This is a genomic window from Kordia sp. E, from assembly GCF_056033805.1.
Genome location: NZ_JBRASR010000006.1, coordinates 173,015 through 230,685, shown reverse-complemented (window position 1 = coordinate 230,685; position 57,671 = coordinate 173,015). Strand labels below are relative to the sequence as shown.

Sequence of the window (57,671 nt, the reverse complement as noted above, 5' to 3'; positions counted from 1 at the left end):
TTTCCTGATAAATTTGTAGCATATACTTGTGTACCTGTAGCAGCATTATTTAAGACTGATCCGCTAGGAACACCTCGTTGCCAAACTCCATTTTCAATGATGAGTTCGTCTTCTGGATTTTCAAAAGAGTTTGTTAGATTAAAACCTCCAGTAGCATTGACGCTAAAGTTTTGTGAACGAACATTATTTGCCGTGTTTCCATCATTAGCAATAGTAGCACTAACATCAAGAGTGTATGCTCCAGAAGCTACTGTGATTGCTGGTAAACTAATAGTCGTTTCTTCGTTTGATTGCAACATTCCATTCCACGTATAGTTGTAGGTTGTTCCTCCGTTTATTCCATACGTTATAGTTATTTCAGTAATGTCATTGATTCCATTGCTTCGTACTTGTATTTGTGGTGAAATGTCTCCACAACTTGTTTGTGCATTGTTAGGATTTGTAATGGCACGTAAGCTTACATCATTTTGTAGTAATTGCACAGGAATAGAAGAACGCCATAATCCACGACCATAAGTTGCTGCAGTAATTGATTGATCGTCTAGATTAATTTCTAAATCTTCAATTTTTGTATTTGGCAATGCTTGCATAAATGGTTGCCAATCTGGACTACTGTCATCTAAACGATAGATACCTAAATCTGTAGAAACATAAATAGGATTTAGTGGGTGATTTCCTTGATGAACAATGTCTTCCGGATATTCTGTAGCTACAGGAAAGTTTCCAGTAATGTCTGTCCACGTAAGTCCGCCGTCTGTAGTTTTGAAGATTCCTTTGTTTTCGTAATCTCCATCGGTTGTAATCCACATTTTAGTTGGATCGTCTTTGTGAATCGCGATTCCTGCAATAGCATTTCCAACCACATTGGTATTAAAATCTAAGGTTTGTCCACCATCAGAACTCACACGTAAGTTTTGATGCCCCGATGATACAATGATGTTTGGATTGGAAGGTGCAATTTCCATGATATCTGTATAACCTCCTAGATCACCTACCAATTCCCACTCATAACTTGTTCTGTTTAGCTTGAATAGGTTACTCCAAGCAGCATATACATCTCCGTTACTATCTGCCGATAAAGGCGTTACCCAAACACCTGTACCTGAGTTTGACGGTTTGTATACACGTGTAAACCAACCATCAGCACGATTAGATACATATAAAATTCCTCCATCTTGAATCAATCCATAATAGGTATCGTCATCAGTTGGCGTGATTAATGCATTGATTCCATCTCCTGGATGGTATGCACGCCAATCGCCATTTACATCTAAACCATGTCCTCCATTATCTTGCAATCCACCAGTAATGTTGTTGGCATTTCCTTGTGCGACTGATACATTGAAAAATTCTCCAATTTGCAAATCTTGATAGTGTGCTGTAAAATTAGTTCCACCATCTTCACTACTGTATATTCCTCCATCTGACGCTACAAATACTTTTCCTCCGGAAACACGAATACTATGCATATCTGCATGTGTATATGCTTCCGTTAACTGATCCCAACGATTGAGCTTGTCCCAAGCTTGTCCACCATTGGTAGATTTCCACACATCCATGACTCCAATGTATAATTCGTTGGCATTGGTGTCCGAAACTCCCATAGCGAAGTTATACCAAACCTGACCGTTTCCAATTAAGGTATAGCTATCTTGATTTCGTAATGAAAAACTTTGTCCGCTATTAGTTGATCTGTAAATTCCGTGTTCACGATGATCATTACCATCTGAGCTAAAAATGTATACATATTCTGGATTTGCTGGCGTCACATCAATGACCATTCTAAAGGTATTTGTTGGCACTCCATTAGTTACTTGTGTAAAGCTTGCTCCTCCATCTGTAGAACGATAGAATTCTGAAGCATTTACACAGTATACAATACTTGCATCTCCTGGTTTTATGCGTAAATCGCGAATGTTTTCTCCTGCTAAAGTTTGTGTCCATGTTACACCTGCGTCTGAAGAAATGTGTACACCGTCATCTGTAGCTGCAACCAATTTGTTAGAATTCGCAGGATCTATGAATAATTCGCTCATTCGTTCCATATTTCCAATGGTATTTACATTTAACCCAGTTGTGCTCCATGTAATTCCTCCATCAATTGATTTTAAAACTCCAAAAGTTGGTGTTTGATCTGCGTCATCATCTCCTGTTGCAATGTATATAATGTTTGAATTGTTATAATCTACCGCTATGGCAGAAACACCTAAACGTGGTAAATTGTCTGTCATTGGCGTCCAGCTTGAACCTGCATCCAAGGTTTTCCATAATCCTCCGTTTGGTGATCCTACATACCAAATACTTGCATTGTTAGGATCTACAGTAATGGCGTTTAATCGTCCTTGCCCTGCAGGTTGAGCATTTGCCTGAATGTGATTGAAAGGTCCTAACGGTTGCCAGTTGCTTAAATCACCAGTATTTTCTGTTTGATCAAATTGTCTTTTTACTTCCCAAGCATTCCACATTTCTTTAGCTGTTGGTAAGGAACCATCTTTTTTTACACGACGTTTCCATTGTTGTTCCCAACGTTTAAAGGGTTTATAACCGCTTCCTTTTTCGTCTTTATCATGCATAAGCCAGTATTGATTAAAGGCTTGTTGCACTTCTTGAAATGTTGGTTTTTGCCCAGTTTGTTTCTGTTTATTGTTTAACTCCTTCATCCAAGGAGCATTAGAGTTGTATTGTGCCATTAAAAAGACACTTGACAACATGCATAGTAACAAGGTAATTTTTTTCATATGGATTTGGGTTTGAGGTTCGTTGATGAAAAAATTGATTTATTTTTAGTGTTTTAAAATTTTTAGTGTTTCTTCCGTTATGGCATTATGTATTTTCACTAAATAAAATCCAGATTTTAAATGTGAAATATGAATAGCGTTTCCTTGATAGTTTGAGATTGATAATACTTTTCTTCCATTGAGATCAAAAATGCTTACGTCTGCATCATTTTGTATGCTGCTGATTTTGAAAGTGTTTGAAGCTGGGTTTGGATATGCAATTACTTTTTTATCATCTAGAAGTACATTGGAAAATTCATTTATACTTAGTGTAGCATCATTTATTTTCCACAGTTCTTTATCATGTATATTATCGTCAGCAGTAAAAAATAAGTTATCGTCCCATACTAACATATTTTGTATGCTAGAGGATTGATTAAAACCTGTTTTAATATCATCGACTAACGTAAAGTTAGTTCCATTGTAACGCCACAACTCCCCACCATGTGTATAATCTGTAGCCTTAATGTATAAATTAGCTCCTACCACAGTATAATCTGAAGATTCTGAGTTATCAGCTCCAACTCTAATATCTGTAATCATAGTTGGTGGGTTTACGCCATCGTAACGCCAAGGTTCATCGCCATGTATTCCATCCTTTGCTCTAAAAATAAGTTCGTTTCCAAAAACAGTTATTCTATTTGGGAACGATCCACTAGCACCAGAACGTATGTCATACACTATTGTTGGTGGATTTACACCGTCATAACTCCATAATTCACTACCATAAGTAGTCTCTTCTGCTTTAAAATACAGCGCACCATTAAATTCAGTTAAATTTGAGGGCCAAGATGAATTACTTCCTGGATTAATATCAGAAATCATACTTACAGTAGCTCCGTTGTATTGCCATAACTCAGTTCCATTTGTTCCATCGTTAGCTTGAAAGCATATAGTTCCGTTAAATACTTTTAAATTTCTTGGATTTGAACCACTAGCACCCGTTTGTATATCCATGATTTGGCTAACAGTGGTACCATCGTATTTCCATAACTCTGTACCGTTTACACCATCATTTGCAGTAAAAACTAATTCTGAGCCCAAAATGGTAAAATTAGAAGGGTAAGCACTACTTGAGCCTGGATAGATATCTTGAACTAATGTAGCGTTTGTGCCATCATATTTCCATAGTTCTACACCATAAGTATTGTGATACATTCTAAAGAATAATTCGTTATTAAAAACAATAGCATCTTCAAGACTTGCCCCTGATGAACCTGGATTAATTTCTTGAACAAAAGTTGCAGTTGTTCCATCATACTTCCATAATTCATCATAAGTAATACCATCACTTGCAATAAAATACAATTCACCATTAAATTCTATAAAGTTTTTTGGATAAGATGAGTCACTTCCTGAGAAAATATCTTGAACCATGGTTGGCGGATTTATTCCATCGTAGGTCCATAGTTCTGTTCCATGGATATCATCGCTTGCTGTAAAAAGTAGACTTCCATTGTATAATGTTAAATTTTCTATAGAAGAACTTGATGTATTTGTATTGGCGTCGGCAATTTGAGAAACTGAAACTCCATCGTATACATATAACTCTACTCCAGTAAGACCATCATTTGCTTGAAAATATAAATCTCCATTCCATGTGTAAAAGTTTCTAGGATTTGAATTATTAGCAGTATTAATATCAGCTACCATAGAAAAACTTGTTCCATTATGTACCCAAAGTTCTTCTCTATGAATACCATCATTTGCTGAAAAATATAAATCTCCACCATTTGTATAAAAATTTGAAGGATAGGCAGGGCTTGCATCTGGTCTAATGTCTTGAAGCGTTATGCTAGTTCCATCATACATATATAATTCGCTTTGCCAAACAAAAAATAGATTCGTTCCTACAGGAGTTATATTATTTACATAAGAACCACTTATACCTGGCTGAACATCTATTGTTGAGAATGATGTACCATCATATACTTGTATTTCATCACCATTAACATCATCATTAGCACTAAAATATAAATGTGTAGCTGTCGCTATTAATTTATTTGGACCTGAACTTGTAGTCCCAGGAAATATATCTTGAACTAATGATACAGCAGTACCATCATATTTCCATAATTCTTCACCATTAGTATCGTTATAAGCACTAAAAAAGAGCTCATTTTGAAATACTGTTAATTCAGTTGGGAAACTACCATTACTTCCAACCCTAATATCTTCTACGATAGTAATGGTTGTTCCATCAAATTTTAAGAGTTCGCCTCCTAAAGTAGGATGAGTTCCTCTAAAAAAGAGCTCATTGTTATATACCGTTAGGTCTGTAGGGAATGTAGCAGAAGATCCTGTATAAAAATCATGTAGTACTGGAGGATTAACACCATCGTAAGTCCAAATTTCTTCTCCATGTACTCCATCATCTACAGTAAAGCACAACACGCCATTTAGATCAATTAAATTATTAATCTGTGGATTAGAAAGAGTACTCAAATCGGCAACCATACTAGTAGTAGATCCACTGTGTTGCCATAATTCTATTCCATTTATGCCATTATCTGCCGTAAAATACAGTACTCCATTTACGACAATAAGTTCTTTTGGACTAGATCCTGAAACCCCGTTATTTATATCAAAAACCATTTCTGGAGGGTTAACTCTGTCGTATTTCCAAAGTTCTTGTCCATGAATGCCATCTACTGCATTGAAATACAGTGAACCATTGTATTCTACAAACTCTTTTGGGGAAAAACTCTTAGTTATTGTATTGATATCATATACCATTTCTGGTATTTGCGCTTGCGCTACATTAACAAAGGCAAGAACAAACAGTAAGTATAGTAGTGATTTATGTAGGTAGTTTTTTTTCATTATATTAAAATCTACTGATTAAGTATCCATTAAAACCACTTTCTCCTTCTATAGACCAAGCGTCATCTGTTGCAGAATTCGCTACGACTGTTACTTTATCGTTGGCGTTCAATTTGAGAACACCACCTATATTTAAGGTTTGAAATCTATTTCCAGATTCTCCATCAGCTAAGGCATGTAAACCGCTATCTAAACTTGTTAATCCATTAACAGCAAAGAGTAAACGCATCCAACCTGTAGTAATGTTATCGAAACGAATTTGTGCCGTGAAATAATAGAAACCATTATATGGTGCCGTGAATTCTCCTGTGGTTTCATTGAAATGATTACCATTGTCGTATAAGTGAGCTGGTAAACCTGGAGTTGAAGTTCTCCAATCGCCCACAGCAAAAAATGTACCTGCTCCAGATATTGATTGCGAACCGTTAAGATCTGCTGAAAAGGCAGGTAAGTTGTTTACTGTTAACGCATCGGTAGTAACACTACTTGCGGCTACATTTGAAGTCCAAGAAGGGGTTGTTCCGTCTGTTGTTAACAATTTTCCTGATTGTCCAGCTTGTACAGGTAATTCAATCTCATTGGTTGCATCGCTATCTCCATCTGCTGGTATATTTACCCATGATACTGCTCCTGAGCCGTTTGTTTGCATTACTTGATTGGCAGTTCCGTCTGTATTGGGTAGGGTATAGGCTTCACTAATTGTTACACTTCTATTATTATCCCATTTTAATGCCAATCGATTATTAGTTTCATCAGAAGAACCTAATCCTCCTCCAGAGTAACCAGTAACGATAGGTCCGTCAATTGTTGTTCCGTCAAAACTTGTTGCGCCATACCATCCCATTCCGTGAAATGTGTCTCCAACACCACGTAAACGAATATAGTTATCCTGTAAAAAGATATCTTGAGTAGCTTGATGATTTCCTAAGTTATCTGCTGCAGAAGGTGTGTTAATCCAACTTAATACTCCTGAGCCATCTGTACTCATTACTTGATTTGCTGTTCCATCTTGTGCAGGTAGTGTATATGAAGTTCCTGCACCTGTATTATCGCCATCAATCGTTAATTGTCCGTTTAATGTTGTATTTCCGTTTTTACGCATTACTAAAGCATTGCTTCTTGCTGCATCGCTAGTTCCATTACCTACTACAAAAAGTGGATCTGTAGCCACATAAATATTATCTGTACTAAAAAAACCTTCACTAAACAATCCTATGGTATGTTGTCCGTAACTTGTTGCTTGTGAACCTCTACCTATACCTACTGCATAAAATCCAGAAACACTGTTGTCTGCTCCTAATGCAATAGTAGATGGTCTTGAAGCTAGATTGTTAAACCCAGCTGTAAAGGCATTTTCTCCTCCAGCACTGTTAGCAGTACCAAAGGCTGTCGCTGCTGTTCCATTAGCAAAAGAATAACGTCCCATAGCGACTGAATAATCTCCAGTATTAACGGCGTTCCATCCAGTAGCATCTCCCATAGCATCCAATGTGCTACCAGCTCTAAAAGCACCTTTGCTTTTATCAAAATACATTTTAACATTATCATCATTATTCCCTCCAATATCATCTAATTGCGAACTTCCAAACACAAAGTCGTCTGTTGCAATTGTACCAGATGCATTGCTTGTTACATTGGCTGTTGTTGAAAAAACCTTGTCTCCGCTAGATGAAGCATAATTTGCATACGGAACACTAAGTAATTGCGAACTTCCTATGACTGAGTAGGTAGTACCGCCTGTAATATCGGCAGCTATTTCTAGCCAGTAATTTTGAGAACTCCAATTAATAGTACTAAACGTATCCGTTGTTGTTCCAGCACCAACTGCAAGTGATATTACTCCGTTGGCATTGGACGTTACTATGTGTGTTTCTGTATATAGTGTAGTCCCAGAAGCACTTCCTTGCAAAATTTTAATTTGCACACCTATAGTTTGATTTGCAACAATGTTCCCTGCATTATTTCGTACGACTGCCTGGTAATTGAACGATTGGGCATAACCGACTGTTACGAAAGCCACAGTTATTAAAAATGTAATTATTTGTTTCATTCTTTGTATAGTTTATTACTTTTCTCTTGATAACTAAATGAGTGCGCATTCATTAGCAAAGGAAACAGCAAGGTTTCTATATATGATTTGTTTTTTATATCCTTTTAAATTCTTATAATTTGTTTACTAAATATCCATTGAAACCTGATTCTACTTGTACTGTAAAGTTTGCATCACCTGTTGTTTCTACAAAGACAGATACATAGTCTCCTGCTGTTAATTTTAAAATCCCGCTTACATGTTGTGTATCATAGTTTGCAGTTCCTGCATCTGCGTTTCTGATAGAGTGCAAACCGTTTCTAAAACTTTTCTTATCTCCATTTTTTACGATCATTAATCGAGAGTAATTAGAACCTGATGGTTCGTTTAATCCGTCAATACGTACTTGTGCAGAAAAGAAATATAATCCATCTACTGGTGCTGTAAAACGTCCATTTGTTAGGTTTAAGTGACTCCCATCATTAAAAAGATCAGTATTGTGTGTACTGTTCCAATCGCCTACTTCCTTTTCTCCAACAGAAGTATATGATGTTCCGTTAGCTGTTACATTGAAGGCTGGTAAGTTGGACACCTTTACACTTGTAGCTTCTACATCACTAGACCAAGCACTTCCTCCAGATCCATCACTTTTTAATACTTGTCCGCTAGTTCCTCCAGCTGGAAGTTCTGTTGGCGCATCTACCCATGAAGGAGATGATCCGTCTGTTGATAATACTTTTCCTGATTGTCCTGATTGTGTTGGAAGTTCAATTTCGTTTGTTGGATCGTTATCAGCGTCATCTACATTATCTGTTAGTGTTGTCCAGCTTGCATTTGTTCCATCAGTAGTTAATACTTGTCCGTTAGTTCCGCCAGAAGGCAATCCTGAAGACATCATTGCCCAAGAAACAGTTCCTGAACCATCAGTAGTTAGTATTTGGTTTGCAGTACCATCTTGTGCTGGTAAGGTATATGAAGCACCAGAACCTGTGTTGTCTCCATCAATTTTAATTTGCCCATTAAATTCAAAGATCCCTTGCGAATTAATTTGCATTCTTTGTAAGCCAGCAGTGTTGTCGTAAATATGAAACTGACCAGGCGTTAGATCAAGACTACCTTGTACACCAATAAAAATTTCTCTTAAATTGTTTTTTGCTAATAATCCAGCATAGCCATTAGTTTCATTTTCTGTTCGAATTCTTGTTCCAGCACCACCAGATTTAATATGAATTTTATCATTTATGGTTGTAGTCCCTACTCCTATACTACCATTTGAATAAATATCATCATTAATTGATGACGAAACTGTTCCATCTGTTTTTAACCAATCAGAATCTGAACTTGAAGAAGCATCTATCCAAGCATAGTTTCCTGAACCATCTGTTTTTAGTACTTGTCCATCAGTTCCACCTGTTGGTAATTCTATTTCATTTGTTGGATCGGCATCTGCATCATCGACAGCATCTGTTATCCAAGTGTATACTCCTGAACCATCTGTACTTAAAATTTGTCCATTTGTTCCGCCAGCTGGTAGTGTTGTTCCTCCAGATGAAGCATCTGTCCAGGAAACAATTCCAGAACCATCGGTAGTCATTACTTGATTTGCAGTACCATCTTGTGCTGGTAATGTGTATGAAGTTCCCATACCTTGATTATCTCCGTCAATGGTTAACTCTCCATTTAAGGTTGTATTTCCGCTTTTTAGTACGACTAATGCATCCGATCTATTGATTCCGTTGATGTCTGACGTACCATTTCCAATCACAAATAAACGATTGGTAGCTACTGGAGCACCAGCATTTCCTGTAACACTCGTATTAAAATATCCTACAGACATCTGTCCGTAAGTTTCTGCTGTAGTAGCTACACCTAATGCTACTGAATATGCACCAGAAGCGGTATTTTCTTGCCCAATAGCAACAGAAGATCCTCCAGATGCAATTACTGTATTCCCCATTGCAACGGAGTTACGACCTGATGCGTTTGGTAAAAATCCTGCTGCAAACGAGTTTTCACCAGCTGCCTTCGGATTGATTCCAAAAGCTGCTGAATATGCCCCTACATTTACATCGCCAAAAGCATCTTGTAAACCAATATCTCTTCCTACTCTAAATGCTGCTTTATTTTTGTCGAAAAATATTCTATTAGCGGCATCAACATCAAATCCTGTTACGTTTGTTGGCGCTCCAAAGATGAAGTCATTTGTACCATACGCTTCATTTCCATTACTCGTAATATCATTTGTTGTACTGAAAGCAGGAGTTGCTGGTTGGTCTGCCCAACTGTAAACACCAGAACCATCTGTACTTAATACTTGACCAGTAGTTCCTCCTGTAGGCAATTCATTTGGTACATCTTGCCAACTTACGGCAGTACCATCAGTTCTTAAAAATTTACCGTCTTCTCCTGTTTGTGTTGGCAATTCAATTTCATTAGTTGGATCCGCATCCGCATCATCTTTAGTAATCCATGATAATACTCCTGAACCGTCTGTACTTAACACTTCTCCATTGTTTCCACCGTTAGGAATAGCCGCAGCCGCAGGTGATACCCAAGTTACATTTCCTGAACCATCAGTAGACATTATTTGATTGGCTGTACCATCTTGTGCAGGTAATGTAAAAGAAGCTCCCGAACCTTGATTATCTCCATCAATAGTTAATTGTCCATTTAAGGTTGTGTTACCATTTTTTAACATGACTAAAGCGTCACTGTTTAAAGCTAAGTTTATATCTTCTTGTCCATTACCAATTACGAATAAACGATCGGTTGCCACCCAAGTATCAGCTGAACCTGAAACAAACGTACTGTATTGTCCTATTTGCGTTTCTGCTAAAGAGTTTGCTATTAATTGTCTCCCCATGGCAGTTGAGTGTTGTCCAAATGCACGTGCATTTAACCCAAATCCTTTTCCATAATCTGCAAATCCTCCAGCATTTAATCCGAAAGCAATAGAATATGCTCCTGTTGCATTGGCATTTCGTCCCATAGAGAACGAGTTGCTTCCACTCGCTATTCCGCCTTCTCCAAGACCAACAGAATAATCTCCTATTTTATCTTCATTCCATGCATCTCCAAACGTAAAACCAGCACGAAATGCTCTTTTACTTTTATCATAAAACATTCTTGCATTGTATACACTATTAAATCCATTATCATCTAACTGAAAACTTCCAAATACAAAGTCATCACTTAATGTTCCTGCAGGAGCATTTGAGTCAACATTGGAAACAGTTGTACCAGCTTTAAAGAAGAAATTAGAACTTGGTGAAGATGCGGCATACATTGCATAAGGCACTTGGCGTAATACGTTTGTTCCTAAAGAAGTATAGCTCGTTCCGCCAGTAGTATCTACAGCGATATCCATCACAAAATCTTGTGTACTCCAATTGATTGCAGGAAACGTACTTAATGTTGGCGTTCCTGTACCAACGGCTAATGTTATAACTCCATTAGCATTGGAAGTCACCGTATGTGTTTCCTGAAAGATGTTTGCTCCAGCTCTTGCTAAAGTTACTTGTACTCCTATTGATTGATTTACGATAGGATTGTTAGAAGCGTCTCTAACGACTGCTTGGTAATTAAATGATTGTGCATAGCTTATTATACTAAATAATAAAGCAATAGCGAAGAGGATAATTTTTTTCATTACAGTAGGTTTATGTTTTTAATTATTTTACTTGTATACTTTTATGACAGTAAAAAAATGATGCACCCTATTTTTTTAGTATGCTTTATTTTTTTTGATTTGACATTCATTTCTCATCTCCGCAAATTTGAGTAAATACCTAGACTAAAACACTTTTTACACCTATACAAAAAAGTATACAAATAGAATTAATCAGATTTTAAACTGCTGATTACTAGATTATTGAAAATATCAATGAATTACTTCTATTTATTTTGAAGATTGTTGTTTTGTGAACGACTTTTTTTTTAGCCCAGATAGAAGTGGCATCCTTTTTTGTGTAGACACGAAACAAAAAAGATATAGCGAATAGCTGGAATAGCTCCAAAACAAATCTACTCTTTTACATAAAAAAACTCCCAAGTTTTTACACTTGAGAGCCTTTATAAAAACACTTATCTCCTCTTCAAAAAATAAGCGTTTAATACAACTAATTTTTCTTGTGAATTTTATATGCAATACTGTTGTTAAGGATTTATTATTTTAATATACCATAAATTAAACTACAACAATCCTTATTACTTATTGATATATTTTACTCCATTTGAAATTATATTAGTTATAGTTTGATGTTCTTTACTGTTGGGGCAAATATGAAAAATACAATCATTTAAGAGGTTTTTTTTAGATATACAAAAACGTATACAATTCCATAAATGCTGGTTTTTAAGTCAATTCTAGATGGTCTGCAATGCTAATGTCTTTTGGAATACTAAGTTTTTTACGTAATCGATACCGTGTGACAACCACACTTTTTCCTGCAATTCCTAAAATTGAAGAAATATCGGTATTATTGAGGTTTAATTTTTCTAATGCTAGCAAGCGTTTTTCAGACTCTGTAAGCTTGTATTTTTTTATTCTTGTAAAAAATAAAGGATGTACAGAGTTAAATTTTTCTTTAAATAATACCCAATCATCTTTTGTTAAAATTTTGGTTGTTGATAATTCCTCCAAATAGTTTAAGTTGTCTTCTTCTTCTAATCGAGTACTTAAGTCTTTGTATTCTTTTTCAAGTTTTTCATGTTCGGATCCTTTCCGAATGAGTTCTGTTGTAAATACTTTTAATTCTAATTTATTATTCTCTAATTCACTGCGCAATTGTCTTCTTTTAGTTTTCCCATACCACCAAATTCCAATACCTATTAATGCAATTGAAAATAATAAAATAAGCAATGTATTTCGTTTAGACTTGTTTAGTAACTCAGCTGCTTCTAGTTGTTGTATTTGAGATTTCTGCCTAATGATCTCTTTCTCTTTTTGTTGTGTCTCAAAACGAGTTTGATGATATACAAATGCATTTTTTGAGGTAACTTTATTAATTGAATCTTTAGATTTTATATACGTTTTGAAGTAATTGGAAGCTTCTTTATAATTCCCCATTTCTTGATATAAATCAGCTAACGATTTTTGAGCAGATAGTTGATTGAAATTTATTTTTTTATTTTGAGAAGTCCATTTTTCATACTTTTTTGATAGTTGTAAAGCAGTTTTATAATCACCTTTCGTTTTATAATATAGTGATTTTACAAAAGTCATTTGTGATAGAACTATCTTGTGCCCAATACCTTTTTCTAATTCGATAAGTTTATCAAAATGAAGGTCTATGGAGTCTATTTGTTGTGTTTTTAAAAAATATAATAATGTTAATGCCTGTAACTCATATGTACATTTATCCTTAACGACAATATCTTTAATTTGAGGAGCAATTATTTTGGCGGAATCTATATACTTTTTTGCAAAAGCATACTCATCAGTATGATTCATCTTTTCAAATGCCTGATTTACATATAGAAAAGAAAGCAAGTCAATCATTTTCTTCTCTTTCGCTATCTGTATAATTTTTTTTACTTTTTGATTTGCTATTTCCTTTAACCCGTTTTGTTTATACATAGAATTAAGTTCCATAGCAACATGTTGCATGTAAGCAATGTCTTTAAGTTTTTCATATAGTTCATGAGCTTTCTCAAGCTTATCAATTGCAGTTACAAAATCACCAATATTCGAGTTTGACTGCCCTAAGAAAAAATACGCATCTGCAGCAAAAATAGAATCATTGGCTGCTAAAAATAAAGGAGCAGCACTATTGAAGTCTATTATTGCTTTTTTATAATTTAATTCGGAAAAATATACGCCTCCTCTTTTTAAAAGTAAATGTGCTTCTGAGCTCTTTTTTTTGAAATGTTCTTTATATGAGAGCATTTTATCAATATAATTGAAAGCTTTCTCTGTTTCGCCTTTTTGAATAAATTGCTGAATCAAGAACCTTGATTTAGAAGCCATTTTATCAAATTCTTGTAGCTCGTTGGCTAAATCGACATATTCGTGAAGATATTTTGTTTGATCAGCATGATTTTCTCGAATCATTTGACGCGTAAGCGTATCTAATAGTGCAAGCTTTTCGAGTGATTCCGACGTTTCTATTTTTTGAAATAACGTATCAATTTTAGTTTGTGCTCTGCTAGTAAATATTATTAAATTTACTGCAATTAGAAAACATAAAACTGTAAGTGTTCTGTTATAGGTATATTTTTTTTCCATGTTTTAAAAAAAGTAGATAATCAAGATCAAATCGTATTAGAAATGATCTTGATATCTGTTAATAATCGAAAAACTAAAATTTTGTATACTAATCCAAAATAAACTTAAAACTTGTCGAAATAATATTTGCGTTCAAGCCAGTACTTCTATCATAGTAATTATAACGTATATCGAATGATTTTAATCCAATATTGAATATTTTAAATTTTGCAAATACATCTGTATATTTTAATCCTAAACCATATTGATGACTATTGAATTTTGATAAATCATAATCAGAAGTATAGAATTCGGAAGTTGAAAGATGTGTTTCATACGCGCCAAAATAATCGGCTGCTGTTTGATTGTAAAAACGATAGTTTGGATATAGTGTAAACTTACCTGAACCTAATTTGATTGGCACTTCAATGTTTGCCGTATGTGAGTTGATTCCCCAATTGTCAAAATAATAGCGATAATAAGTTCGTAATGATATATTTTCGTTTACGTAATAATTAAATCGTCCACCAAAAGGAAGCTTGAATCGCGTATCAGGTAAGCGTTCAATGTCATCAGCTAAGTGAAAAACATCTGTGTTTTCTGGCGAATTATAATTTGAAATACTCGCCGCGTTTCCAACATAGTAATTTGCTTTATCTGCAAAATAAACACGTTGCATCGGATTTGCCAACCAACCTTGCTGCTGTACAACATCAAAGAACAGTGAAAATTGAGCTCTTTTGTTTATGATTTGAGAAAAATTGAACGACAGTGAATACGTATTTCTTCCTTTATCTTGAATCAACGTTGTATTATGTGGTGCCCAAACTACAGGACCATTTTTGTCAATTATATTTCCATCTTGATTTAAGATATCAATGTTAGCGAAAAAACCATTGTTTAAGTTTTGATTTGCTTCGTTATAAGAATCTAACTCCGTTGGATACTTAGGATTCCATGTATCTAGATATATTTGTGCTTTTACACCAAATTCGGTATTTTTTTGATTGAATAATTTGGTAAAACCTCCACCAAATCCAATAGATACATAATCATATTCGGCGGCAAAGTTTACATTTCCACTCCAAATACTATTTCTATCATCAGATGTATGACTATAACTAGCATTAATTCCTCCCCAAACATCACCTGCGGAAGCTCCAGAAGAAGTAATCCACGGGCTTCCACTTGTTCCGTTTGTAGTTCCGTTTCCATCATCGTCATCATCATTTTCACCATTTCCAGAAGCGCCCGAAGCATCAAAAGGATCTAAATTACTTGATGAAGCAGATGTGTATGCAGAAATTCCTGCGTCAATGGTTAATACATCATCCGCATTTAATGGAATTGCTACTATAAACGTTGGAGTAATGTCTGTTAATCGTTCATTTCCAATTCCTCCAGTTACTGAAGCATTGTTTCCATCTTGTGTATAATAACTCATTAGAAAATCAACTTCTGTTGTTTCTAGCACTCGTTTTTTGTAGACATTTAAAGTGTCTTTAACTTTAGTTTGCGCTAGTAAACACGATGCGCTAAGGAATAGCAATGCACTTACGATTTTTGTTTTAGTTACAACCACAACCACCTCCTGATTTTCCTCCGTTTGCTCCTGAAGCTGCTTCACGATAGACTTGAAAATTTGTTTCAAAACGCTCAATTCCTGAAGATGAAAGTTTCATATCAGGATCATTGATGTTTACTTTTTGATATTCTTTTACTGCTACACACGAAGTGTTTAATAGCAATAAAGACAGGACTAAAAAAAGGAATCTGTTCATATATTTATTCTATTTTAATTTTGTTTGAATAGTGTATTTTTCCTGTATCATCTACAATGATGCATTCTATATTTTCCAGTTGGTTTACCGTATGTAATCCAACATCTTTTCCTGTTACAAAAATGGAAGTAGCCATAGCGTCTGCAAGTTCAGCGCTTGGAGCAAAGACACTTACACTTACAATTCCACTGCTTGGATATCCAGTTCTAGGGTCAATAATATGTGTGTATCGTTTATCGTTAAACTTTACATATTTTTCATAATTCCCAGAAGTGACAACCGCAGATTCATTGATAGGAAGCAAAGCAAAAACTTTGTTCTTATTTAGAGGGTTTTTTATAGCTACTTTCCAATTTTGTTTGTCTTGTTGTTTTCCCCAAGTGTTTAAATCACCAGAAGCATTTATAATTCCAGCAACAACACCTTTTTCTTTTAATAAAGCTTTTGCCTTGTCAGCTGCATACCCTTTTCCTATTCCACCAAAGCCAATTTTCATTCCTTTGTGTTTTAGAAAAACAGTTTGATCTTTTTGATTGAGGATGATATTTCTGTAACCAACCTTTGCTACAGATTTTTTGATTGCTTCCGCAGAAGGCATTTCGGTCATGCTACCATCAAACTTCCAAATGCGATCCATAGAAGCATAACTTATATCAAAAGCTCCATTGGTTAGTTTTGAAATTTGAATTGCTCTTTGGATTAACTGAAACAATTCTGTATCAACTTTTACAGCTTGTATTCCTGCATTTTTATTGATGAGCGATGTTTGTGAATTTTGATCCCATGAAGAAATTAATTTTTCAATCCGAGTAATTTCGGTAACAGCAAAATTGATATAATTATTAGCTTCTTTTGAAGAGTTGGCAATAACTGTAATTTCAAAACGACTTCCCATCAGTTTGAGTGTTCGCTTGTGTGTTTCTTGCGCGGTTGTTATAAAAAAGCTTATAAATAAGAAATATGTAAAAAATGATTTTAGCATGATTTAAAAAGCATTTAATAATTTTATATACGCTTCAGGAGTCGTTTTTTGATACCCCAATTGTCTCAACTGTTTTCCAGATTTGTCCAATACTACAACTAAAGGAAAGTATCCGTTAGAGTTGTATGTTTCTGCCAATTGCTCGTTTTGTGCTTGTAGTGCTTTGGTTAATTTATTCTTTTTACGTCGAGGGAAATCTGCTTTTAACAAAGTGTAGTTTTCTTTTGCATACGATTTAAACGCTTCTGAATCCCAAATTTCACGCTCTAACTTCATACAAGGCGCACACCAATCAGAACCAGAAAAGACCAAAATAATATGTTGATTTTTAGTCGCTGCCTCAGTTTTTGCAGTTTCAAAATTGGTATTCCATTCTTGCCCAAAACTAACTGAACTAAAAAGCAATAATATGTACATCAGTTTATTCATATAGATCAAAATTTATAGTTGACTCTTATTGTTAAGACATAAAAAAAAGAATACACCCTATTTTATTTGTATATTTTTTGAGAGTTTGCCTATTTTTGATCTCCATACTTAAATTAAATGTCGAAAAACGAACCTTCTATTTGCGAGGAAAAAAATTATAACGAGCTGTTTCGTAAGTTTTACGAACCCGCTACGAAGTACATTTATTATAAGTGTGGAAACTTACAACGTGCCGAAGACATTGTTCAGAATGTTTTTATTAAACTCTGGAAGTTGTGTGCTACCATTACTTTTTCAAAAGCTAAATCATATATATATACCGCAAGTACGAATTCATTTTTAAATGAAGTAGCGCACGAAAAGGTAGTTTTGAAGCATCAAAAGACAGTTATAGAAAACACCGATCATGAAAGTCCTGATTTTTTGATTGAAGTAGAAGAGTTCAGAGTCAAACTAAAAGAAGCCATTAAAACACTCAATCCAAAAGAAAGAGAAGTTTTTTTAATGAGCAGAATAGAAAACAAAACATATAGAGAGATTGCTGAAATTACTGGCTTAACAGTAAAAGCCATCGAACGCAGAATGAGCAAAGCATTAAAAGAGTTACGTGCCATTTTAGGAAAAGAAATTAAAATTTAATAGGGTACATGCTTTTTTAAATGTCTAGTTAATAAGAAACTAAGTATATGATGAAAAATTACGATTCAGATGATTCATTTTTAGGACGATGGATAGCAGGTGAACTTTCTGAGGAAGAACGTATTGCTTTTGAGAAAACGGATGCTTTTAAACAGTTTGATATTATTAACAGAGAAGCACAGCTTTTAGACGGTCCAAATATTGATGTAGAAGGCGCATTACAAACTGTAAAAGATAAACTCGCATCCAAACCCAAAAAGAGTAAAGTAATTACTCTATGGCGAGCTATTTCTGTTGCAGCAATTGTTATTTTTTCTACAGGAATTTTGCTAACATCTTCTAAAACCTATACTACAGGAATTGGCGAATCGGAAACAATTACTTTGGCAGATGGTTCTATCGTAAATTTAAATGCTAATTCAAGTTTGTCTCACAAACGTTTCTTTTGGTCATCTAATAAAAATGTAGAGTTAACAGGAGAAGCGTATTTTACAATTACTAAAGGAGACGATTTTAGTGTAGCAACTTCTAAAGGAATTGTGAGTGTTTTAGGAACTGAATTCAATATTAAAGATAGAACTGATTTTGAGTTGAAATGCTATGAAGGAAAAGTTAAATTTGTTCAAAATAATACGACAAATAGCTCATACATTTTAACTCAAGGCATGGAGGTTTCAATTGATAAAAATACATTGAAAGAAGCTACTTTTATAGAAAAATTACCAGCATGGAAAAAAGGTGTTTCTACATTTTCAGAACAACCATTATCTGAAGTTTTAAAAGAATTATCATTATACTTTGATGTGACTTTTGAAACTAAAAATGTTGATACGAGTCGTCTGTTTTCAGGGAACTTTTATCACACAGATGTAAACAATGCTTTAAAAACAACATTACTTCCTATGGGCATAAAATATATACAAAACGATAAAGTTATCGTACTTTCAGAATAGCGTAATTCATTTTAAGCCCTATATTTGTATGCCTTAAGATCATAGTTTATGAAACAGCTTTGTGCTCTATTTTTGTTTTTTGTAGTTGCTTTCTCAAGTGCTCAAAACAAAGATTATACCTACCAAAACACACCGCTCCTACAAGTAATTCAACATGTAGAAAAAGAATACAATCTTACATTTTCGTATGCAAATGATTTGATTCAAGATAAGTTGATTACACTCAATGTTTCTCAAATTGAATTATCGGAATTATTGATCATTTTAGAAGCACAAACTGGTTTGCAATTTGAAAAACTTTCCAATGCGCAAATCATTATCACACCAAAGCAAGTCACAAATAAAGTTTGTGGTTATATTTTAGACGCGACTACACGAATGCCAATTCCATTTGTAACAATCACGGGTGATGAAAACCATCAAGTTTCTACAAATGTAAATGGTTTTTTTGCTATTGATAAAACAACATCGAATACGTATAAAGTTACTAGTTTTGGCTATGAATCAAAACAATTTAATGGAAGTGAAAATTGCTTGCCAATCTACTTAACACAAAGAACTGAATCGCTTGAAGCAGTAATTATTTCTGGATATATAATTAATGGAATTGACCGAAATCAAGATGGTTCAATTTCAGTCAACACGAAAAGATTAGGGATTTTACCAGGTTTATTAAACGCTGATATTTCCCAAAGTATTCAATTAATTCCTGGGATTTCTACTTTAGATGAATCTGCTACGGGAATTCAAATTAGAGGTGGCTCACCTGATCAAAATTTGATTTTATACGATAATATTAAATTATATAATACGGGACATTTTTATGGAATGTTCTCTTTATTTAATCCATTTGCGACACAAAGAGCAACAATTTTTCGATCGGGAACAAGCGCAAGTTATGGAGATCGTATTTCAGGAATTATTGATATTTCTAGTGGAGAAGAAATTCCTGAGAAAACCAATGGCGGATTTGAAATTGATGGTTTGGCTGTTAATGGATTTGTAAAAACACCTTTATCTGAGAAAACTGCCTTGTATGTATTTGCCAGACGTTCATATCCTGATGTATGGAAAACGCCAACCTATGATAGTTATGCAGATAAAATTTTCACCAATTTTGGTGTTGCCAGCGATATTAATGGAAATGTTTTAGAATTGGAAACGGATGATGATTATAGTCCTGAAACAAGCAATAATGATTTTACTTTTATAGATGTTAGCACAAAATTGGTACTAAAACCAAATGAAAAAAATACACTTTCTGTTGGGGCATTATACACACGAAATCATTTGGATTTTGATTTTACTGGCGGTAATGAATTATTGATTGATTCACTCATTACCAAAAACAAAGGATTGAGTTTTGAATGGAAACATACAACCAGCGAGAAACAACAAGAAAAACTAACAGTATATTTTTCCGAATACAATTCTTTCTATCAAAATAAAGAACTAAAAGATGAAACGGGTAATGGAATTCTTGACTTGGAAGAAATTAGTACACGTCAAAATGATATTGTAGATATTGGTGCTAATTTATCTTTGACAAGACAATTAACTGATTCACAAAAATTGACAGCTGGTTATCAACTTTCCTATACTGATTTGGATGTCATTATTAGAAAAGAGAAACCATTAGACAATGAACTAGAAGATTCTGGACAAAGTGATAGCAATTTAAAAAATGCATTTTTTGGAGAGTATACGTTGAGTTTTAAAAACAAAGCCTTTATCAATGCTGGTGTACGATTTGTACATTACAATTCAGTAAACCGTTTTTTGGTAGAACCTCGCATTAATTTTGAGTATCCTTTGAATGATCGTTTTCGTGTGAAAACAGCAATTGAACGTAGAAACCAACCTATTTCGCAATTGATAGAATTCAATCATACAGAATTGCGTTTGGAAAACAATTTGTGGCGTTTATCGGATGACAATCAATATCCTTTATTATCAAGTAATCAAATTTCTGGAGGGATTTTATACAGCCATAAAAATCTAAATATTGATATTGACGCGTATTATAAAGAATTGGAAGGTTTGACAACGTTTACGAATGGTTTTAGTAATCCGTTAGAAAACTTAGAAGAAGGTGAAAGTACTATAAAAGGACTTGATGTGTTATTAAAATACAAATGGAATAATTATAAAATTTGGGCAGGTTATACCTTTAATGATATTACATTTGAGTTTCCAAATTTAGAAGGAAATAGCGCTAAATTCCCAGGAAATAATGACATTACACATGCATTTCGAATTTCGAACACTTTAAAAGTTGACAATTGGCAATTCTCACTTGGTTGGCAAATTCGATCAGGAAAACCTGTGACGCCAGTTAATAGTTATGATATTAAAATTGATGCTGATGGAGAAAATGCAGGTGTTGTCAATTTTGGTCTTATCAATAGTGAGCGATTGCCCGATTTTCACCGTTTAGATGCTTCTATTTTGTATGATTTCAACATTAAAAAACTACGTGCACAAGCTGGAATTTCTATCCTAAATTTATACAATAGAGTAAAACCTTTAAGTTTAACGTATAAAGCAGAACGGAAACCTTTAGATGATGGAGGAATTCCCGTTGAAGGAACTACTGGATCAACTCCAGAAGAATTGGAAGTGATTTTAGAACAAGTAATTCAACGATTTTCATTAGGCTTAACGCCGAATATTTCTTTTAAAATCTTTTTTTAATTAACAAAGTCAGTTATATATAAAGTCTAAGAGTGTTTTTCTTTTCCGCAGTTTAGTAGGGATTTTTCGTTAAAAATTTTTGAAGCCTTGGGAAAAATTTAGAAAAATTCATACGGTTTTAGTTTTTCATAAAAAAACTAAAAAAAACCTCTGGAAAAGCGCCATTTCTTTTGTTTCTTTTCTTTGGGCGAACAAAGAAAATGAAAATAAAAGCTGAATTTCAATGTTTTAAAAAAACGTAAAGAAGATGGCTGTAAACTTTTATATCAAACAAGTCACATCCACAACTAAGATTTCTTTAAGAAGTGAATACTAAAGGAATAATAAACTGAAAAAATAAAACGAGTAAAACAATCGATATAATATTTAGCAAAAAACCTGCACGCGCCATTTGAGCTACTTTTACATGCCCACTGGCAAATACAATTGCATTTGGTGGTGTTGACATTGGTAACATAAATGCACAACTTGAAGCCATTGCAATAGGAATTAAAATGTGTAAAAGATTCATGTCTAACCCAGTGGCGACACCAGCAATCATAGGTGTGAAAATAGCAACCAATGCTACATTACTCATCAATTCAGTCATAAACAACATTACCGTAATAAGAATGCTACAAATAAGTAAAATACTTAAAGCTTTATTTTGACTTACGGCGGTTCCAATCATATCAATAACACCTACGTTAGAAAGACCACTTGCAAGTGCAAGTCCGCCACCAAACAAAATTAAAATTCCCCAAGGTAATCTTTTGGTGTCTTCCCAAGCTAAGATAGATTTGCCTTTGTACATACTTGTAAAACATGCAAATGCAGCTAACATACTAATAGTAGTATCTGATAATTTTAAAGTTGGAAAGATGCTGTTTATATAATTTTTACTGATCCAAAGGAAAATTGCCAACGCAAAAATGATAAGCACAATGATTTCAGATTTGCTAATCTTTCCTAGTTTTTCTATTTCATGCGCAATGATTTCTTTTGATTTTTCAAAGGAAGATAAGTTGTTCGGATACATTACTTTCGTTAAAATGATATAGATAAAGAAAAGCATTATTGTGGCAAATGGTACGCCAACAATCATCCATTTTAAAAAGGAAATACTATAATTATATTCACTTTCCATAAAACCAGCGAGTACTATATTTGGCGGTGTACCAATTAACGTGGCAATTCCTCCAACATTCGCTGCATATGCAATACCTAGCATAATACTTAAAGCAAAATTTTTATCTTTTTTGGTAAAACCATCTTTGTCATTTATCAGTAATTCTACAACAGAATAGGCGATAGGTAGCATTACAACAGTAGTTGCCGTGTTACTTATCCACATGCTCAAAAATGCAGTAGCAAGCATAAATCCTAAAATAATTTTATTCGGACTTGTGCCTGTTAGTTTAATGATGAATAAGGCGACTCGTTTGTGTAGTTTGACTTTTTCTAATGCTAATGCCAATACGAATCCTCCAAAAAAGAGAAAAATGATTGGATGCGCATAGTTTCCTGCGACTTCTTTGATATTCATGATGCCGAGCAATGGAAAAAATGTAAGCGGAATTAAAGCTGTAATTGATATAGAAACTGTTTCTGTAATCCACCATAAAACCATCCATAAAACAACTCCAATTACTTTGTCTGCTTCCGGACTAATTATTTGAAACGGAGAAAAGAAAAATAGCAAACATAAAATAGGTCCTATGAGTAGGATTAATTTTTTCTTCATGAATTTAATTTAAAGATACCAATACAAAATCTGATTTATTTGAGTGTGGCTTACAAAGTAAAGAAACGAAAACTTTTTTACATCAAAACGTAAACTTTTAGAAATTAATTTTTAGCAAGAAAGGATATAAATAGATTTGAATCAATCAGCAAGCAATTGTAGTAATACGCCTATTTTTATTCGCAGTGTTTAATAAAACTTTTTTCAGAATACGTTGAATATCTACATTGTCTTTTTGTCTGACTAAATGATCTTCCAATTCATTGGTGTGACTTATTTGTAAATCGTTCCCAATGAAACCATATCCTAAATACAATCCATTTTTTACAATAATAAATGCTTCTTCTTCGGAAGTTCTACCTGTTTCTTTAATGACAACATTTTTAGAAGCATTCAATGCGTGATGTATAGCAGCATCTACGCGTTCATTATAATTGCTCACTGATTCTTCTTTTCTGCAAATTCCTTGACACGTTTCTAATAAAAAGTGTGAACATTCTGTAACGCGTTCCTGCAAATGACAATATTTTGGACATAAATCAAATTGCATGCACAAACGTTCCATAAAGGTTCTACAATCGCGAAGATTATAAAATGTAATTAACGGATTTGGAATCATTTTAGCATCATTTACTGCTAAATGCGTAACACCACGACGATCTGAATATTGAAAAATGGCATAACTTTTTGGCGCTCGTTTCGATGCACTATTGTATCGTGGATAATGATGCTTGATTGCTGCATCTTCCATTAGCAACGCCACCAATTCACTTCCAGATAATTCAAAGTCAATATCCGCAGTTTCTCTACATAAATCGAGTTCTTTTTGTGCTTTATTATAGAAATGACTTAAAACGCGTTTTTGTATATTTTTTGATTTCCCAACATAAATAATCTTCCCTTTTTTATTCTTGAAATAATAAATTCCTGGTTTTGTCGGTAGTGCTTCAAATATTTTACTTGGCAAATGTGGCGGTAATGTTGCTTCTTTTGAAGTACGTTTTAAAAATTTCTGAAATGTTTCCTCGGCGTTTTCTTGCGCAAGCAATAATTGGAATAAAATAACAGTTGCCGCAGCGTCTCCACGCGCTCTATGTCTATCAGAAATATGAATGTCTAATGATTTGCACAATTTTCCCAAACTATACGATTTTAACCCTGGAATTAAAGTTCTTGACAATCGAACTGTGCATAATTTTTTTCGTCTAAATTCAATATCAATAACTTTGAATTCATTGCGAATTACATTGTAATCAAAGTTTACATTGTGTGCTACAAAAATGGTATTTTCCGTGATACTGAGAACATCTTTCGCAATTTCGGCAAACGTTGGTGCATTTGCTACCATAGCATTGTCAATTCCTGTTAATGCAGTAATATGCGTCGGAATGTATGCGTTTGGATTTACGAGTGACGTAAACTCGTCGATAATTGTAGTTCCATCAAACTTGAAAATTGAAATTTCCGTAATTTGATTGCTACGTCCAGTGGTTTCGACATCAATAATAGTATAGAGTTGGTTTTTTAGCATGATTTACGACATTTTTCGGACAGCTTCTAGTTCAACTTGTAGTTCTCTAAACATCGTCATGATGCTGCTCAATTTTAATTCCTTTTCGTCATATTCTTGTGTATTGATGCAACATGTAAATTCCCAAACTTCCAATACTTCTTGAATGGGAACTTCATACGGAGCATAGGTTTTATTATCACTACTCAACAATAAGGTTTGTTTCTCCGCAATATGATTATACACACGTTTATACACCAAACCATCACTTTTGGTTAACACAATATAGGTGCGTCCGTCTTTGATATCTGAAATATCGTCTACATATTTTGCTACAATGTACGAACCGTCTTTTACTGGCAACATGGAATCTCCTTTGATCGGAAATGCACGATGTGTTCCGGTTGGTAAAAACGGTAATTTTATTTTTTGTAATTGTTCAATATATTCTGGATCGGCATAGCCAGCTAAATATCCAGCAGATGCTTTGGTAGGAATAATTTCGATGAGTTCATTATCATTTTCATCTACTGAAATCGGAAATAACAAGCGTTGATTCCCAATTTGCATAAATGAAGTATCTTTTGCTTGTGATAAATCATTTTTGACCAATATATCAATCGGTAACCTAAAATAGTCTGAAATATCAATTAAACGATCAATTGGTGGTTCGGAACGACCTTCTTCATAAGATCCAACTATGGAACGTGTCCAACCGAGTTCTTGCGCAAAGCGTTCTTGAGAAAAACCTTTTAACGAACGAAGATGTTTTATATTGATTTGAATATTTTTCATTTCCACAATTATTAATATTTTGTATTGCTACAAATATAAGTAAAAATTGCTACAAATAATAGTTTTTGTTTAAATCACTAATTATGAGAGGTTTAATTATTCATTTTCAAGCTCATTATAGAAATCTAATAAGAATAACACACGTTTTCGAAGCTGTCTTTTTTCGTAACTAACCGCAGCAGCCATTGCCAAACTTCCTCCTTGGTAACTTTTTTGGTAATACGAATAATAAAATTGCACATCAGATTTATGAAATGTTTGCCAAGTTACTTGCGTTTTTTCTAGTAACGCTACATCTAGAAGTTTTGGTTTGGCTTTTAATAAGTTTAACACTTTCGTAGCTTCCTTTTTCCAAGCTTTTAATGCTGCTTGTTCACACTGAATGCTTCCAATTGTAGTAGGAATTGCATTTTCAAGACATTTACTGTTTTCTATATCAATCGGATGATGTTCTTCTTGGCTATAACCATAAAATGATGTGGAAAGAAAGAGTAGAAGCAGCAATACGTTTTTCATAACGATTTATATTTAGTATTCAAATAGCAAGATACGCCTTTTATGTGTTTGGCTGTAGCCAGATTTTACTTCTCAATTTAGGTCACAAAAAAAGCGAACTTTTTAGTTCGCTTTTACTATATATTTTCTGAAGTAGTTTAACTAGCTTCCACAATATCTAAAACGTATGTTGGATCTTCAGCATCATTCAAAACAAACTCAACAGAGTTTACTTGAAAATCTTCCCAATCACTTGGATCAATTGGCCAACCACCAATTCTATTATCATCTTTATCAAATACATTAAACATTGGATAGTTATAATCGACTGTTCCTACTGCGATACCACCAAATACAGAAACGCCATCAGAAAATTTTGCGTAGGAAGCAGCCATAAAACCACCTTCGGTAACGCCTTCAGGAATTTTGAATTTTGATGGATCTTGCATCATTTCTGTCCATATATTTTTTCCGTCTTTAGGAATTGTCATTGTTGCGGTCAATTTTGTAGCCATGATTGTTTTTTTTAATGATTCGCTTCAAAGTTAGGAGGAAGTTTAGATTTAAAATAGCGTATAAATACCTTATTTTCAGATTGTCGCAAGGAGTTATTAAGATAAAAAAATATGTATGAATTATATTTTTAGCAAAAATCGGGTAACAAAATTACTTCTGTAGAACCCTTTCATATAAAATACTAACTTAAAAATTTTAATATTATGAAAAAACGAGCACTAAAAAAATTAGCAATTGGAAAACAAAACATTGTATCACTAAATAGTATTTATGGAGGAGCTTTGCCAACTACGCAACAATCAACTGTTGTTGAAGTAACAAAAAAAGGATCAATTTGTACCATAAAACTTTAAGTAGTTAGTATACTTAAAACTGGAAAAAGCTTCCAATATTGGAAGCTTTTAAAAAAAGGTCAGAATTTCTTCTGACCTTTTTAAATTGAAATTCATTGTATATTATTAATTGCATTATTCTTAAAAATTACTTTTATAAGCAAGCACAATCAGATTTAACATGTACTGTAAATGGAGCTGGTCCAGTAGTTCCACATCCACCTTGAAATGAACAATCATTCGTGCAATGATTTGAACATGGTAACCCTGTTCTTGCTTCCCCACCGCTTACAATAGTTGCATCAAGGTTTGATACTAAGCTTTTCTGTAAGTTTAATTTTCCGTTTAAATTCTTTTTTTTCATAATAGTTATTGTTTAAAGTTAATATTTAAAAGATTGTGTTTTGGCAACTTTTATTGCTGCCTTATACTGTAAAGATGCACAGAGAAACAACTGTAAACAATAGAGAATTCATAAGTGTAGCAATTTATTTCAAATTCGTAATCAATTAAAATTGGGCGTAAAAAAAGCCGCTTATCAAATTGACAAGCGGCTTTTGAATATGTAAATACTAAGTTGTTTTAGTAACTTAAAAAGTCTGTAAAATCAGGAATATCGTTGTATTCATTATAACTACAATCTGCTCCAGTTGTAGAAACACCTGTTATTCTATATGGGCGTGCAATGATAATGTTTGCATTGTTTTGTAGATATGTACTATTTACTGTTACATTTTCATTGGTATTATAATGACCATCAATTAATCGATAATCGTAATAGCGAACAATTCCATCATTCAAGTTTTTATCATTCATTGAATGTCCAGTAGTAGTAATGGAATATTCACCTCTATAATTCATTGATCTAGGAAAATACAACTCAATACAATTTTCAGTACTGATGTAGTTTATGAAAAACGAAAGGTAATTAATACTGTTACCATTTATAACTGATTCTCCATCACCTATTCCTTGTGGAGGCGGATTTGGTCTTGGTTTATCCACACCAGGTTCTACTTGATTTCCTTCAGTAATATTTAAATAATCAGCAATATAACCTCTGAAAACAATATTAAATACTGTGTTTTGAGTCAGCAGATCGTTTAACTTTATAACACGATTTCCGTTTTGGAGCAATGTAGCTACTTCATCTTGTGCTTCCGTACTATGTCGTAATACATATCCAGTTATAAATGCTGTCCAACGTAAATTGATTTCCATCATTTCTCTTTCACTATAATCGTCGTTTGAAATAGTTAAATTCTTCAGTGTTACAGGAGCTTGTGTAGCTTCTTCTTCAAGTTGTGTATTTTCTTTTTGACAAGAAACTATAAAAATGAGCAACAGTAACGAGAATTTTATTTTTTTCATATGTAATAGTTTAAAAGTGAACCTTGATTTAATAATCTAAAAAGTCTGTAAAATTTTGAATGTCATTATACTGTGTGTAGTAGCAATCTATTCCAGTTATAGGCGTATTTGAGTTTCTAAATGGGCGCGCAATAATAATGTTGTCATTACTTTGCACATATGCATCTGTAACTATTACATCATGTGTTGTAGAAAAAATGTCTTGAAAATCATTATGTGTCATTAATTGCGGATTGAAATAACGAATAATTCCATCATTAGAATCGTCTGTGGCATTCATTGGATGACCAGTTGTTGTAATATTATAATTTACTGAATAGTTCATTGATTTTGGAAAGTACAATTCAATACATTGGTTATTCAAAATATAGTTGATAAACATTGCTGTGCTATTTGAATGTCCGCCACCAATTCCTTGCGGTGGTGGATTTGGTCTTGTTTTATCATGATTTGGATACCCGATGAGTAAATAAAAATTTGTCTGCTCAATAAATTTATTCGCGAAAGCAGTATTATTTTCTAATAGTTGATGTAGCTTAATGGAGTTGTTTCCATTTTGAAGTAATAAAGCAACTTGATTTTGTGCGCCAGTATCGTTTCGCAACACACTTCCAGCAATATACGCTGTCCATCGTAAATTAATTTCTAGTATTTCTCGCGGACTATATTCGTCTAGTGTACTAAAACCGCTTTGTTTTGCGATAGTTTGTACTTCTTCTTCAAGTACAGTATCTTCTTTTTGACAAGAACAGATACAAAGTAATAACAGCAAAGGGATTACTATTTTTCTCATATGCAATAGTTTAAGGGTGAACTTTTATTTAAAAATAAGTATTTATTTTTCAACTAGTATCAATGCAATGATTAGTGAAGCTACTTATTTCAAATTCGCATATGTTTATTTCAAATTCGTACTAATTAGGTGAAGATTTTCTCTAAAGTATAGTCTTTTCTACGGCTAGAAACAGGAACTTTAATATCTAAATGTACAATGAGTACACCATTTTTATCATACTTAAGTACATGTTTTTTATTGACAATGTACGATTGATGACAACGAATGAACAATTCTGGAGATAACAATTCTTCTACCTTTTTCAAGGGTTTAGAAATCATTATTTTTTCGAGTTGTTGCGTGTAGAATGTTGTGTAGTTTCCTTCTGAACGACAATACAATATATCTTTCTCATATACTGCATATACCGCATCAGACGTTTTTAAAATGACTCTTTTCTCCTTAACACCTTCAAAAAAGTCTTGGGAAACTTCAATGAGTTTGTCCAAATGATTTTCTTCACTTTTTAGTGTAATCGCTTTTTCAATTGCTTCTGTAAATTCATTTTCGTCTACAGGTTTTAAAATATAATCTAAGGCACCAACTTTAATTGCTTTAATGGCATTATTATCAAATCCTGTAATGAAAATCACATTGAATGATTTATTGTCTATTGCTGTCAAAATATCAAATCCTGTTCCGTCTCCTAAGTGAATATCAAGTAAAATTAAATCAGGTTTTAACACTTGTACTTGTGCAATTCCATTAGCAACACTAGAAGCTTCTCCAACAACTTCAATAGTATCACTAAAATGTGTTTGCAACTTTTCTTTTAAGTCTGTACGAATAGTGGCTTCGTCGTCAATTATAAGGGTTTTAATTTTCATCCGAAAGTTTATAAGGAATTGCTAAGGTAACTAAAACTCCCGTTTCTGATTGTGTGTTTGTTTCTATAGAAATATCTTTTTTGGTCGATTTTTTTAAGAAATCAGCAATTAATTTAACCGAAATTGAGTCTTTAAATGAGCTTTTAGCTGAAGAAATTCCTTTGCCATTATCACGAATTGTACACAAAATATACGTGTCTTTTTTTGTAAAATTTAACGCAATTAAACCACCGCTTTCAATGTCTGAAAACCCGTGTTCAATACTATTTTCAACAAATGGTTGTAGTAACATTGGTGGAATAAATATAAAATCATCTGCTTCCATATTTTCATAAGTACATGTATATCTAAATTTTCCAGGAAAACGAATTAGTTGAAAATCCATGTATTTTTTAAGTGCGTCAATTTCTTTTTCAAATTGAATATAATTTTTAGTCGAATTTTCAAGAATCAAGCGTAATAAGCGTGAAAATTTCAATAAATGTTTTTTAGCTTCTTCCGAACTAAATTTGATTGTATTTTGAATAGAGTAGAGGACATTTGATGTAAAATGCGGATTCATCTGACTGCGCAATAAACGTTGCTGCATTTGTAAATTTTGATGTTCAAAACGTAGTTTTCTATTTCTAGAATAAAACATTCCGCCAATTATAATCAACAGTAAAAGACTAAAAAGTAAAAACAAGGTATTCCGCAAGCGAATGTTTTTGAGTTCAGTATTTTTCGTTTGTTGAAATAATAATTCTTCTTGAGCGGCAGCTTCTTTTAACGCTACTAACTCAGATTCATATTTGTTTTTATACGCTTTATTTTGATTGTCTAATAACTGATCCAATTTATCTTCAATAGTTTCTAATGACTGATTATTGTCGTTTGCTAGTCTTAGTTCGTATTTTAGTATATTTCGCTGATAATCAGTTGATAGTTGTTCAAAATTTTGTCCTTTAGCAGAATCTAAATATTTGCGAGCTTTGTCAAAATCTTTCTCAATAATATATGCTTCTGCAATGTTAGAATAGCTATTAGCAAGCAATTCGTTTTTATCGAAAAAGGTCAACAACTTTACATTTTTTAGTGACTTTTTGTAATTTTTAATAGCACTTTTAAAATCATTTTGATAAAAGTCATGAATTCCTTTAACAGAATAAATTTGTCGTTTTAAATCGGTGGTTAATAGCGAATCTTTCTTGATTAAATCGTTTAATATTAAAATACCTTCATCTGCACGATTCAAATTATCTAGAATGTTATATTGATTCAACAATTCTTGATAATTTGTGAGTTTTAGTGAAGGATTATTTGCAATAATTTCAATCCTCTTTTTATTAGCAATCAATGCTTTTTCAAATGCGTAAGCTCCTTTGTGAGTTTCTTCCAAAAAGTAATAATAATACCCAGCATTTAGCGGATCATTTTCTAAATTAATTTTTCGTTTAAATGAATCTGTTAATGTTTTACAATCACCATATTTACCTAGATTTTTAAAGGTTTCAAAAGCAACAAAGTAGTGATAAAATTGTCGTAAATTAGTTATAGAATCTTTCTGTGTTTCTGTAGTTTTATAAAAGTATTCGGAAGCTTTTTTTAAATCATTCGTATCTCTATAATACAAACCCAATAGAAACAAGTTTTCTGCTCGTAGCGAATCAGAAATAGTTATATGTTGCTGAATTAGTTTGTCTGCTTCTTGTAAGTAGTAAAACGTAGAATCTGCTGTGTTTTTTGAAGTTTTTTGTTGAAATGAAATGACTTTTTGAGACACTTCTGTATTGGTCAATTCTTTTTGACAACTCATCAATACAAATACTAAAAATATATAACAGCAATATTTTGACATGTAGTAAACATAGGAAAAAAAATAATAACAGAACTGAAATAGATTTAATCTAACAAGTATCGTGTAGACTATTCATTTTGAAATTTTATTTTAAAACACAAAAAAAGCTTCCAATATTGGAAGCTTTTTTAATTGTATGTATGTGGTAATTATTTAGTTTCTGTTGCTTTGTCAACAACAACTTTATTTTCTCTATTTGCCAATTCCCAAGCAGTATAAAATACCAAACGCGTACGATTTGTCAATAAATCATAGTTTATTTTATCTGGCGTATCTGTATGCTTATGATAATCATCATGTGTTCCATTGAAATAGAAAATTACAGGAATATTATTCTTTGCAAAATTGTAATGATCAGAACGGTAATAGTAACGATTTGGATCGTTTTCATCATTAAACGTATAATCTAATTCAATGTTTGTATACTTCTTATTAGCAGCTTCCGAAATTTCGTGTAATTCAGTACTCAATTTATCTGACCCAATTAAATATACATAGTTACGATCACCTTCAGTACGTTTTGGATCAATACGTCCAATCATGTCAATATTTAAATTTGTAACAGTATTCTCTAATGGAAAAATTGGACTTTGATCTGTGTAATATCTAGAACCTAGTAATCCTTTTTCTTCTCCTGTTACATGTAAAAATACAACCGAACGCTTTGGACCATTTCCTTCTGCTTTTGCTTTTTTGAATGCTTCAGCAATTTCAAGAATAGCTACCGTACCCGATCCGTCATCATCTGCACCATTATATACTTTTCCATCTTTTATACCTTCATGATCTAAATGAGCTGAAATGATAATGTATTCTTCTGGTTTTTCGTCACCTCTTATAATTGCAGCAACATTTTCAGAGTTAATCTCTTCAATCTCGTCAGCAACCGTAAGTTTTGCATTTATTGCAATTTTTTTAGCCGTTGCAGTATCTGCAATTGTTGGATGCATTGCTTTCGCTACATCGGTATTTAAGAAATAATAAAAGAAGTTGTTCGTTTCATTACTTTTCAACTTCATTCTACTACTATTCTTTACATATTTAAATTGTGCTTGAAAACGACTGTAATTATCATCTACATAAAAGAACAATCCTTTTACTTTATTTTCGCGTGCAGCATTTAGTTTAGAAGCCATTTCCTGACGTAAATATGCAGACCATTTTGAAGCTTCTTCCGTTCCAGAAACAATATATGTTCCATCAGCATTTGTTGGTTCTCCAATTTTGATTAAAACTACTTTTCCTTCTAAATTTTTTCCTTTGTAATCAGAATACTTTTCATCGTCAATTCCATATCCTATGTATTCAATTTCAGAAATATTGTTAACACCTTTTTCATTCGCAGCAAATGTTAAGAATTGGTCATCAAAAGGAAAGTCTTTTCCATTGATTGTTAATTCGGATTTTAAATCGCTACCTTTTTGTAAAGGAACATTCTGAAAATAGTTTCCATCTTTTTGTGCCGCAGAAATTTTAAGATTTTTGTATTCATCTCTCAAATAAGCTACTGCTTTCTTTTGTCCTGGAGCTCCAGTATCTCTTCCTTCAAATTCATCAGAAGCATACGTGTATAAATGTGTTTTTAATTCTGCTTCAGTAATTGTTTCTCCATAAGGAACTGGGTCAAGGTTTTTAGTCTTTTTCTTCTCTGCGGTATTGTGGTTTGTACCACATCCTATCATGATTAAAAGGGCTAAGGCTGCTAATTTTTTCATCTATTAAAAGTTATATTAAGTATAAAGTTGTGTAAAATTTGATGTTAGTTTTGACAAACAAAATCTAAATCATTGTAATTAAGTTACCCAACCTACTATTTTTAGGATGCCCAAAAGTACTGAAAACCAATACGTATTTTAGTTATAGATTTCTTAAAAAAATGTGAAAGGCTTCTATTTTTCGTATAAAAAAAGTCTATCAGTTATATTTCTGATAGACTTTTGTAAGATTTGTTATATATTTTTGAGAATTTTCTATTCAAGACCTTCAATGTCTTCTAACTCTTGAAGATCTTTCTCTTTTTGCTTTTCTTCTTTTTCTGTTTGCTCTACATCAACAGCCACTTTATTCTCTTTAAATAAGTTCATTGTAGTGATAGCTCCAGCCAAAAATGACAAGGCAATAATTAATTTTGGAACACTTTCGCGCAATCCTTTTTTTCTTGAAATGATAAGGGCAATTGCACCTAAAACGATTCCTAACACTACAGGGATATAGGCAAAATTATCTAAGATGAACGAAAGTAAAAAACCTAATACAGCGGCAATACTTCCTAGTATAATACAAAATGTTCTCATGTCTTTATTATCTTTTTGGTTTTCGTTTAATGATTAGTTGGCAACACCAACAGCTTTTGTGAGTTGTAGCATACCACTTCCGATTGGAATTGTGAATTTTGCTTGTACAGGAATTTTATTTGCGTCAGCAGTAAGCCAAAGCGTTCCCGACTTTAGGAAATCACCTGAAGTAATTACTTCTAGTTTGTAACATTGTTTCGTTCCTAAATTTCCTGCTTTTATGGTTTCTTTTCCCATAAATTTTATAGTAACAGGAGTTTCTTCTCTATCAAAAATAATATTGAATGTTTTTGTATCTCCAACGCTAGCATTGGCAATAGGTAAATTTCTTAAATTATATAAAGTAGAAACAACATCCATAGCTTGACTACTAATGCTAAAGTCTTTACTTTGAACCCAATCAGTTCCATCACCTCTTCGTTTTGTCTGTGTACTTTTTACGGTTTTATTTTTTTGATTATACACATACTTCATTTTCTTTTTATAGCCACCTTCTTGAATATCTCTTCTGTATAAAAAAGGTAATAATGAAGATTTCCCTACATAAGACTCATATAAATCTCTAATGCTGAAAAAAGCATCAAACTTTTTAAAGGTACTTGCACGACATTTAAAATGATATAATGTATTACTTTTAGTTTTTACTTCGGAAGTTTCCATGCTCACTTGCGCAAGTTGCGTCATAAACCCCGACATTTTATACGATGCCGTAAAGGTTAATTTTTCTCCATCTTTAAAAGCCGTTTTCTGTTGTGCCGTAGCTGTTAATTGAAACAGACATGTGACTAAAAATACGCATACGATCTTTTTCATATTCCTTTAATTTATTCTTTATTTATTTCATTCTATAACGCAGAGTTAAACACTTATTGTGCCAAACATTTATTTCCGTTAAAAATATCTTTTTACATTTTGTAGCTTTGGCAAAAATACATGATTAGAAAATAGTGAAGAAATTTATATATCACAAACGAAACTTCTTTAAAAATACCTATTGTATTTTTACTGCTGTAGATTCCAATATTTTGGCAGATAAAAAGCCAGATTATACAAGCAGATCAGGTAGTCAGTACTTTTATACTGAAGATGGTGTATATCGTATTTCTTCACATTGGGGAAGAGCAGCAACGTGCAAATGGCGTTTACAGACAGATGCTTCAAACTTTCGAAACGGCACAAAAACAGGTTTTGCCAAATGGAATCATTTTTTTAATGATAATGATGTTGAAAAACTGTATTTCGTTAAAAAGAGTGTATTTACACATAAATACGAATACTTTCATAAAGAAGAACCAAGCTATGCCACAGACTTTGTTTTGCGCACTTCTGGTGAAACTCGCAAAGTATTACGACAGCTCAAAGCTATCACAACAGAAACCAAATGGGCAAAGTACATTCCGCATGATGATTTAGAGGATTTACGCGATTTTTTAATCAATGGTTTAATTACTTCTAATAAAACATTACAAGAACTAAAGCGCGAGTACTAATCGACTTCTTTATAAAAAAGAAACGCCTAATAAAATCCAGCCGATTACTAATAGCAATCCACCAAGCGGTGTAATTGGTCCTAGAAAACGCAGTTTTTTACCCTTTGCACTACTGATACACAATCCGTAAATACTGAATGAAAATAACAATGTTCCTATGACAAAACACCAAGCAACAGCAGTTTGTAGACTTTCAGTAAACGAAAATTGAAAACCTATGATGAGTAAAACAATGGCGTGATACATTTGATATTTTACACCAGTTTCAAAGCTTTTTAATAATTCTTCTGAAAGTATCTTTTTTAATGCGTGCGCACCAAAGGCTCCAAAAATAATTCCCAATGCGCCATACAAAGCCGCAATTAATAATACGTATTCTTTCACACGTTTAAATTTTAGTAACTATTCAAAAAAAATCTAATTATAAAATTAAGAACGCGTGTTACCACTTCGTTCTTACATTAAAAATTTTAAATTGCTTCTTTACAGAAGATGTTTTTAAAATTTATTAATATTCGTTTCATGACGCAAAGGTAAAGTATATTACTGATTCATTTCCATAGTTGAATCAAATTGGCAACATTTTGCTAATTTTTTATAAGCAGCTTTATCACCAGTAATTTCATCAGTATCGTATCCTGCGGCAGCAATAGCTTTATGAAACTCTTTTTCCTTAACTTTTGCTTCATCATATGAAATTGCGATACTTTTCTTTTTTACATCCCAAATTGCATCTGCAACACCATCAACGCTTTTAACTGCTTTTTCAATATTTGTTTTACACATACCACAGTTTCCACGGACACCAAAGTTAATCATTGATAATTCTTTCCCTTCAACTGTTGTAGTCGGAATTTCTGTTTCTACTTTTGATTTCGTTTCGTTTTTACAACTAATTACTGTAAATGCTACAAGTGCGATTACGCCTAAAATTACTTTTTTCATATTTTATGTTTATTTGTTCTATTCTCTGTTTATTTGTTTGTTTTTTGAAATTTCCTAACACCCAAAACTACTCCAAAACCTTCTTCACACTTCCGCAGGTTAGCATAGCATCGCCAAAATACGGATTTCTGATGATTTCTTCAGTACTCAGCCAATACGCACCTTTATTATCATCAGCCATTGGACAAAATTGTACAGTTAGTTTTTGATCTAATGTTTTAAAATTTTCTATAACCGCAATCATATGATTGGAAATGATTTGAAAGCTTTTGCGTTGTCGTTCAATAGGTACATCTTTATTGATACTTTTTGAAGTTTTATGTAATACTGCCCAGTACATGTCTAAAGTCTCTCGTTGCGATTTATTTAATTGATCTAATGCATTTAGGAATGCTGCGCTTTTTTCAGCTGTTAGAGCTGTATCACTTTGTACAAGCGCATCTTTTAACGCTACATATGCAGTAATACTTGGCCGAAATGCTTTTTCAAATGCTGCATCAAACTCCATTTGCTTAGTTACATTTGCCTGTGTTGATGTATGTTTCGGCGTATTCATCATAGATTTTTTTCCTTGCAATTGTGCTGCAGCATCAACTGTAAATGCTCCATTTGTTACAATTTCATCATCTTTAGAAAGTCCTGAAAGTACTTCGTAGTTTTCTGAAGTAGCGTTTCCAAGTGTAATTTCTCTTGCTTCAAAAATTGGTTCGTTTGCCGAAGTTTTTACATATACAACTGATCTTTTTCCTGTCCACAATACAGCAGATTTAGGAATACTAATTGCCGTAGATTGTTTTGTAGTATTCTGTAATGTTCCTGTGACAAACATACCAGGTTTTAAGTTTTTAGCACGATTGTTCAATTCAACTTTTACAGCAATAGTTCGTGTTTTTGTATTTAATACAGGATCAATGAAACTAATGGTTGCCGCGATTTTTTCATTCGGGTTCGCGTTGGTTGTAATGGTAATTTTATCACCTTTTTTCAAACTTGACAATTGTTTTTCATACGCGTCAAAACTTGCCCAAACTGTATTTAAATTTGATACTTTAAACAATGCGCCACCTTCCATTACATGATTTCCTTCTTCCACCAACTTTTCAGTAATAACACCAGAAACACTTGCATAAATTGGAAATTGTGAAGCTACTTTTTTAGAGGTTTCAATCTGTTGAATTTGCGTTTCGGTAAGTTTCCACAATTTCAACTTATTACGAACCGCTTTGTACAATGCAGGTTGCGATTCCTTCATGCGCATTGCTGTAATAAGTTCTTGCTGCGTTGTCACCAACTCTGGCGAATAAATCAATGCAATTCGTTGTCCTTTTCGGACTTCTTCGCCAGTTACATTTACATACAGTTTTTCAATACGACCGCTAAAATGTGCGGTTTGTGTTGCGTTCGTCTTTTCGTTGGCTTCAATGGTTCCTGTGAGTTGTAAAGATGTACTTTCTGAATTTCCTTCATCAACTGTTGTTGTTTCAATATTTGCGAGCGCTATGGCGTTCTCTGTCATGCGAAACTGATTTGAAGACAATTCGGTAGTAGATTGTTGTGCAGGAATCAAATCCATGCCGCAAATAGGACAATCGCCAGCTTCTGGTTGTTGAATCTGTGGATGCATAGAACATGTCCAAATACCAGCTGTTTCAGTAGTTTCATGCATGTGAGTTTCGGAAGTTGTAGTTCCTGAAAAGGCGAACTTTCCAATTACAATTCCTGCAATAATTAAAATGATGTATATGATATATTTCTTCATGATAAAATGTATAAATTAAGTAGCATCCAAGTTGCCATAACTAGCATGATACTGTTTTCAATAAAAGTAGCTTTGGTCATCGGAAGCTTTAAGGCAGTTCCTAAACACGCACATTGAATCGTTTGTTTGGTAAATAATGCTTTTGTAACGCCAATGGTGGTAATTCCTAGAATAATAATGGTTGTAATCAACGCAATTGGAATTTGAAATCTTAATAAAAAGAACAATCCAAGTGTCACTTCTATAAATGGATAGATCCATGCGTAAGCAGGAATTTTCTTGGCTAACGGATCATACATTTGAAATGATTTTGGAAATCCTGTGTAATCTAAAAACTTAAAAAAGCTAAATACAATGTAAAATAAACCCATAAAATCTAGCATGAATTCTGATGTTGACCAATCGTTAAAATTCATTAAAACTCCAGCTGTTATGATATAAAAGAAGATTAGAAACAACGGAAATAGTTGTTGTAATTCACTCTTTTCAACAGTTTCTGTTTGATCAAAAACATTTTTTGTTAGTTCTTGAATGGTATATTTTTCAGGCAAAGCAGCTTGCACAACATTCAAGTCGAGTAGAGTAGGAGATTCTACAATGGCTTCCGAACGTTCTAAATTCACAGTTACCGAAGTTATAGTGTCCAAGTTCGTCAAGATATGTTCAACTTTAGCTTTGCAACCGCTACACGTCATTCCTGTGATGTTATATGTCTTTTTCATGTGCTTTAATCTTGTTGTTGTGTTAAAAAGTCAGAAATAGCTTTGTTGGTAAAATAGGTTTGTACATCGGTAACTTTCTGTAATTCAAATTCTAACTTTAATTGATCTAACGCTAGTAATTGTTCAAAGTCCATTTTTGCAGTTTGATATGCTGCTAAAATCACTTCTTTCGCCTGTTTTGCTTGTACAATATTTTTGTCTTGTGTTTTCGCGCTTTCTCGGGTATTCATCATTTTATTTCTTGCTTCTTCTAATGCAATTAACAACTGATTTTTTACGGTTATTTTTGTTTGTGAAATTGCTTTTTGCTCTAGTTGTAATTGTTTTTGCTTCGCGACGTGTCTCTTGTTAAACAACGGAATTGAAACGCTTACCATTGGCATAATAACGTCTTTTCCATTGTCGGGTAATGAGATACCTAATCGTTCGGAAACTAACACATAATCGAGTCCGAAACCAATTGTTGGGTTTCCTTCTTTTTTAGCAACGATTTCCGATTGTTGCAACGCGTTTTCCAAATAGTCCAATTGTTGCAACTTTGGATGTCCTATAATCGTATCATCACTTGCAAATAGCTCGTTTTTTGGTATTTGCAACGAATCTAGTACGACAACTTCTCTATGAATTGACTTATTTAATAATAGATTGAATTGAATCTTTTTACTTCTAAGATCTTCAGAAATAGCTAGGGATTGTTGTTGTAGCGTATTTTTCTTCATTTTAATGTTTAGTACATCAACCATATTTGTACGATTGTTTTCCAATTCGTTCAACGCTAATTTTTCATAGGTATCCAAAATTTCAATATGTTGCCATGTAATGGTTTCTTTTTGTTGTAGTTTGTACAATTCGTAATAAACAATTTTCACATTCAATGAAAGCTGTTTTCTTAGAAAATCAAGTTCACTTTCTTTGGCATCTGCTAAATATGCTGCATTTTTTTTCTTCGCGCTAAGCGTACCAAACCAAGGTATTTTTTGACTTGCCGAAAATCGTGCTCTTTGTGGTCCAACTCGCGTTTCTACAGCTTGTGCAAATACGCCAACGCCCAATTGTGTGTTTGGCAAACTTCCAACTTCGTTTATTTTTTCCAAGGCGCTTTCGTATTGAAACTGTTTGGCTAAAATTTCTGAGCTGTTTTTTTCGGCTTCCGCCAGATAGTGCTCAAGCGTTTGTCCGTTGGAAATTGTTACCATCAAAAAGCAACAGATTATATATGTATATGTGTGCTTCATGTATTTTGTTTTTTTAATTGAATTTCTTGATGCCAACTATATAAAACAGGCACAATAAATAGTGTGATAAGTGCAATTAACATTCCACCAAAACTTGGAATTGCCATCGGAATCATAATATCACTTCCACGACCTGTAGAGGTTAAAATTGGTATTAATGCTAATAACGTTGTGGCAGTTGTCATTAAACACGGACGAATTCGTTTTTGTCCAGCTTTTACGACAGCTTCCCTAATTTCTTCAGTTGTCGTTGGAATACTTTTTTTGAATGATTGTGTCAAATAGGTTGCCATAATAACGCCGTCATCGGTTGCAATTCCGAATAAGGCAATAAATCCTACCCAAACGGCAACACTCAAATTGATTGTCTTGATTTGAAATAACTCACGCAAATTGGTGTCAAAGATGGAAATATCTAAAAACCACGATTGTCCATAGAGCCAAATCATAATGAAACCACCAGCAAAAGCAACAGCAATTCCAGCAAAAATAAAGAACGAAGTCGCTACAGATTTAAACTGAAAATATAGAATTAAAAAGATGATAACAAATACAATAGGGACAATAATTACTAAAGTCTTTTCTGCACGAACTTGTTGTTCATACGTTCCCGAGAATTCATAATTTACACCTTTTGGAACTAGTAAACTTCCATTATCAATATGTTCTTGAATGATTGTTTTTAATTCTTCTACGAGCGTAACTTCTGCAATATTTGATTGTTTGTTGAATAATACGTAACTCACTAAGAACGTATCTTCACTTTTAATCATTTGCGGACCTTTTTCGTAGGCAATCGTTACAATTTCTTTGAGCAGAATTTCACCACCATTTGGCAATGGAACAAGAATGTTTTCCAAATCTGTAGGATTAGAACGCAATTCGCGCGGATAGCGAATACGAACATTGTAGCGCTCTCTACCTTCAATTGTTTGTGTGACTATTTTTCCACCAACGGCTACTTCTAAAATGCTTTGTACTGCTTTGATAGACAATCCATAACGCGCAATTTCATCTCGATTGATGTCTATGATTAGATATGGTTTCCCAATTAAGCGTTCGGCAAAAACAGTTGCTGGTTTTACATCAGGTACTTCTTTTAAGATACGTTCTAACTCTAAACCAAAAGCTTCAATTTGTTCTAAATTTTGCCCTTTTATTTTAATTCCCATAGGAGAGCGCATGCCAGTTTGCAACATAATTAACCGTGTTTCAATTGGTTGTAGTTTTGGTGCAGACGTTATACTTGGTAGTTTGGTAGCTTTTACAATTTCATTCCAAATGTCATCGGGCGATTTTATATGTGGTCGCCAATTGCGGTAGAATTCACCATTTTCGTCTGGAATTAGTTGTGATCTAGATGCTACGTTCGTTCCTTGCGCGATTCGATCTGACGATTTCAATATAAACAAACCGTCATCATCAACTTTAAAGCGTTGTGGGTTTCCGTTTTCGTCTAAGATGTATTCGGATTTGTATTTTATAATGTTTTCATACATAGACAATGGCGCAGGATCGAGTGCACTTTCTACACGTCCAGATTTTCCAACTACGGTTTCTATTTCAGGAATGTTGGCAACTGCCATATCCAATTGTTGTAGTATTTTTTTGTTTTCGGCAATTCCTGCATGTGGTAACGAAGTTGGCATTAGTAGAAACGAACCTTCATTTAATGCTGGCATAAATTCTTTTCCTGTAGTTCTCCAAATTTGAAAACCTGTGAGTAAAATTACCAATGGAATGCTTAGAAATAGTAATTTGTTTGCCAATGCCCAACGTAATAAACGTTCGTAATATTTTATGAAGATTAGAAACGTACCAATCACCAATAAACATGTTATTGCGACAAATAGAAAGTTTGTTCCCAAACCATTTGTATGTCCTAATGGTCGCCAATAGTTTGTTAGTACAATTACTAATAGCGTGATTGCTGTAATAATGTGAATATGTTTCGTTGTCTTTTTTGTAATTACTTTTTGAAGTTGTAATAGATTTGCAATTCCAAAAATGAGTAATGCAATTCCTAAGTAAATTCCACTTATAATGGCATAAATACCAATTAGAATCATCAGCGCATTTAGTACATATGTGAGCTTTTGTGATGTTTTTTTCCAACCAAATAACCAAGCTGCCAATGCAGGTAAAATAAACAAGGTTACTATAATTGCCGAAACCAATGCCATTGTTTTGGTGTAGGCGAGTGGACTGAATAGTTTTCCTTCTGCACCAACCAACATAAATACAGGAATAAAACTTACGATGGTTGTTAATACGGCAGTCAAAATAGCGCCTGAAACTTCCGAAGTAGCTTTGTATACAACTGTATTGACTGGTGTTTCTTCTGTATCTTCTTCTAGATGTCGTGTAATGTTTTCAATAAGGACAATTCCCATGTCTACCATTGTTCCTATTGCAATGGCAATTCCCGAAAGGGCAACAATATTAGCATCTACATGTCCGAGTTTCATCGTGATAAACACAAATAAAACAGCAATTGGTAATACACTAGCAATTAAGATAGAAGCTCTTAAGTTTAACACCATGATGATGATAATTAAGAGTGTAATGAGAATTTCTAGAGATAAGGCTTCTTCCAATGTATGAAGCGTTTCTTCAATTAATTCGGTACGATCATAAAAAGGAACAATGGTTAATTGTGAAACACGTCCGTCTTTTAGTGTTTTAGTAGGTAAACCAGTTGCAATGGTTTGTATTTTACTTTTTACATTGTTGATTACTTCCATCGGATTCGCGCCAAAGCGAGCAACGACAACGCCACCAACTACTTCTGCGCCTTCTTTATCGAGAATTCCTCTTCTTTCGGCTGGACCGAGATATACCTTAGCTACATCTTTTATACGAATAGGCGTAAAGTTTTCTGATTGAATTGAGGTATTTTCAATGTCTGCAATCGATTTTATATAGCCTAAACCACGAACTACATATTCCGCTTGATTGATTTCAATGGTTTTTGCGCCAATTTCTTTGTTGGTGTTTCGAACTGCGTTTACAACTTGAGTGAGTGAAAGCTTGTGTTTTTTTAGAACATCCGGATCTACATCTATTTGATATTCTTGTACATAACCACCAATGGAAGCTACTTCCGACACATCGGCAGCACTTGATAGTGCAGGTTTTACATAGTAATCTTGAATACTTCGGAGTTCTTGTAAATTCCAACCGCCAGTTACATTTCCGTTTTCGTCTCTACCTTCTAGCGTGTACCAAAATATTTGTCCTAATCCAGTTGCATCTGGTCCAAGCGTTGGTTGTACATTTTCGGGCAGTAAAGAACTCGGTAAAGCGTTTAGTTTTTCCAAGATTCGGCTTCGACTCCAATAAAAATCTATGTCATCATTAAATATGATATAGATACTTGAGAAACCAAACATGGACGAACTTCGAACCGTTTTTACACCAGGAATTCCCATTAAAGCAGTTGTTAATGGATAGGTAATTTGATCTTCAATATCTTTTGGAGAACGTCCTTGCCATTTGGTGAATACAATTTGTTGATTTTCGCCAATATTAGGAATAGCATCTACGGCAACTGAATTTTTTGGAAAATCTCCTAAGTTCCAGTTGAAAGGCGCTGTGCTAAGTCCAAACCCAATAATGATGCAGAGTAGGAGTATAGCAACTAGTTTGTGATTTATTAAAAATTGAATGCTTTTGTTGAGCATGAATGTTGATATTTATACGTACGAATTGTTTGAAAATAGTGTATGTGTTGATTTTCCAGTATGAAGTATCAAATGGAAAGTAACGTTCGTAGTATATGTATCAAATTAAGAAAGTCTCGTCGAGCAACTGAATGTTCTTGACCAGTGGTGGCGGAATGTATGGTTTGTAGATCGCTTTTTCTTGATCTTCCGATGGAAGCACGTAGATATAACTATATACAAATGCCTTTATGAATGTTTGTGTAGTGAATGCAATGTCGTCATAGCTTGACTGTAATTCATCTTGTCCTTGAATAAACGTACTAATGTCATTACAACATGGAGTTTGTTGTATTGTAGTTTCTTTTGAGGAAGCTTGTTCCATCTCCATACCACAATTTTCAGCAGCAATACCAATTGCCATGCTCATTTTTTGCCCACCACAAATATGTTCATTGATCGTGAATGAGAATGTAGAACATAACACTATAAGTGCTAGAACAGATGAACAGATATGTTTGACTAATTTTTGCATTTAGAACTGTAAAAGTACGAAAACTATATGAATAGCAATAGTATGCGTGTTAAATAGCTCTTAATGTTTAGAATTTATGAAGAATGTAACACTATTTTTTATTTTGTTTTATTCTTATAAAAACGTTCTTTTTTGCTTTTAGTTTTTATAAAACTAACCTAGCTTTGTATAAAATTATAACTCATGTTAACTTTTTTTAAATCGTATATAGATGTAGATACTGCTGAAGGAATTTTGTGGTATTCTTTGCTAGTTCTTTTTGTATCATGGGCACTTTCTCGAGTGTTTCGATTTATCCTTATTATTTTTTTAGAACGTAAGCAGCGTCAAAAACGTTTTGGAGTAACAACCTTAAAGTTTATTAAAAACTCCATTCGATTTTCGTTTATAATTATAGGTATTTTTATAATTATCTTTACTGTTCCTAAATTACGTGAACAAGCAGGATTGATTTTCTCTGGAGCTGGAATTTTAGCGGCAATTATAGGTTTTGCAGCGCAGAGTGCCATTTCCAATTTAATTGCTGGTTTGTTTATTGTCATCTTTAAACCATTTAGAGTTGGCGATTATATAAAGTTAGATGATCAGCGTATTGGTATTGTAGATGATATTACATTGCGTCATACAGTGATTAATAATTTTGAAAATAAACGCTTAATTATTCCAAATTCAGTTATTAGTACGGAATCAGTATTAAACCACACTATAGACGATTCAAAGGTATTGAGTTTTAATAATTTTTATGTAGGAGTTCATGCAGATATTGATCAAGTACGCAAAATAATACAAGAAGAAGCTTCACATCTAGATAACGTCATTCATCATACTTCTGAAACTGGCATTGATACGGCAGAGGTTCGAGTTATTGAGATAAAGGAAGGATATATTCATGTCCGTGGATATGTATGGCTTAGTGAACCTTTTGCTGAGTTTAGAACAAAATGTGCTTTAAAGGAAGCAGTGCATAAACGTTTTCAGAGTGAGAATGTTCATTTGCCAATTCCACTGCACAAAATTGTAGATTAAGCGATTATACGTAAGTAGTATGTGTATTTCTTAAAAGCAGAAGCAACCTTTTGTTCGTTTGTAAAAGATTGCTTCATTTTTTTTTGATAACTACATTGTTGTATAGTTATTAATTGTCAGTGCAATGCCTGTCTGTTTCTTCTTCACAAATGCCACAAGTTTTGCCATAACAAGTGTCTACTGCTTCATCTTGTGTAAATAATGAACCGCCAATAAGTTTTTGGGGCGTAAGGTTAGCAATTGCTTTTTTCTGTAATCGTAAAGATTTTAATTGTTTTGTTTTCATACTAATATTCGTTTTATGATTTTAATTAAAAGTAGTAAAGCTGAATAGAATGTGAAAACAATAGTATTCGAGATTTATAAATACAGAAGAATTTAGCAAAAAAAGCGAACCTTTACAGTTCGCCTTTTTTACTGGTAAATTTTTATTGTTTTCACTTCTTAGCAGATTGGAAGCGTATTTGCATCTACTTCAATCGTTTTACAACGGTTTTGAGAGTTATAGGTGCCACAACCAATTTGGAATGTACAGTTGAACGTACAATTAAATGTACAAAAGATTGTTTGTGGTCCTGTTCCACATACTACATAATGTGTGTTTGGAACGGCTGCTCCTCCATTAAGTGTACTTTTATTTAGGTTAGAAACAGTTGATTTTTTAATGTCTAAATTTTTTAACTTTTTTTTCTTCATGATGTAATAATTTATATAATTAATAATTTGGTTTTTTGTTTAATGAACTTTTTAACAAATTGGTCGTGTAGCATCATCTACTTCATTTGTTACACAATGACCTTTTGAGTTGTGTGTACACGTAAATACTACAGTACAAAGATTTGTTTCTGGATCAATACCGCATACAACATAGCGTGTATTAGCAGCCAAACCGGCTAAGATCTCTTCTTTGTTTAGATTAGAAATTGTTGACTTTTTTACGTTTAGGCTTTTTAGATTCTTTTTTTTCATCAGATGTCATCTTTAGGAATATCAAGTTAGAAAGAACCCAAAGGAGTATGGTATGGTTTTACCATAAAAAGTAGTATTGTATCTGTAAATGAGTTAGTTAAACTGTTAAAGTTTTAGTTTTTTAATTTCTGAACGCAGTTGAGGAAAGTTTACAGGTTTCGAAAAGTATTGATCAAATCCTATGTTTTTGAAGTGTTTTTCATCGCCAGGCATGGCATAAGCAGTTACAGCAAATACAGGAGTTATGCTTGCAATTTTAAGTTCTTGTAGCTTTTTGAGTACTTCGCAACCATCCATTTGATTTTTTCCAAGATTGATATCGAGTAGAATTAAATCGAGTTCATTTTCTTGTGCAATGTTAATAGCTTCTTTTCCATTTTCGGCAATTAAAATATGTGTATCTTCTTGAGATAACATTTTATCCATTACCATTGCATTTACTTTGTTATCTTCTACGTATAAAATCTTTAGTTGCATACGGGAAGTTTTATAATAAATTCTGAACCTTTGAGAGCTTCACTTTTGACAGTTATATGACCATCTAAAATTTCAATGTATCGTTTGGATAAACTTAAGCCAATACCAGTTCCTTCATATTTACGATTGAAACCAATACTTTCTTGTATAAACGGATCAAATATTTTCGTAAGATTTTCTGATTCAATTCCGATACCTGTATCTTTTACAGAAATAAAACCATTTTTTCGTTCTTCATCTGTATATATATGAATGGTAATATCACCAGTATGCGTATATTTTATAGCATTGTGTATGATATTGTTAAAAGCCGTTCGGAACAATTCTTCGTTAATTTCAACTTTTGGCTGACTTTCATCTAAGATGAGTTTGTAATTCAGTTTTTTTCCTTCTGCCAAATGATCAAATTCTCTATATGAACTTTCAACAGTAAAATTTAAATCACATACTTTTAATTCTAAATTACTTTTTATTGCTTCAACCTCACTAAAGTTTGATAAGTTATTAATGGTTTCCAACAAGCGATCTTTACTTTCGTTGAGGTAATGCAATAGTTTTTCACGTTCATTTTCGTTTTCCTCTGTAATTAATAAATTACTAATTGCCATGATTCCATTGAGAGGTGTACGTATTTCATGACTAAAGTTGGCAAGAATGTTCGTTTTAAGACTGTTTAATTCTTGTTCTTTTATATGTGCTTCTTTTATAGCGATCTCTGCCATTTTTCGTTCTGTAATATCTAACGAACCTAATAATACAGCAGTAACATTTTTTTTCTGATCAAAAATTGGCGTGTATTGTATTTCTAACCATTGTGAATTTCCTTCGTTGGTAATACGTTCTACTTCTTTTCGAGTCATGTTGCCTTTTAATGCTTCATTGAACGAGTCAGCAAATGTATGTTTAAAATTAAGTGGTAATACATCTATAAAACGACAAGATGTACTATTTGGATTTACATTAAAATCTTTCTCAATGATCGTTACAGACGCTTTATCCGTAAGTAATATTTTTCCGTCTGTATTTAGTAGAAATGTGTATAAAAAACCATTGTTAACCATTGCTTGTAAACGACGCTGATTTGTTAAAATGAGTTGTTCATTCTTTTTACGTTTATTTACGTCAATCAGGTTTCCAATCATACGTACCGTATTGCCATCTTTATCTTTTTTGCAATATCCATACACTTCATAATAGCGATATTCTCCATCTAAGTGACGCAATCGATATTCATTAAAATAATAGGCATCTTTCTCTTGAAAATTCGCTTCTTGTCGTTCTAAAGCACCTTTTAGATCATCGGGATGAATCATTCTTCTAAATTCAGAAGTAGGCAAGAAATCTTCTGTAATAGACAATCCTAACATTTTTCGAAATGAAGGATTAATATAAACCATATTTTCATCCAACCTTTGGTCAAATAAACCTGACCGAATTCCTTTTAAGGCTAGCTTTTTTGTTTCTTCACTATGTTTTAGTTGTTCTATATATCCTTGTACTTCTGTTACATCTACTATAATTCCGTTTACAAAAATGACTTCATCATTATGAATCAAAGGTTCTGCCATGATTCGGAAATAATGTGTTTTAGCATTTTCTTTTTCATTTACTTCAATGAAATCAAAAGGCTTTTTTGTTTTGATGAGTTTTACAAGATGTTCATGTACGCGATTTTTATTTTTTTCTGGATATGAATTTTGTCGTTTAATTTCTCTGTCAGGATCATTTGGATCAATTCCATGCATAGTGTAGCATTCGCTAGACCAGAAGAGTTTGGCTGTTTTTGGATTGTAATACCATGTGGCAATATCACCAAATTCTGAAACCGCCATAAATACTTGATGCTCCTTTTCCTGCTTCGTTGTTTCTGTACCAATTGCATAAATGCTATCATTCTCAAGTATAAAATCGAGCTTTAGTGTCAATACTCCATCTTCTGTTGTAGTACAAAATTTTAAGTGTTGATGATAAATCGCTGTTTTTTCAGTAATAGTATTTAGAATATTTTCTAAAGTAACTTTACAATTATCGAGTACAAAATTGAATATCGAATGCGTAACCACTGCTTCTTTTGTAGTACAAAAACATTTTTCAACATGTGTGTTTATGTGTTGGATGTTTCCTTTTTGATCAAGAATAATCAGGAACAAGCTTGATTTTTGTAAGACATTTGCGTCTAGCAGGTTGGTATGCATTCGTTTTTGAGTGGGTTTAGGAAACTAAAAATATGAAAATCATTTGAATTGCATTTAGGATTTAACAATTATTGTAGCTTCCTTTTTTAATACAGATACTATTTCCAATTAAAACAGTCCTTAAGGTCTAATTGATTACTTTGTAAATAACTATAAAATAAAAAAAGCCGAAACATTGGTTTCAGCTTTCTTATCGTTACTTTTTAACAAACTTTACAGCTAACAAATAGGGAATATAGTTGTCTGTAATTGACATTGAAAATTAGTACATAAAAAACTATCTAGTTCACATTGAACGCCAGTAGCACAAAGTCCGCTTACGCAAGCAGCATTAGTATCTACACAACCATTATATTGGGTTGGCGCAGGTTGTTGATTGTTTCCACCTAATTTAGTTGCTAAATTTGCAACAGATTTTTTGTTTAATGATAATCCGTGTAATTGCTTTTTTTTCATTTTAATATAGGTTAAAGTTATTTGTAGAAAATACTGTAATGATCAAAAACGATAGTACGGGAACGCCTTATTTAACAATGAATATATATGTTAAAGTTATAAGGAATGTAACGTAAGAAAATTTAAAAGTTAAAAAATAGAACCGTAGTTCACTTTTCTGTTTATAGCTACAAACTTAGTATTGTAACGCCTTGTGAACAGTCTGAAAATGAGTTGTGTACTATTTAATTGAGAAACTCCTTTAAATTAACAAAAACACATATTTTGAATATATGATTAAAAAAATATTGGTAACTTTAGATGTATCTAAATACTTACAACGTGCCGTCTTTTCAAAAACCAAAATTTGTATTTCCTTTTACTGTTTCTGATGAAATAGATAGTTTACTGCGACACAAAATAAAACGTGGTATTCCTGAACTATGTGATGACAAACTATTAATAGCTTCTTGGAATGTCGCAAATTTAGGATTACAAAAAAGACACGCAGACCATTACAAATTGATTGCTGAAATGATTAGTTGGTTTGATGTGATAGCGATACAAGAAGTAAACAACAATCTTATAGGACTTAGAAATGTTGAATCAGAATTGCCAAGTCACTATGATATCTTATTTTCAGACAATGGTGGAAATAACGAACGATCTGCATTTATCTACAACAGTAGAAAAATAAGGCAACTAGAACTTATTGGAGAAGTTGCGATACCACCAAAAGATCATAAGTTTATAAAGATCAAAGGAATATCGCAAAAATTCACTGGATTTGATCGAAATCCGTATTTGGCTTCTTTTCAATGGAACAACTTCACGTTTATTCTAATTACAGTACATTCTTTTTCTGGGGGAAAAACAAAACCACACATGAATAGGCGAGCGCTAGAAGCGTATGCAATTTCACGTTATGCGGATATAAATAGGAAAAGTAAATATGCATTCTCAAAAAATATCATTGCGCTAGGTGATTTCAATATTCCTAAAGTTGATAAAAAAGATATTGTATACAAAGCATTACGAAGTAGAGGATTAATGCTTCCAAACCACTCTACGAAGGTATATTCTAACATATCCAATGACAAACAATTTGATCAAATAGCATTTTTACCTGCTATAAAATCTAAAATCATTATTGATGGTGTTTTTGATTTTGACAATGTAATCTTTTCAGCGTTGTGGAAAAATGTAAGCCCAAAAGACTTTAGAGCCTATTTACGCTATTATATCTCTGATCATAGACCTTTGTGGATGCAGTTGAAGTTGTAAATCTTATAGATTGGATTGAGCGAAGTTAAAGTCTTTAATCCTTGTTTTTTCTTCCTTTAATTCGATAATCATGGTTTATGTTTGTTTAATGCAACTTTGTTTTTCAGTTTATTTGTTCTGTATTAATTTTAAACAATTTATGATGTTAAAAAACATTCTAGAATTAAAAAATGTTCAAGAATTGAGCAAAAAACAGCAAAAAGCTGTAATTGGTAGTAGAAATCAAATCGATCCTCATTGCTGTCTGATTGCTGCGGATTTTTACATGGAAGGTATTCCTGATTATGCCCATCATTCAGCTCCAGGTTATTTGACATATGAAGAGAGACATGATCTCTGGACACAAGCTTTTGATGGATGTATGGATGGGCAATCTGCTCCATGTATTCCTGTAAATTATACTCCATAAATATGTGTTAAATTAACAGGGAATTATATTCTTCCTAAGCCTCCTTATTTCATGTAATACTTAAGGAGGCTAAAGTATAATATCATAAAAAGTATTTTGTATTATTTAAATATTACTTTCTTTCATAAAACAAAAAAACCGAAACAAAAGTTTCGGTTTTTTATTTCTATAAAGGATAACAACAATGTTCACGCGTACCATGTTGCGCATTAGAATGTGAATAACCACCTTTCATTTGTTTCGTATCAAAAGAAGAGATTGCCTTTTTGTTAAGCTTTAAAATTTTGACATTTTGCTTTTTCATAATAATTGTTTTAATAGATTAATAATGAAATGAAAGTATACAAATAAAGCTGTTGAAACGTACGTATTCTCACAAATGACACAAAAAATGGTACTTGTATATACACGGACTCTAATCTGATATAAAGATGCTAGGAGTTAGGTATTTTATTGAATTATATAGCTAAACTGATTTGATAGGATAAATTAGAATATTATATAAAACAAAAATGCTTCACCTTTCGGTAAAGCATTTAGTTAAGCGGAGAAAGAGGTAAGTGAACCTCTTTCGTAGTGCCTTTATTTATTACTGTTTCAGTCCTGTACCATTGTTGGGTCACCTAATAGGTCACCTTTTTACCTTGTAGTAAAGATAAGGAATTTACTTGATTAATCCTTGTACTTTACTGATTTCAAAGCCCATAAAGTCGCAAAATTCATCGATAGTAACTAACTGATGAGCTTCTTTGTTTAGGCGTTCTTTAATCGCTTTGATTATTGTTCTGCCATAACGCTCACTCTTGCCTGTTACCACTTGCACGTCTTTAGGGTAAATACAGATTCTACTCATTCACTTTTAATTTAAAATTAATACTCTAACTATACTTTATCTATACCGTAGCTATAAAGCACTTATATACAATATACGACTAATATCCCATTGAAAAAACTAACTAAATCGGAAGTTTTGGCAACTTATAAACACTACGGAAGCACTCTAATACATTGACAGTCAATAGCTCGTATATTTGGTATTCATCATCAAAAAATGTATTAGTTATGGCAAAATTGAAAGGTATTATTAAGTTAGAAGGAACGTTAGACAATCTAACTTTTTACAAAGCAAAAGAGGGTTATTTAGTAAAAACTAAAGGCGGTGTTTCTAAAGAGCGTATTCAAAATGACCCAGCATTTGAACGTACTCGTGAAAACGGTTCAGAATTTGGTAGTTCTGCATCATCTGGTAAGCTATTGAGAACATCAGTTAGAAACTTAATGATTAGAGCAAAAGACAATCGAGTTTCAAGTCGTGTTACTCAAAAAATGACACAAATTAAAAACTTTGATACAACCTCTATAAGAGGTCAAAGAAATGTTGCTACAGGATTAGCAACACCAGAAGGTAAAACCACTTTAAAAGGCTTGGATTTTAATAATAGAGCGTTATTAAGCTCTGTTTTATTCGCTCCATTTACTGTAGATGGTGCTACTGGCGAAATTACGATTCCAAATTTAACGCCTGCAAATGATATTGCCTATCCAAGTGGCGCAACACACGTAAGTTTAAGTTCAGCATTTCTAAAAGTTGACTTTGATACAACAGAAAACGCAATCGAATACAGTCCAACTGTAAATATTCCGATTGATTCAACGTCGGCAACACAAACACTAACTCCAGCAGGTGTGCCAACAGGTACAGGAAACGATATATTCGTTTTATTGGTAGAGTTCTTCCAAGAGATTAACGGTGTTCAGTATCCGCTTAAAAATGGCGCATATAATGTTTTAAACATCGTAGAAGTAGCATAGTTTCATTCTGACCTTTGAAGCTGAAAGAGTCCTATAATTTTTATTGTAGGGCTTTTTCTTTTGCCATAATTTTTTGAAGAAAAGAAAAAAGACAGCCAATGTTAAAGGTGGCGTGGATGATGCTGTCAAGGTTTTTGGGTAAAAGTTTTTACTCTAAAATCTTGATACTTTTACGAGTGCTTCATAAAAAAGTTTTATTCAAAACCCGTAGGGCTTGACCTTTACAGTATTGAGCGTTGGCTGAAGGAAGCTACCTATATTTGCTACCTTTTTTTATTTTCATACTTCACTATAAAAAATAGTATTATGGAAAATCCTTTTGAAATTATTAATGATAGATTAGATAGAATTGAAAAGTTATTACAAAATATCTATGCTACTAAAGATGCTAAAAACAAAGGTGTTATTATACCAGAAATAATGAATGTAAAAGAAGTTGCAAATTATTTAAGTATTACACCATCTGCAATATATAAATTGACAAGTGCAAAAGAAATACCTCATTCAAAACGTGGGAAACGATTATATTTTAATAAGGAAGAAATAAATGACTGGATAACAAAACACAAGCAATATACCAATGATGATATTGAACGTATGGCTTCTGATTATTTAATTAAAAATAGAAAACGCTTTTAGGGGAATTAACACTTAAAAAATTAGGTTTTAGTTTTTTATTTAGCGGTGGATGAGGCGTTTGTATAGGTAGCGTTTTAAATAGTTGATTGGTAAAACAGCATTTAAACAAGCTACTTATACAGGACTTTTAGACAATAGCTTTTTGTTTTTTGAGGTACGAGAAAAAGCAATATGCTATGGCGTATTACTACATATTCTAAACCTATTTTTTTATAACCGCTGACTTGGGTGGTGGGGAAAGTGGTCTTATATATTTGTTAACGAAATGAAGCCAACAAAGATTTGAGGTAAGGAATACTTGGACTTAACGATGATTTTGTGCAGTTGAATGAGATAGCGTCATTTTTTTTGAAGTTCCAATGTGAGCGTAGGATAAGCGGGTATTTTACATAATACCAGTTATAGCTACGAAAATATAAGAATACTGCTTTAGCAAACCCTTGAAAGGATTTTTGCTACTATAACTTGTATTATGTAACATAGCTTGGGTGAGTTTAGGGTTTTATGATAGAATAATAACAGAATAGCTTATTGCAGTTTGGTTTGATTTTATGAAAACCAAAGCTGTAATATGCTATTACCTTAAAGACAAAAAAAACGCTGAACTTGTTAGGTGAGCGGAACAACACAAAAGACAGAGGATTTTGAGGTACGAAAAAACTGGGTTTTGGGTTGTGGGGACTTATGATGTAAACCAATTAGATAGGTTTGTAATTAATTCTACTTTAGAAATAGATTGTACTTCTCTAAAAAACTTAATTTTAATACCATTATATTTTTCACCTACTTTATCACCATTTAGATATTGCCTAATAGTATTGTTATCTGCAATCCAATATTGCTCGCTATCTTCATGACCTAATATCCAACGCATATTTTCTTCAAAATAGGTAGTTTTGTCTTTTAAGACTTCTGGTTGAAAACCTGCTCCTTTACCTTGACCGAAACCTAACCTGCCGTGATTTTTTTTATGGTATTTAATTTCAATAAAATAAAGTTTAGGGCTAAGACCGTTTTTAGCAATTAAAACATCCACAGCTTTTTTAAAGTTGAATAACTTAAACTCTTTTTTACTTGCCAAAACTTCACTTAAAATGTCTTGACGTATATGATTTTCAAACTCTATTTCACCTGTAATATTTTGCATAGAGTAGTTTTAAAATATCTTTTTCATTATAACTATAAATTCAGATAAAGGCAAGCCATTTAACCATACACTTTCTTTTACTTTATATTTAATTTGCCCTTCTTCTATATCTACATCAATATCATTATTGCTCGTTCTTGTATTTGCCACTTGATTATCTAATTCATTAACTTTAGAAACCTCTTCAGTTAATAGTTCACCAATATTGGTGACAAACCTTACGTTAGATTTTATCTCATTTTTTATAGACTCTTTTACGTTACCTTCTTCATCTCTAAAATTTTCAAAATCTAAACTATGATTAAACACACATAACGCAAATTCACCTTTTTTATTAGTTGACAGTTGACCTTGTGCTTTTGTCATCCTAATATAATCTGTTCTCGTTGATTTCAATTCTATTGCGTATTTCTTTGTATCGTCATTTACAACCAAAAGGTTTTCTCTACCTGTTTTGTCATCAATAAAGTCATTTTCTAATTCAACAGCTTCAATAATATCAAAATCTCTACCCACAACTTCCTTTTTTATGTTTAGGTTTGACTGACTTAATTCTTCGTCTATTACTTGCTCAAAAATATCTTCAACTGTTAAACCAATATCCCTATTATTCTTAACTATTGTTTTCTCTATTCTTTTCTTTTTTATTTCTTCAATTAAAGCAGGGTCGTTAAAAAAACCTAACACTTCTTCTGGTGTAACTTGATTGTTATGACCTGCTGACAAAATAGAAGTATATGCTTTATCCCATTCAAATTTTTCTTCATCTGTTTTTGCATAGATATTTTTAGTTAAATCGCCTACGCTAACACCTATGATATTTAAAAATTTAGCTGTTTTTTCATCTTTAAGTTTTTCACTTAATAAATAACTTTTTTCAAAATAATCAGATAAATTATTTGATGTTGCCATTTCAGATTTATCTTTCCCAGTGTTTACCCAACGATTACTTTTAATACGTGCAACCCAAAATGAAGGGTATATACTTACAGATTGACCATAAATTTGTATTTGAACTTCTTCAAAAAGTTTTGTATCCTTTACTAAAACACATTCAGTTATAAACTCTAATAATTGACTGGTTCTTTTATTCGCTTTTCTTGAGTTGTTTAGTACAGATTTATCTTCTGAATAGAAAAATGGAATCTTGGAAACAATAACCTCTGGAATTATAATAGTAGAGTTTTCATCTTCACGTTCCCAAAACTCATCATCTAATTTTTTAGAAATTACCTTTTTTAAATCGTCTTGATTAAAGTTATGTTTTTCATAATATAGTGGTTGAGCATATATGAAACCATTTTCTTCTAATTCTTTAGTGTAATCTTTTATAATATTTTTGTAGTCATTATTGAGAATGAAGTCATCACTAAAAAGGTCTTTGTATTCTCTAAAAATATCTTCCCAATTTTCAATTGGTGCTAATACAGTATTCTTATTCGATAACCTATAAATACCCCTATTACCATCTATGTAATTTGCGTAGGATACAGGGAAGTTCTCAAGTTTATCTATTTTAGAATTAAACAACAACCAACTTAACATATCTTTTGAGGCTTTATACTCAGCTTCTGTAAAATGTTGGTCAATATCAATTACTTTGGCAAGTGTACGGTCAAATACCTCATCTTGAGACTTATGTGTTATGTTTGGAAATGAAAGCTCTATGTCAATTAAATTCTTTCTTATATCCTCATTTAGCAGTACTAAAATATCTTTTAACTTTTCATCAATACCAGCATCTGTATTTAAACTTGCTTCTTTTTTAACGAAACGTCCATTTTGATTAACTATAATAGCATAATTCTCAAATAAATGTGGCTGTTGAATGGATTTTATAATTGAATAATAATTATTAAGCCATATATAGGCTTTATCATAGTCATTATCAAAAAATGAACTTGTTAAGCTTTGTAGGTTTCCTTCACTTTCTATTTTTTTTGCTACGTCACTTAAAGTTATTTCAAACTTAAACTTATCAAATTCAAATTCATTCCAATAATTAATTATACCCAACCAATCTTTATGCAATTCTTTTTTAACTACCCGTTTAGGAAATAACACTTTAATTAATTGCCAGTAGTTATCATTTAATTCTTCGGATACATTTGTTGGAATAAAAGCAGTATTAAGAACTATAGGTATATCGTCATCATTCCTTAAAACTTTCTTCTCAAAAAACGTTTCAATCAAATTCTTTAATTGATTGTTAAACCAATCATTATCTACTTCCGGAATATTTATTTTACTTAATTCACAGAGAAAATGTACATTTAAAAAATCATTATCAATTAACCCATCAAGTAGCTGTACAAATAAGTCGAAAGCCTTTTTAAATATGGCCTTATTTTTATTGACATCATAAGTTTTAGCAACACTTAAATAAATCCCATCTCTCTCAGTTTTTGGACTAAAAGATAAACTGTTTATAATTGCAGGAAACTTAAATGAATCAGTTGTGACTAATGGAAAATCGTAATATATACAAGGTGTTTTCCTATTTATACGAAGCACTTTTTTATCTTTTACTTCAACATTAACAGATAATTTAATTTTTTCTTCTGCATTCTTTTCTCCATCCTCAGTATTATAATCAAATTCAACATCTGTTACAGATTCCAGTTTCAGGATAGATATATTTTCATCCTGAACTTTAATTTTATACTCCTTAATTGTTGACCCTGGGTTTAAAAGGACATCTCCTAAACGATTAATACTGAATATGTTTTCTTTATTTGCTATTAACAATTTACTTATTTCTTCACTTGAAGAAAGCACAAACGGTATTGTTAGATTTAATGTATTAATAACATTTTCTACAAGATTAGTGCGTGTTGGGTTTATACTATATGTAAATTGTGTATTATAAACCTGATTAGGGTTGTAAGGATAGTCAGAATTACCCTTAAAGTTTTTATAGGATTCCTCTAATGTTTTACGTAATTCATCACTATTATTTCCAGTTCTATCAAGTGTAAACTCAAAAGATTTGTCTTTTTCTAATAACTTACCTTTAATATCAACTTTTTTAGATAGTAGATGAGTTGTCATAAACCCAGTACCAAATTTTCCAGTCTTGGTTG

At 32.7% G+C, this 57,671-nt stretch carries 49 protein-coding genes (2 of these 49 running past the window's edge); 10 read left to right on the top strand and 39 right to left on the bottom strand.

The window, feature by feature from the left end; all coding sequences use genetic code 11:
* The 9 genes from ACUUYC_RS22990 to ACUUYC_RS22950 all read right to left on the bottom strand — a co-directional run.
* A protein-coding gene (locus ACUUYC_RS22990; protein ID WP_474269764.1) for a WD40/YVTN/BNR-like repeat-containing protein crosses the window boundary here: on the bottom strand, nt 1–2,738 show its 5' portion. It extends 1,204 nt beyond the left edge of the window; only the first 2,738 of its 3,942 coding nucleotides appear in the window; the start codon lies at nt 2,736–2,738; the stop codon falls past the left edge of the window.
* Between the two features lie 45 nt (nt 2,739–2,783).
* The gene (locus tag ACUUYC_RS22985) at nt 2,784–5,600 is read right to left on the bottom strand and encodes a T9SS type A sorting domain-containing protein (RefSeq protein WP_474269762.1); all 2,817 of its coding nucleotides are present in this window, start codon (nt 5,598–5,600) and stop codon (nt 2,784–2,786) included.
* 4 nt (nt 5,601–5,604) lie between these two features.
* Nucleotides 5,605–7,650 (bottom strand): C1q-like domain-containing protein, encoded by a 2,046-nt coding sequence (locus tag ACUUYC_RS22980; RefSeq protein ID WP_474269760.1) that lies wholly within the window; start codon nt 7,648–7,650, stop codon nt 5,605–5,607.
* 112 nt (nt 7,651–7,762) lie between these two features.
* A complete protein-coding gene (locus tag ACUUYC_RS22975; RefSeq protein ID WP_474269758.1) occupies nt 7,763–11,278 on the bottom strand; it encodes a C1q-like domain-containing protein in 3,516 nt (1,171 codons plus the stop codon).
* 705 nt (nt 11,279–11,983) lie between these two features.
* Complete coding sequence (locus ACUUYC_RS22970; RefSeq protein WP_474269756.1) at nt 11,984–13,855, bottom strand: hypothetical protein; 1,872 nt, start codon at nt 13,853–13,855, stop codon at nt 11,984–11,986.
* Between the two features lie 88 nt (nt 13,856–13,943).
* Nucleotides 13,944–15,461: a DUF3570 domain-containing protein gene (locus ACUUYC_RS22965; protein ID WP_474269755.1), complete on the bottom strand. Its 1,518-nt coding sequence runs from the start codon at nt 15,459–15,461 to the stop codon at nt 13,944–13,946.
* Entirely contained in the window at nt 15,403–15,615 is a 213-nt protein-coding gene (locus ACUUYC_RS22960; RefSeq protein ID WP_474269753.1) for a DUF4266 domain-containing protein, read from the bottom strand. The genes ACUUYC_RS22965 and ACUUYC_RS22960 overlap by 59 nt, the downstream gene beginning before the upstream one ends.
* 4 nt (nt 15,616–15,619) lie before the next feature.
* Nucleotides 15,620–16,597 carry an FAD:protein FMN transferase gene (locus tag ACUUYC_RS22955; RefSeq protein WP_474269751.1) on the bottom strand — a complete coding sequence of 326 codons (978 nt, stop codon included), beginning with the start codon at nt 16,595–16,597 and terminating at the stop codon, nt 15,620–15,622.
* A 3-nt stretch (nt 16,598–16,600) separates the two neighbouring features.
* Nucleotides 16,601–17,026 (bottom strand): thioredoxin family protein, encoded by a 426-nt coding sequence (locus ACUUYC_RS22950; protein WP_474269750.1) that lies wholly within the window; start codon nt 17,024–17,026, stop codon nt 16,601–16,603.
* Nucleotides 17,027–17,143: 117 nt separating this feature from the next.
* Here ACUUYC_RS22950 and ACUUYC_RS22945 point away from each other — a divergent pair, with 117 nt between their 5' ends.
* The 3 genes from ACUUYC_RS22945 to ACUUYC_RS22935 are packed head-to-tail and all read left to right on the top strand — an operon-like array spanning nt 17,144 to nt 21,312.
* The gene (locus ACUUYC_RS22945; protein WP_474269749.1) at nt 17,144–17,665 is read left to right on the top strand and encodes an RNA polymerase sigma factor; all 522 of its coding nucleotides are present in this window, start codon (nt 17,144–17,146) and stop codon (nt 17,663–17,665) included.
* 47 nt (nt 17,666–17,712) lie between these two features.
* Nucleotides 17,713–18,618, top strand: a complete 906-nt coding sequence (locus ACUUYC_RS22940; protein WP_474269747.1) for a FecR family protein — start codon at nt 17,713–17,715, stop codon at nt 18,616–18,618.
* Between the two features lie 48 nt (nt 18,619–18,666).
* Nucleotides 18,667–21,312 carry a TonB-dependent receptor plug domain-containing protein gene (locus ACUUYC_RS22935; protein ID WP_474269745.1) on the top strand — a complete coding sequence of 882 codons (2,646 nt, stop codon included), beginning with the start codon at nt 18,667–18,669 and terminating at the stop codon, nt 21,310–21,312.
* Between the two features lie 298 nt (nt 21,313–21,610).
* Here the strand turns inward: ACUUYC_RS22935 and ACUUYC_RS22930 are convergent, their stop codons facing one another.
* The 5 genes from ACUUYC_RS22930 to ACUUYC_RS22910 all read right to left on the bottom strand — a co-directional run bounded on the left by ACUUYC_RS22930 (nt 21,611) and on the right by ACUUYC_RS22910 (nt 26,350).
* Nucleotides 21,611–23,035: an SLC13 family permease gene (locus ACUUYC_RS22930; RefSeq protein WP_474269744.1), complete on the bottom strand. Its 1,425-nt coding sequence runs from the start codon at nt 23,033–23,035 to the stop codon at nt 21,611–21,613.
* Nucleotides 23,036–23,180: 145 nt separating this feature from the next.
* On the bottom strand, nt 23,181–24,566 hold the full coding sequence (locus ACUUYC_RS22925; RefSeq protein WP_474269742.1) for an exonuclease domain-containing protein: 1,386 nt from the start codon (nt 24,564–24,566) through the stop codon (nt 23,181–23,183).
* Nucleotides 24,567–24,569: 3 nt separating this feature from the next.
* Nucleotides 24,570–25,340: an XRE family transcriptional regulator gene (locus tag ACUUYC_RS22920; RefSeq protein WP_474269740.1), complete on the bottom strand. Its 771-nt coding sequence runs from the start codon at nt 25,338–25,340 to the stop codon at nt 24,570–24,572.
* A 96-nt stretch (nt 25,341–25,436) separates the two neighbouring features.
* The gene (locus ACUUYC_RS22915) at nt 25,437–25,856 is read right to left on the bottom strand and encodes a lysozyme inhibitor LprI family protein (protein WP_474269739.1); all 420 of its coding nucleotides are present in this window, start codon (nt 25,854–25,856) and stop codon (nt 25,437–25,439) included.
* 137 nt (nt 25,857–25,993) lie between these two features.
* On the bottom strand, nt 25,994–26,350 hold the full coding sequence (locus tag ACUUYC_RS22910) for a hypothetical protein (RefSeq protein ID WP_474269738.1): 357 nt from the start codon (nt 26,348–26,350) through the stop codon (nt 25,994–25,996).
* 204 nt (nt 26,351–26,554) lie between these two features.
* Between ACUUYC_RS22910 and ACUUYC_RS22905 the strand changes: the two genes are divergently transcribed.
* A complete protein-coding gene (locus tag ACUUYC_RS22905; protein ID WP_474269737.1) occupies nt 26,555–26,704 on the top strand; it encodes a hypothetical protein in 150 nt (49 codons plus the stop codon).
* Nucleotides 26,705–26,837: 133 nt separating this feature from the next.
* Here ACUUYC_RS22905 and ACUUYC_RS22900 read toward each other — a convergent pair whose 3' ends face one another.
* From ACUUYC_RS22900 to ACUUYC_RS22865, 8 genes are all read right to left on the bottom strand, one after another.
* The gene (locus ACUUYC_RS22900) at nt 26,838–27,047 is read right to left on the bottom strand and encodes a hypothetical protein (protein ID WP_474269736.1); all 210 of its coding nucleotides are present in this window, start codon (nt 27,045–27,047) and stop codon (nt 26,838–26,840) included.
* A 218-nt stretch (nt 27,048–27,265) separates the two neighbouring features.
* Complete coding sequence (locus ACUUYC_RS22895) at nt 27,266–28,054, bottom strand: hypothetical protein (protein WP_474269734.1); 789 nt, start codon at nt 28,052–28,054, stop codon at nt 27,266–27,268.
* A gap of 28 nt (nt 28,055–28,082) precedes the next feature.
* A complete protein-coding gene (locus ACUUYC_RS22890; protein WP_474269733.1) occupies nt 28,083–28,847 on the bottom strand; it encodes a hypothetical protein in 765 nt (254 codons plus the stop codon).
* A gap of 125 nt (nt 28,848–28,972) precedes the next feature.
* Complete coding sequence (locus ACUUYC_RS22885) at nt 28,973–29,716, bottom strand: LytR/AlgR family response regulator transcription factor (RefSeq protein WP_474269731.1); 744 nt, start codon at nt 29,714–29,716, stop codon at nt 28,973–28,975.
* Nucleotides 29,706–31,511, bottom strand: a complete 1,806-nt coding sequence (locus tag ACUUYC_RS22880) for a histidine kinase (RefSeq protein WP_474269729.1) — start codon at nt 31,509–31,511, stop codon at nt 29,706–29,708. Before ACUUYC_RS22880 ends, ACUUYC_RS22885 begins: the two co-directional genes overlap by 11 nt.
* 191 nt (nt 31,512–31,702) lie before the next feature.
* Nucleotides 31,703–33,268, bottom strand: a complete 1,566-nt coding sequence (locus ACUUYC_RS22875) for a M28 family peptidase (protein WP_474269728.1) — start codon at nt 33,266–33,268, stop codon at nt 31,703–31,705.
* 255 nt (nt 33,269–33,523) lie between these two features.
* Nucleotides 33,524–33,847: a hypothetical protein gene (locus ACUUYC_RS22870; protein ID WP_474269727.1), complete on the bottom strand. Its 324-nt coding sequence runs from the start codon at nt 33,845–33,847 to the stop codon at nt 33,524–33,526.
* Nucleotides 33,848–33,880: 33 nt separating this feature from the next.
* Nucleotides 33,881–34,660 (bottom strand): DUF3108 domain-containing protein, encoded by a 780-nt coding sequence (locus ACUUYC_RS22865; protein WP_474269725.1) that lies wholly within the window; start codon nt 34,658–34,660, stop codon nt 33,881–33,883.
* A 134-nt stretch (nt 34,661–34,794) separates the two neighbouring features.
* Between ACUUYC_RS22865 and ACUUYC_RS22860 the strand changes: the two genes are divergently transcribed.
* Entirely contained in the window at nt 34,795–35,337 is a 543-nt protein-coding gene (locus tag ACUUYC_RS22860) for a hypothetical protein (RefSeq protein WP_474269723.1), read from the top strand.
* Nucleotides 35,338–35,346: 9 nt separating this feature from the next.
* Here the strand turns inward: ACUUYC_RS22860 and ACUUYC_RS22855 are convergent, their stop codons facing one another.
* The 7 genes from ACUUYC_RS22855 to ACUUYC_RS22825 all read right to left on the bottom strand — a co-directional run bounded on the left by ACUUYC_RS22855 (nt 35,347) and on the right by ACUUYC_RS22825 (nt 44,195).
* Nucleotides 35,347–35,721, bottom strand: coding sequence for a DUF423 domain-containing protein (locus ACUUYC_RS22855; protein ID WP_474269721.1), 375 nt, complete (start codon nt 35,719–35,721; stop codon nt 35,347–35,349).
* A gap of 159 nt (nt 35,722–35,880) precedes the next feature.
* On the bottom strand, nt 35,881–36,282 hold the full coding sequence (locus ACUUYC_RS22850; protein WP_474269720.1) for a heavy-metal-associated domain-containing protein: 402 nt from the start codon (nt 36,280–36,282) through the stop codon (nt 35,881–35,883).
* 67 nt (nt 36,283–36,349) lie between these two features.
* Nucleotides 36,350–38,041, bottom strand: a complete 1,692-nt coding sequence (locus ACUUYC_RS22845) for an efflux RND transporter periplasmic adaptor subunit (RefSeq protein ID WP_474269718.1) — start codon at nt 38,039–38,041, stop codon at nt 36,350–36,352.
* A complete protein-coding gene (locus tag ACUUYC_RS22840) occupies nt 38,038–38,763 on the bottom strand; it encodes a heavy-metal-associated domain-containing protein (RefSeq protein ID WP_474269716.1) in 726 nt (241 codons plus the stop codon). Before ACUUYC_RS22840 ends, ACUUYC_RS22845 begins: the two co-directional genes overlap by 4 nt.
* A gap of 5 nt (nt 38,764–38,768) precedes the next feature.
* Nucleotides 38,769–39,998, bottom strand: a complete 1,230-nt coding sequence (locus tag ACUUYC_RS22835) for a TolC family protein (protein WP_474269714.1) — start codon at nt 39,996–39,998, stop codon at nt 38,769–38,771.
* Nucleotides 39,995–43,681: an efflux RND transporter permease subunit gene (locus ACUUYC_RS22830; protein WP_474269712.1), complete on the bottom strand. Its 3,687-nt coding sequence runs from the start codon at nt 43,679–43,681 to the stop codon at nt 39,995–39,997. Before ACUUYC_RS22830 ends, ACUUYC_RS22835 begins: the two co-directional genes overlap by 4 nt.
* A 100-nt stretch (nt 43,682–43,781) precedes the next feature.
* Nucleotides 43,782–44,195, bottom strand: coding sequence for an HYC_CC_PP family protein (locus ACUUYC_RS22825; protein ID WP_474269710.1), 414 nt, complete (start codon nt 44,193–44,195; stop codon nt 43,782–43,784).
* Between the two features lie 183 nt (nt 44,196–44,378).
* Here ACUUYC_RS22825 and ACUUYC_RS22820 point away from each other — a divergent pair, with 183 nt between their 5' ends.
* Complete coding sequence (locus ACUUYC_RS22820) at nt 44,379–45,221, top strand: mechanosensitive ion channel family protein (protein ID WP_474269708.1); 843 nt, start codon at nt 44,379–44,381, stop codon at nt 45,219–45,221.
* A gap of 109 nt (nt 45,222–45,330) precedes the next feature.
* Here the strand turns inward: ACUUYC_RS22820 and ACUUYC_RS22815 are convergent, their stop codons facing one another.
* The 6 genes from ACUUYC_RS22815 to ACUUYC_RS22790 all read right to left on the bottom strand — a co-directional run bounded on the left by ACUUYC_RS22815 (nt 45,331) and on the right by ACUUYC_RS22790 (nt 49,318).
* Nucleotides 45,331–45,507, bottom strand: coding sequence for a hypothetical protein (locus tag ACUUYC_RS22815; protein WP_474269706.1), 177 nt, complete (start codon nt 45,505–45,507; stop codon nt 45,331–45,333).
* 158 nt (nt 45,508–45,665) lie between these two features.
* Nucleotides 45,666–45,917: a hypothetical protein gene (locus ACUUYC_RS22810; protein ID WP_474269704.1), complete on the bottom strand. Its 252-nt coding sequence runs from the start codon at nt 45,915–45,917 to the stop codon at nt 45,666–45,668.
* Nucleotides 45,918–45,968: 51 nt separating this feature from the next.
* Nucleotides 45,969–46,190: a hypothetical protein gene (locus ACUUYC_RS22805; RefSeq protein WP_474269702.1), complete on the bottom strand. Its 222-nt coding sequence runs from the start codon at nt 46,188–46,190 to the stop codon at nt 45,969–45,971.
* Between the two features lie 105 nt (nt 46,191–46,295).
* Nucleotides 46,296–46,667: a response regulator gene (locus tag ACUUYC_RS22800; protein WP_474269700.1), complete on the bottom strand. Its 372-nt coding sequence runs from the start codon at nt 46,665–46,667 to the stop codon at nt 46,296–46,298.
* On the bottom strand, nt 46,658–48,862 hold the full coding sequence (locus ACUUYC_RS22795; RefSeq protein WP_474269698.1) for a PAS domain-containing sensor histidine kinase: 2,205 nt from the start codon (nt 48,860–48,862) through the stop codon (nt 46,658–46,660). Before ACUUYC_RS22795 ends, ACUUYC_RS22800 begins: the two co-directional genes overlap by 10 nt.
* 219 nt (nt 48,863–49,081) lie before the next feature.
* Entirely contained in the window at nt 49,082–49,318 is a 237-nt protein-coding gene (locus ACUUYC_RS22790) for a hypothetical protein (RefSeq protein ID WP_474269696.1), read from the bottom strand.
* 300 nt (nt 49,319–49,618) lie between these two features.
* Between ACUUYC_RS22790 and ACUUYC_RS22785 the strand changes: the two genes are divergently transcribed.
* On the top strand, nt 49,619–50,581 hold the full coding sequence (locus tag ACUUYC_RS22785; protein ID WP_474269694.1) for an endonuclease/exonuclease/phosphatase family protein: 963 nt from the start codon (nt 49,619–49,621) through the stop codon (nt 50,579–50,581).
* Between the two features lie 139 nt (nt 50,582–50,720).
* Nucleotides 50,721–50,990, top strand: coding sequence for a hypothetical protein (locus ACUUYC_RS22780; RefSeq protein WP_474269692.1), 270 nt, complete (start codon nt 50,721–50,723; stop codon nt 50,988–50,990).
* A gap of 166 nt (nt 50,991–51,156) precedes the next feature.
* Here the strand turns inward: ACUUYC_RS22780 and ACUUYC_RS22775 are convergent, their stop codons facing one another.
* Together ACUUYC_RS22775 and ACUUYC_RS22770 are read right to left on the bottom strand one after the other, a co-directional pair.
* Nucleotides 51,157–51,294, bottom strand: a complete 138-nt coding sequence (locus ACUUYC_RS22775) for a hypothetical protein (protein ID WP_474269690.1) — start codon at nt 51,292–51,294, stop codon at nt 51,157–51,159.
* A 360-nt stretch (nt 51,295–51,654) separates the two neighbouring features.
* On the bottom strand, nt 51,655–51,843 hold the full coding sequence (locus ACUUYC_RS22770) for a hypothetical protein (RefSeq protein ID WP_035325018.1): 189 nt from the start codon (nt 51,841–51,843) through the stop codon (nt 51,655–51,657).
* 209 nt (nt 51,844–52,052) lie between these two features.
* Between ACUUYC_RS22770 and ACUUYC_RS22765 the strand changes: the two genes are divergently transcribed.
* Nucleotides 52,053–52,802 carry a hypothetical protein gene (locus ACUUYC_RS22765; RefSeq protein WP_474269688.1) on the top strand — a complete coding sequence of 250 codons (750 nt, stop codon included), beginning with the start codon at nt 52,053–52,055 and terminating at the stop codon, nt 52,800–52,802.
* 306 nt (nt 52,803–53,108) lie between these two features.
* Nucleotides 53,109–53,441 carry a helix-turn-helix domain-containing protein gene (locus tag ACUUYC_RS22760; protein WP_474269686.1) on the top strand — a complete coding sequence of 111 codons (333 nt, stop codon included), beginning with the start codon at nt 53,109–53,111 and terminating at the stop codon, nt 53,439–53,441.
* Between the two features lie 682 nt (nt 53,442–54,123).
* Here ACUUYC_RS22760 and ACUUYC_RS22755 read toward each other — a convergent pair.
* Both ACUUYC_RS22755 and ACUUYC_RS22750 read right to left on the bottom strand, forming a co-directional pair.
* On the bottom strand, nt 54,124–54,588 hold the full coding sequence (locus ACUUYC_RS22755; protein ID WP_474269684.1) for a hypothetical protein: 465 nt from the start codon (nt 54,586–54,588) through the stop codon (nt 54,124–54,126).
* Nucleotides 54,589–54,597: 9 nt separating this feature from the next.
* Nucleotides 54,598–57,671 carry the 3' portion of a sacsin N-terminal ATP-binding-like domain-containing protein gene (locus ACUUYC_RS22750; RefSeq protein ID WP_474269682.1) on the bottom strand. 280 nt of this gene lie beyond the right edge of the window, so the window shows 3,074 of its 3,354 coding nt (coding positions 281–3,354); its start codon lies off the right edge, out of view — the gene reads right to left on this strand; its stop codon occupies nt 54,598–54,600.

Excerpts from the sequence above, each read along its gene's own strand:
- ACUUYC_RS22985 (WP_474269762.1), bottom strand. The coding sequence starts at position 5,600 with ATGAAAAAAAACTACCTACATAAATCACTACTATACTTACTGTTTGTT.
- ACUUYC_RS22980 (WP_474269760.1), bottom strand. The coding sequence starts at position 7,650 with ATGAAACAAATAATTACATTTTTAATAACTGTGGCTTTCGTAACAGTC.
- ACUUYC_RS22975 (WP_474269758.1), bottom strand. The coding sequence starts at position 11,278 with ATGAAAAAAATTATCCTCTTCGCTATTGCTTTATTATTTAGTATAATA.
- ACUUYC_RS22970 (WP_474269756.1), bottom strand. The coding sequence starts at position 13,855 with ATGGAAAAAAAATATACCTATAACAGAACACTTACAGTTTTATGTTTT.
- ACUUYC_RS22960 (WP_474269753.1), bottom strand. The coding sequence starts at position 15,615 with ATGAACAGATTCCTTTTTTTAGTCCTGTCTTTATTGCTATTAAACACT.
- ACUUYC_RS22955 (WP_474269751.1), bottom strand. The coding sequence starts at position 16,597 with ATGCTAAAATCATTTTTTACATATTTCTTATTTATAAGCTTTTTTATA.
- ACUUYC_RS22950 (WP_474269750.1), bottom strand. The coding sequence starts at position 17,026 with ATGAATAAACTGATGTACATATTATTGCTTTTTAGTTCAGTTAGTTTT.
- ACUUYC_RS22945 (WP_474269749.1), top strand. The coding sequence starts at position 17,144 with ATGTCGAAAAACGAACCTTCTATTTGCGAGGAAAAAAATTATAACGAG.
- ACUUYC_RS22940 (WP_474269747.1), top strand. The coding sequence starts at position 17,713 with ATGATGAAAAATTACGATTCAGATGATTCATTTTTAGGACGATGGATA.
- ACUUYC_RS22935 (WP_474269745.1), top strand. The coding sequence starts at position 18,667 with ATGAAACAGCTTTGTGCTCTATTTTTGTTTTTTGTAGTTGCTTTCTCA.
- ACUUYC_RS22930 (WP_474269744.1), bottom strand. The coding sequence starts at position 23,035 with ATGAAGAAAAAATTAATCCTACTCATAGGACCTATTTTATGTTTGCTA.
- ACUUYC_RS22925 (WP_474269742.1), bottom strand. The coding sequence starts at position 24,566 with ATGCTAAAAAACCAACTCTATACTATTATTGATGTCGAAACCACTGGA.
- ACUUYC_RS22920 (WP_474269740.1), bottom strand. The coding sequence starts at position 25,340 with ATGAAAAATATTCAAATCAATATAAAACATCTTCGTTCGTTAAAAGGT.
- ACUUYC_RS22915 (WP_474269739.1), bottom strand. The coding sequence starts at position 25,856 with ATGAAAAACGTATTGCTGCTTCTACTCTTTCTTTCCACATCATTTTAT.
- ACUUYC_RS22910 (WP_474269738.1), bottom strand. The coding sequence starts at position 26,350 with ATGGCTACAAAATTGACCGCAACAATGACAATTCCTAAAGACGGAAAA.
- ACUUYC_RS22905 (WP_474269737.1), top strand. The coding sequence starts at position 26,555 with ATGAAAAAACGAGCACTAAAAAAATTAGCAATTGGAAAACAAAACATT.
- ACUUYC_RS22900 (WP_474269736.1), bottom strand. The coding sequence starts at position 27,047 with ATGAAAAAAAAGAATTTAAACGGAAAATTAAACTTACAGAAAAGCTTA.
- ACUUYC_RS22895 (WP_474269734.1), bottom strand. The coding sequence starts at position 28,054 with ATGAAAAAAATAAAATTCTCGTTACTGTTGCTCATTTTTATAGTTTCT.
- ACUUYC_RS22890 (WP_474269733.1), bottom strand. The coding sequence starts at position 28,847 with ATGAGAAAAATAGTAATCCCTTTGCTGTTATTACTTTGTATCTGTTCT.
- ACUUYC_RS22885 (WP_474269731.1), bottom strand. The coding sequence starts at position 29,716 with ATGAAAATTAAAACCCTTATAATTGACGACGAAGCCACTATTCGTACA.
- ACUUYC_RS22880 (WP_474269729.1), bottom strand. The coding sequence starts at position 31,511 with ATGAGTTGTCAAAAAGAATTGACCAATACAGAAGTGTCTCAAAAAGTC.
- ACUUYC_RS22875 (WP_474269728.1), bottom strand. The coding sequence starts at position 33,268 with ATGAAAAAATTAGCAGCCTTAGCCCTTTTAATCATGATAGGATGTGGT.
- ACUUYC_RS22870 (WP_474269727.1), bottom strand. The coding sequence starts at position 33,847 with ATGAGAACATTTTGTATTATACTAGGAAGTATTGCCGCTGTATTAGGT.
- ACUUYC_RS22865 (WP_474269725.1), bottom strand. The coding sequence starts at position 34,660 with ATGAAAAAGATCGTATGCGTATTTTTAGTCACATGTCTGTTTCAATTA.
- ACUUYC_RS22850 (WP_474269720.1), bottom strand. The coding sequence starts at position 36,282 with ATGAAAAAAGTAATTTTAGGCGTAATCGCACTTGTAGCATTTACAGTA.
- ACUUYC_RS22845 (WP_474269718.1), bottom strand. The coding sequence starts at position 38,041 with ATGAAGAAATATATCATATACATCATTTTAATTATTGCAGGAATTGTA.
- ACUUYC_RS22840 (WP_474269716.1), bottom strand. The coding sequence starts at position 38,763 with ATGAAAAAGACATATAACATCACAGGAATGACGTGTAGCGGTTGCAAA.
- ACUUYC_RS22835 (WP_474269714.1), bottom strand. The coding sequence starts at position 39,998 with ATGAAGCACACATATACATATATAATCTGTTGCTTTTTGATGGTAACA.
- ACUUYC_RS22830 (WP_474269712.1), bottom strand. The coding sequence starts at position 43,681 with ATGCTCAACAAAAGCATTCAATTTTTAATAAATCACAAACTAGTTGCT.
- ACUUYC_RS22825 (WP_474269710.1), bottom strand. The coding sequence starts at position 44,195 with ATGCAAAAATTAGTCAAACATATCTGTTCATCTGTTCTAGCACTTATA.
- ACUUYC_RS22820 (WP_474269708.1), top strand. The coding sequence starts at position 44,379 with ATGTTAACTTTTTTTAAATCGTATATAGATGTAGATACTGCTGAAGGA.
- ACUUYC_RS22815 (WP_474269706.1), bottom strand. The coding sequence starts at position 45,507 with ATGAAAACAAAACAATTAAAATCTTTACGATTACAGAAAAAAGCAATT.
- ACUUYC_RS22810 (WP_474269704.1), bottom strand. The coding sequence starts at position 45,917 with ATGAAGAAAAAAAAGTTAAAAAATTTAGACATTAAAAAATCAACTGTT.
- ACUUYC_RS22805 (WP_474269702.1), bottom strand. The coding sequence starts at position 46,190 with ATGAAAAAAAAGAATCTAAAAAGCCTAAACGTAAAAAAGTCAACAATT.
- ACUUYC_RS22800 (WP_474269700.1), bottom strand. The coding sequence starts at position 46,667 with ATGCAACTAAAGATTTTATACGTAGAAGATAACAAAGTAAATGCAATG.
- ACUUYC_RS22795 (WP_474269698.1), bottom strand. The coding sequence starts at position 48,862 with ATGCATACCAACCTGCTAGACGCAAATGTCTTACAAAAATCAAGCTTG.
- ACUUYC_RS22790 (WP_474269696.1), bottom strand. The coding sequence starts at position 49,318 with ATGAAAAAAAAGCAATTACACGGATTATCATTAAACAAAAAATCTGTT.
- ACUUYC_RS22785 (WP_474269694.1), top strand. The coding sequence starts at position 49,619 with ATGTATCTAAATACTTACAACGTGCCGTCTTTTCAAAAACCAAAATTT.
- ACUUYC_RS22780 (WP_474269692.1), top strand. The coding sequence starts at position 50,721 with ATGATGTTAAAAAACATTCTAGAATTAAAAAATGTTCAAGAATTGAGC.
- ACUUYC_RS22775 (WP_474269690.1), bottom strand. The coding sequence starts at position 51,294 with ATGAAAAAGCAAAATGTCAAAATTTTAAAGCTTAACAAAAAGGCAATC.
- ACUUYC_RS22770 (WP_035325018.1), bottom strand. The coding sequence starts at position 51,843 with ATGAGTAGAATCTGTATTTACCCTAAAGACGTGCAAGTGGTAACAGGC.
- ACUUYC_RS22765 (WP_474269688.1), top strand. The coding sequence starts at position 52,053 with ATGGCAAAATTGAAAGGTATTATTAAGTTAGAAGGAACGTTAGACAAT.
- ACUUYC_RS22760 (WP_474269686.1), top strand. The coding sequence starts at position 53,109 with ATGGAAAATCCTTTTGAAATTATTAATGATAGATTAGATAGAATTGAA.
- ACUUYC_RS22755 (WP_474269684.1), bottom strand. The coding sequence starts at position 54,588 with ATGCAAAATATTACAGGTGAAATAGAGTTTGAAAATCATATACGTCAA.